The organism is Nitrospiraceae bacterium (genome assembly GCA_035623075.1).
Lineage (GTDB): Bacteria > Nitrospirota > Nitrospiria > Nitrospirales > Nitrospiraceae > DASPUC01.
Window position 1 is genome coordinate 1 of record DASPUC010000033.1, and the last position, 56,401, is coordinate 56,401.

Here is a 56,401-nt window from a genome sequence, read left to right on the forward strand (position 1 = left end):
CTGGCCCTTGCTCAGGGCGACTTCGGCTTCACGCAATTTGGCGAGGATCTGTTCGACGGTGTGACGGAAACGTGGCATATGGCCCTCCTTTTGGCCCGACCCTAACATACAGGGTGGACCGGATTAAGGGGGCTAGGTCAATTCACTTTCCAACAGGGTCGGGCTGAGTGCTGCGCAGTTGACTTTCACGAACGGCTTGTCGGCGCGGTCGGAATTGCGGTGAATGGCGTTCGCGACCAACTCCTTTCCCGTGCCGCTTTCTCCGAGAATCAGCACCGACTCGCGGGTCGAAGCGACTTTGCCGATCGTTTTGAACACCTCCAGCATTTCGGGTGTCTGTCCAACCAGTTCGTCTTGGACGAGGGGTTCGCTCTCTTCGTCGTTTGATAACGCCTGCACTTGCGCCACCAACGCCGTCTGTGCCAAAGCCCGTCGAACAGTGAACAAGACTTCGTCCAGATCGAACGGTTTGGTGATGTAGTCATAAGCTCCGAGTTTCATGGCCTCGATCGCCGCGCTGCTTCCACCCAAGGCCGTGATGACAATGACCGGTCTTTCGTCCAGCCGGTCCTGGTGATCTCTCAAGATATCCAGGCCGGTGCATCCGGGCATTTTCAGATCAAGCAGAACCAGCATGATGGAGGGGTCTTCTAACGCCTTGGAGGCGTCCATACCGTCCTCCGCCTCGACGACTCGATACCCCTCTGATTCCAGGAGCACACGGAGATTCCTCCGGATCACCCGGTCGTCGTCTGCAATGAGGATTGTGCCTGCGTCGTGGACTGGTGGCATGGCTCCTACCTGTTGGCTATCGGAAGGAGGATACGAAACGTTGCACCAGGGTGCGCGTCAGTTTCAAGTTCAATCTGCCCGCCGTGCTGGAGGACGATCTCACGGCACAGCGCCAATCCCAGCCCGGTCCCCTCCGGGCGTGTGGTGAAGAACGGCTCAAACAGATGCTCCCGGTCTTTGAGTGACATGCCGGGTCCGGTGTCTGCGATGGTGATCTCCACGGCCTGTGCCTGCCTTTGATGGCGAGTGCAGCAGCGAAGGTGTCCGCCGTTGGGCATAGTCTGGAGCGCGTTGGTCGCGAGGTTCAACAGCACTTGACGCAACGCAGCCGGAGATCCCGGGACGAGCGGCAATCCCGGTTCCAGATCGCACTCAAGGCTCACACTCTGGGGGGTGGCCTGCGCTTCCAACAACTTGATCGTCTCCGTAACCAAGTCGTTCACCTGAGTTGGACGTCGCTCCGCATGTTCTGTTCGTGAGAAGTGGAGAAGTCGGGTCAGAATGTCGTTTAGCCGTTCCGTTGCGTGCACGACCGCATCGATAGATCCCGCAACGTGAGCCTGATCAGGTATCCGCTGCCAAAGCTGGATCGTCGAACGGATGCCGGCCAGGGGGTTTCGGATCTCATGCGCTACGCCGGCGAGCAATTTCCCGAGCGATGCGAGCTGCTCGGATCGTCGCAATTCATCGCGGAGTCTCTCGTGCGCAGCTCGTTGTCCTGCTAGCGATCGAGAGAGTGCGAACGTCAGGGCCAACGAGAGGGCTAAGCCGGCCAAAGCCAGGCCCACGGACACCTCATACCAACGAAGACGGCTTTCCAGCTGTTCAGGCCCTGTGAGGCTCACCATCACCCACGTCGCCCAATGCGCGGGACGCTGGGAACCGACTGCTTCGGTCACCACCATGACTCGGCTGGGCCCTACGTCTCGGATGGTGAACAGCGGGGTTGGTTCAGACAGGCTCTGCTGGGCTTGCTGGCGAATTAACGGGGTTTCCAGTGGCGGCGGATCAGTTCGATGCAGCTCAGTCGGATGCGCGACGTCAGCGGTAGGGAAGCCATATCCGCTGAACCGATCCACGTCATTGAGGTAAAAACCTCCTTCCACGCGGGGAAAATTCAGGAGGGTGTGATTGGTAACCGCGGTCAACGACCGGTGCAGTTCCTCCAACTGTGCTGAGTCGTGCCGGGACAGTGATTGAATGACTGAGTCTGCGGAACGAGCCATGAGGTGACTCGCTTCTTGCAGTGCGGTACGAAGCTGCAATTCCCGATGCGGGAGCGCCGTAGCCGTATAGGCGTTGTACAGGAGCGTGCCGACAGACCCGAGGAAAAGGGCGATCGCCAAACCGGCCTGCACTCGCGTATTCTAGTCTGATGATCTAGAGGCCGCCATGTGTCCTTCTCAAATGTCGCTGTCCGTTCGGCTAAGAAACAAGACTCATGCCACACTCAGGTCTACTCGTGGTTTCTTGCCTGAGAGCTCATTTGAGGATAGAAGACTGGCTAAATGCAAGCTCTACGAGGAGGAATCTCTTGCGACGTGAATTACGAGAAACATGGAATGTGGTTGAAAAGGAGAGGGGTGGTTTGGTTGATTCCCTGTCCTGGTGGAAAACACAGGAAGGAACATAATGAAATCATGACCGAGGACGATGCTTGCGTGGTAAGGGGTGCCGCTTACTCCGAGGGAGATCGAGTGGATGAGAACGGAGGGAGAATCATCACACGTTGCTGGGAGATTGTACGGCCTTCACCTGTCTGATCGGCAAAATGAGACGGAAAGTCGTACCCACACCAACAGTGCTCTCGACATTGATGTGACCTTTATGGGCATCAATGACGTCTTTGACGATCTTGGTCCCAAGCCCTGTTCCGCCAGATTTTCGGCTGATGGCACGAGCGGTGAAGAGGCTGTCACGGATTTCCGGAGGCATGCCACGCCCAGTATCAATGACAGATATGTCGAGCACGTCGGCTGTCTGCGCCGCCTCTCCGAGAATGGTGACTGAGCCGCCGGCGGAAACTTCTGATATGGCATTGTTGACGAGGTTGTAGAAGGCGTTGTAAAGCCGCTGTTCGTCTGCCTCAATAGCGGGCAACCCATCGAGATTCTGGCTCCTGAGTGTCACCCCCTTTTTTTTAGCCATCAGATCCAATGTCTTGAAAACCGCGCTCACCACATTCGCGACCTGACACAGCGCAAACCTGGGCGGCGAGGTCATGCCCTTTACGCAGTCCGCAAGCTCTCGGACCCGATCCGAGATTCGTCGAACGTCCTCTTCGACCATCGTGAGGACCTCGTGGCACAGTTTCCGGCTTTTCTCCGTCTGAGGCGTTTTCCGAACGGACCACTTTTCGAACAATTCATCGAGTTCGTCTTTCAGCAACTCCGCTCCGCACAGGACCGGCATGAGCAAGTTCTTGATATCGTGGCTCATGTCACCAGCCAATTGAGCCACCTCCGCGAGTTTCTTGGCTTCAAGTAACCTCGCTTCCTCGATTGCGGGCGTAGCAAGCGAAGAAATCATTGTGAGGACAGCAACGTCGTCTTCATCGAGTTGACGATCGCGCTTATTGAGGATTTCAATCACCCCAATCGGCTCGCCTTGCCACCGTTTTAGCGGCACGATAACCAAATTCTTGATCACGGACCCCGTGGATTTATCAATTCTTTCCGGCAGCGAAGGGTCTTTCTCAGCATCCACGATAATGGCGTGCTGAGCCGACTTGAAGACGGCACCTGCAATCCCGTGATTCCATGGAACGGCTGATCCAGGTGGAACAGGCTTCTCGCCGACAGAACGATAATTGACGAGTTGTTGCGATGCGGCGTCCGCGATCAGAATGGACCCGCTTTCGGCATTGATGGCCTCCAAGGCGGTGTCCAGGGTCTGTGCAAGCAAATCTTCCAGCGTGTTGTATCGTGAAAGCGCCTGAGAGATGAGGAACGCTGTCTCTAATTCTCGACTTCCGTTGGTAACGCGAAGGTCGACCGTTCGTCGCGGAGCGCGACGCCGCTCTTGAAGTGCTGCCTTTTCCGCAGGCAGTTTCTGCTCAGGACGCACCGAGTCATCCTTTCGGCGGCCTCGGTCAGCTGGTGCAATAATTAGGCGTGGAAGTTGTCCTTGAACAGGACATGTTGTTTAACCGCATCTTCGACGACTGCCAGCAGCTTTTCCTTCTCAATGGGTTTAACCAGATAATCCTTGATACCTTGCTTCATGAGTTTCGTGGCGGCTTGGATATCTGGGTGGCCGGTCATAACGACGACAGGGACGGAAGGAAATTGCGCTCGAAAATGGGCAATCGCCCCGACCCCGTCGATCTTTGGCATCTGCATATCGCAGAGAATCATGTCTACCATGAGCGCGTTATCATCTGACCTGATCGCCTGAATGCCTTTTTCCCCGTCCTCTGCCTCGACCACGTCATATCCCGCTTTGGTCAAGACCATTTTGACGGTCGTTCTGATATGCGCCTCATCATCCACAACAAGTATTCTGCCCAGTCCCATAGTGCCCTCCTTTAAGGTTGCGATGAACTTGACCAGTAATAGTCCTTGCTATCCTTACCTACGACTGTCAGTTTGACAAGAAATTGCAAAAAAATGACTGAGGACCTGGGAGAGCCGGAAGGGGTGCCCGTCTTCGCTATGCTATGGTAAGCGGGTAAAGAGTCCGAGCGTATCGCTTGACAGATGGATTTCGCCTACACCGTTGGAGTGAGAACCTCAGGATGGCGCTTGCGCTGAGTTGGACGTGGATGAAAATGACAGAGGCGCCGCAATCATCCGACCGCTATGACAAGGATGCGAACGCCGTCGAGTACGCCTCGTTGCAAGAAATCCTTCAGCTTTTCTAGAATCATCTATGCTCGTGCAAGTTCCCTGGCTCGCCATGCTCGTCCTCCTGCCTCACGCCGTCCCCACGGACACCGGCCGCGGCGTTGTCCATTCCGTTCAACACGCCGACAGCCCAACACCTGGGCCGACCGAAGAGGATTTAGGAGCGGAGTTCAGGCGATCGCGCGAGATGTTGCGGGCGTCGCCGGAGTTCCAAGGGGACACTGCCGACGCTCACTATCGATTGGGCAAGGCTCTTCACCATCGCGGCGATATGGTCGGCGGGGCAGAGGAGTATCGTCTTGCTCTCCGACGTGACCCCCGCCTCGGTGATGCCTATCGCGATCTCGGCGCATTGCTGCTCGACTGGCACGACTACCCCGGTGCGATTGCGGCCCTCGAGCAGGCGGTGCAATTGGGACAGCAGGATGCTGAGACGTATTACTGGTTAGGGCGTGGCTTGATGGGGAAGAGTGACTGGCCTGCGGCTGCTGCGGCCTTTGAGACCGCGACACGAATGAAGCCCGATGACGCGGAAGCCTATGCGGACTTAGGGCTGGTCCGGATGGTGCAGGGTGACGTGACAGGTGCGACAGAGGCGCTTCGCGCCTCGATCGAGTTGAAACCGGACAATGCGGACGCGCACGCGCTTCTGGAGACGCTCACCCTCCATCACTCCGATCGTGACCAGGCGATCCAAGCCGCGCAGAAGGTTCTGGCCGTAATGTTTCGTCGATAGCCCCCCGTTCACGGGGTCCAGTCCGGTTTTGCGTCGATTGTGGAGAGGACGATCGCCTGCACGTAGAGTTGGTGTCCATAGGGTTGTTCCCACGTCTTCAGAAGCAGTAAGTGATGATCCCGCACCTCGATCCATCCGAGCGGTACCCACCCGGGAAGTAACGGAAGTTCCCCTTTGACGCAGGTTTTCCCACACAAGTTGACCCAGGGGTGCCCAGCCTCGCCCGCGCCATAGAGCCAGACAGCGTACCGGCCTTCGGGCAACTTGGACGTCGTGCGGATCGGCGAGACGCCGGGAAGCGGCTGGCGGAACATGACCACTCGATCGGCCTGTTCGCGCGGGACACCGCACCGGCTGCCCAAGGCATAGACCCAGAGCGCATACTCGCCCGAATCGGCTTTGCAATCTTCGAACGCGACGTCCGTCGCGCCCTTCCAATCGGAAGCGCGAAAGATCTGAGAGGTCGGTGGCGATGGGACAGGGCGAGAATTTTCTTCTCCGGTTGCCGGACTCATCGTGACGAGGAGAAGCACCAGCCCGGAGACGAGCCCGAATAGCATCAGCAGACGGAGTCGAACCATGTTGCGCTTGTAGCTGACTGTTATATGGTTGGTCAACGGATCAAGAAAAGAAGTGAGGTCGGTCCGGCCTCTCGAACGCAATGTCGATCTCGCGAGATGTCACTCTCTGTCGAGTCATCCGGTTGACACTGCGCTCTGTAGAACGTAGCCTCTCTTCGTTTCAACTCGACGAATAGATCGTTCACCTAAACAGACATTTGACGATGGATTGGTTGATGCTGATCGGCTTGCTTGTTCTGGTTGTCGCGTGCGGTGTCGCGTCCTTCTCTGTGTATTCGTTCGTCGCCCGAACCAAGAAGGAGTTCCGTGAGACTCAACCCAGTCTGAGGATCTCCAATCTCTCGGCCATGAATGCGGGGAACGTCCTGACTCTCTCTCCTGAGATCGAAAACGTGGGTCGAGGAGTCGCGTATGATTGTGTGATGCATCTGGGTGGCTGGGAGGGGAATTTCGCGATCAAGAAGGTTCATCCTCATGGCCCACGACAACAGAAACACATGGCCTCGATTGTCTTAGGCCCGGATGCAGCGCTCCGCGCGAAGCCAATGACCAACGGGTATCTCCGACTCAGTTATCGAGATCGCTGGGGGCTCAAGTATGAATGTTGGTATCCGGTCGCGCAATTCAAGAGCGTGGCCATTCCTCCCTACCATGTTCAGATCGACCTCGAACATCCTGAATTGACAGAGCCGAACCCTTCCTTCTGGGAAATGCAGAAATTTCTTCGACGGAGCTCCCTCTCCAACTGACCGACAGCGTCGCCAGCCGCTTCTTTCACAGCGGCCCGTGTTCCTTTTTTTGCTTTCGTTGCAGGTTTCTCCTTGAAACGGAGCCGGCCTATCGCTATTTTTCTTTCATGCCTCGTAAACGCGTCGTCATCATCGGGGGCGGTTTTGGAGGCCTCACAGTCGCGCAATCGCTCCGCACTGCCGATGTCGTGCTCGTCGACAGGACGAATCATCATCTCTTTCAACCGCTCCTCTATCAGGTCGCCACCGCTGCCCTGTCTCCCGGCGATATCGCCTGGCCGCTCCGCACCATCTTTCGTCGGAGACTCCATGTCCGCGTCATGATGGATGAGGTCCTGTCCATCGATCGTGCAGCGCGTCTGCTTCGATTACGCGAGAGCGGGCCGATCGCGTTCGACGTCCTCATCCTGGCGCCGGGATCGCGACACTCCTATTTCGGCCACGACTCGTGGGAACAGTCCGCGCCTGGACTCAAGACCATGGCCGACGCGGTTCAACTTCGGGAGAAGATGCTGCTGACGTTTGAGGAAGCCGCGCGACAGCGAGCCGCCACTCCGACAGAAACCCGACTCACATTCGTGATCGTTGGTGGAGGTCCCACCGGCGTCGAGTTGGCCGGTGCACTGGCCGAGATCGGGCGGAAGGCTTTGGGGCCTGACTTTCCGACGCTGCGTCTCGAGGACCTCGCCATCCTGCTCGTGGAAGCCGGTCCTCGTATTCTGCCCGGCTTCAGCTCCGATCTTTCCGCGAACGCCGCTACTGCGCTGGAACGCATGGGAGTCACGATCAAGCTGAACAGCCCGGTGACTGATGTTCGCAGTGATGGCGTGATGATCGGTGACGAATTCATTCAATCCACGAATATCATCTGGGCCGCAGGTAATAAGGCGTCGCCTCTGCTCACGTCGCTTGCGGTTTCTCAAGACGGCGCCGGCCGCGTCAAGGTCCGACCGGATTTGACGATTCCGGGTGATCCGTGGGTCTTTGTTATCGGCGACGCCGCTCATTGTATTGGCTCGGATGGGAACCCGCTGCCGGCATTGGCTCCTGTCGCCATGCAGCAAGGCCGCTATGTTGCGAAGCTCATTCGATATGAAACTCCTCCAGAGCAGCGCCGGCCGTTTGCATACGCGGATCGAGGGATGCTGGCGACCATCGGCCGGGCTCAGGCGGTCGCACAGATCGGTCCGTTTCACTTCTCCGGACTCATGGCGTGGCTGCTCTGGTGCATCGTTCATATTTTCTTCCTGATTGGGTTCCGCAATCGTGTACGGGTGATGCTGGAATGGATGTGGTACTACATCACGTTCAAGCCCGGCGCGAGAGTCATCTATCAACTTCCACAACTCCCCCGAGGACAGTTTCCTCCTGAAAAGTAACCTGGCCTCACTCTCGAACCTGAATCCAATCCGATAATTCCGTGAATCGGTTCTGATGCGACGACCATTGGCGGGAGGGCTGGTCTCCTCGAAACCGTGTTTCCCTGTTGAGGTAGAACTCATCGTCAGATCAGTCGGTTGTAAAGATCTTCTCAATGCTCAGTGTGAAAGCCAGGCATGGCATGACTGATGCTCATTTATTAGGTCGGAGATTAAGAGCAATTGTTAGGGGCATGCCACCCGCAAGGAGGCGAGCCATGAAGCGGGAGAACAAAAGCAGAACAATTGGCGGACTTAGGCGGAGCGTGATTAAGTTTACCGTCACGTGGATCTGCGCGGCAGGCATCTTCAACCTGTTAGGAGTCCCCGTAGCTCCGGCGCTGGCCGAGATGAACCGGGGTGCTTCTATAGCACTAGGAGCAGGAGCAATGCATTTCTGCGCGGTGATGTCGGACGGCACGGTGCAGTGCTGGAAACACATCGCTTTCGACGAGCTCGGCGACAGGATGAGGCCCGATTCGTTGGTACCTGTGACTATCAGCGGGATCACCAACGCCGTGGCGGTCTCCGGCAGGTGTGCGATCTTGGCCGACGGGCGCGTGCAGTGCTGGCGAGAAAACTCTGCTGCTCCGGTGACTATGACCGGAATTACCAACGCAGTGACAATAACTGGCTCCTGCGCAGTATTGGCGGACGGCCGAGTCCAGTGTTGGGACACTGACAAGTTGGACGAGGGGACCACTTCCAGCTCTTCCGTCTCGGTGAATATCCGTGGCATCACGAACGCTGTGGCGGTTTCCCGCGGCGGAGGTTACACCTGCGCGGTCTTGGCTGACGGCAGGGTGCAGTGCTGGGGACACAACGCTCAGGGCGAACTCGGTAATGGGACAACAACTAATTCGTCGGTCCCGGTCAACGTGAGCGGAATTACTAACGCCGTGGCCGTGGCGGCCAGTACGTGTAATTACACCTGCGCAGTGTTGGCTGACGGTTATGTCCAGTGCTGGGGACACAATCTTCACTTTGCCGTGCCTCGCATGAAGATGAATACTTACGCTAGTTCTTTGGTGCCGGTGACCGTGAAGGGAATCACCAACGCCGTCGCAGTCGTGGCTCTGGACCCGCACCCATGCGCCGTTCTGGCTGACGGCCGGGTGCAATGCTGGGGCTTCTTTGGCAGCGGCGGCGGAGGCATGTTGAAGACTTCTGCTCCGGTGACACTCAACACGCTCGGCAAATCTGTCCGAGTCTCCACTAAAACGACTCGGTAGGGAGACACACCATGAAAGGCGACATTGAACAAAGAACAATTGACGGAATTCGGCGGAGCCCGATTCGATCCAGAGCATCAGTGATCCTCGCCTTGGGCCTTGCTGCGGGAATGATGTCGCCAACGCTGGCTGAGACGACTAAGCCTTCCACTGGCGTCCATGGAGTGACGGGACGAGTGACCTACAGCGGGCCTCCAGAAAAACAGCCCGCTTGGCTAAAGGAGTTGAAGGATAACCCCAAGTACAGAGACCTTATACCCCGTTCCAGTTTTTGTCGTAAGGTCGCTCCGAGCGAGCTTGTAGACGGTAACTTCCCCATGTTGAAGGCGATCGAGGTTGGCGCGAAGGGAGAGCTCAAGGGGGCCATCGTCGCCGTCACCGATATCTTGGATGACAAATTCATGGCCGATTATCCTGGAACGGACGTGGTGATAGAACGATGCAGGTACTCTCCGTTTACTGGGGTGGTGGTGAAGGGAAAAAGTCTGCGCGTGGAGAACCTTGATGCAGATCCCAACGATCCAAAAGCAGTCAAAGGAGTATCCCATAACGCACACGCCTTTGAGGTGCAAGGAGTAGTATCTAAGACCATCTTCAACGTTTTTCTGCCAGAAAAAGGGTCACGGTTCGACAAACCCGTTGGCTTGAATAAAGAAAAAAAGGGATCTGAAGTTCGGCTCCAGAGTGATGATCATCCATGGGAACAGGCCTTCTTTCTGTTCGTGACCAACCCCTACTACGCTAAAGCCACGGACGATGGAACCTTTGTGATCAAGGGCGTCCCGCCGGGACGGCACAGGATTGTCGCCTGGCATCCGTTTGCTGGCCGCGCCGAAGCAGACATCGTTGTGGATGAACGCGGTTCGGCACAAGTCAACTTTGAACTGCAGAAAAGGAAAGGGGAGTCTCGACCTTCAGATTAGCAGCCCCGTTTCGCGGCGCGGTTTGCGCTCGCTATTAGATGACACTTGCTTCAGCAAGAGGAATCTCAATCAGGGCCGGACTGCTTGAGGTGGCCGACAGCGGTTTCAGTCCCTCCGCTGCGTCACCGCGAGGCGGTTTGTCCGAGAAGAGCATCACGATGCGCGATCGATCGATTTCGTCGCGAGAAGGCAGCCCGAATGCTTGGCAATACCAGGTTCCGGTAGGTCCCTGTATCGAACAGGGGATCGAGAACGGTTCGTATAAGTGCAACATGCGTCGGACATCAATGTGTTTGAGGATTCCATCCGCCAGATACGCGAGCACCGGCGCGGGAATCTGTAGAGACTCTCCTTCGTTGGTGCCTTTGAGATCGCGCAATACTGTCATTCCGCCACGGCTGGCATAGAGGACGGCGAGGCTGGATGACAGGACCACGATCGCGGAAGAGGTGTCGTGGTGCCGAACGACGCAAGTCTGATCTGCCGGCACGGCCTGTGTGTACATGGCGCCGATCTGCCTTTCGTGAAGATGAAGCCCCAGGCTCGACATCGGCGGGGCTAGGCGACGATGTTCTGCGGGATGGGAGACACTTCGTACTCGTAGCCGCGGCGTCGCAAAGAGATGATGCCGCGACGGCTTAGCGTATCGACTGTTTCGAAGATTTGGTTCCACGACAGTTGCGGTATGTCCTCAACGATCTGGTCGAGTATCACCGGATGAACCGTCTGTAGGTGATGCATCACCAGCGCTTCGTTTTCTTCCAGCGTTGACATCATGGGCGTTCCTTCCGTCACACTGTGGCTTGATTCGCTTGTTAACGTACAGACGCAGTATGACACCCGTGTCATAGGTGCGTTAATAATCGGTTACGTCTTTTTGAGGAAAACGAGGCAAGGGACCTCGTCTGCTCTCCACTTTATGCGTCCGTCCCCTCTGTTCGACCTATTGAAGCAAGCTCTTGGGAAGCATAGAGTAGAGGCATTGTTGGAGGGTATGCATGCGGGCTCTCCTTCTCTCCCTTGTGGCCTGTCTACTGGTCGGCTGTCTGTCGACAACCCGCGCACGCGAGGTCAATTGTATGAGCGTGATGATGTTGGATGTCTGGCAGGCGGATGACGATCTCAAATCTGCCGAGCAGAGATGGCACAGCGTTCAACAGGCTCGCGTCGACCGTGCACAGGCGCTGCAAGACTCCTCGGTGCGATCATTGTTCGTCAGTCACGTTTCTTCTCCTCCCGGTGCTTTTGCACCCATACCTCTGCGCGAAGAGAGCTCAAGAGGTCGGGTGTCGGAGCCGGAAGAAGAGCGGGCGCTGTATCGACAGGTCGTCGCCGCACACAATCGACAGATAGAGGCGGTAGAGTGGTACGGCCGTGTCGCTCGCCGCGTGCAGACCAGAATGGAGGAAGATGAGATCCTCAACCCCCTGCTGGGGACTCTGGTAACCTCAACGGCCATTGTGTTCTACCCTTTCATCCGCTGGAACGTACGATCAGTCCTCTGGGATGGTGTGGACCCCGACGCAGCCGATGATCCGGTGCAGGTATTTTGTGCGACACGCCTGGAGCGGGAGAACCTTGGTCCGCACCCCTAACTGCTCGTATCTTGTCGTTCGCGAGACACGCTTCACGCATCACGCTTATTCCCCGGACTGCTGAATCAGTTTTGCGACAAGGCCGGACCAACCGGTTTGATGACTTGCTCCCACGCCGGCGCCGTTGTCGCCGTGAAAGTATTCAAAGAAGGGGACGAGGTCGCGCCAGTGAGGATTGGACTGAAACTTCTCCACGCCGCCGAAGACCGGCCGTCGGCCGCTGGAATCCCGCAGAAAGATATGCGTGAGGCGCCGGGAGAGTTCGCCCGCCACCTCCCATAACGTCGCCATCCGACCGGAGCCGGTGGGGTATTCCACTTTATAGCCGTCTCCCAAGTAGTAATGAAATTTTTGTAACGACTCGATGATGAGGTAGTTGACCGGAAACCACACGGGACCACGCCAGTTTGAGTTTCCTCCGAAGAGGTTGGTGCTGGACTCAGCGGGTTCATAGTCCACCCGATGCTCTATCCCCATGACCGACAGGCTGTAGGGATGATCCTTGTGGTACCGCGACAGCGCTCTGACGCCATAGGGAGACAGGAATTCCTGCTCATCCAACATGTATCGCAACACTTTTTTCAGCCGGTGGCGACTGACCAACGATAGGAACCGCCGGACGATTCCGTCGGCTGATTGCGTCTCGACATGGATACCGAAGTCAGGACGATTCTCGATGAACCACTGCATCCGGTGTTTGAATCGCGGCAAACTGTCGATCAGGTCTGATTCTAGCGTCTCCACGGCGAAGAGCGGAATCAACCCGACCATCGAGCGAACCTTGAGGGGATGGTTCTGTCCGTCAGGGAGGTGCAGGACGTCATAGAAGAAGCCGTCCTCCTTGTTCCAGAGCTCGATTTTTTCCTCTCCGATGTTGTTGATCGCCCGGCAGATGTAGACGAAATGCTCGAAGAACTTGCTGGCGACATCCTCATAGGCGCGGTTGTCGCGTGCGAGTTCCAGCGCGATCGTCAGCATGTTGAGGCAATACATGCCCATCCAGCTGGTGGCGTCCGATTGTTCAATGTGGCCGCCGGTCGGGACCGGCGCGCTACGGTCGAAGACGCCGATATTATCGAGACCGAGAAAGCCGCCTTGAAAGATATTCTTCCCTTCTGTGTCTTTACGATTCACCCACCAGGTGAAATTTAACAGCAGCTTGTGGAAGACCCGTTCTAAGAAAACGCGGTCGCTGATGCCCGTACGTTTCTTGTCGATCTTGTAGACACGCCAGGCTGCCCAGGCATGGACCGGAGGATTCACGTCGCCGAAGGCCCATTCATACGCCGGGATCTGTCCGTTGGGATGCATGTACCATTCGCGGAGCATCAGAACGAGCTGCTCCTTGGCGAACGTCGGATCGACCAACGCGAAGGGGATGCAATGAAAAGCCAAGTCCCATGCGGCGTACCAGGGATATTCCCATTTGTCCGGCATTGAAATGACGTCGGCGTTGAAGAGGTGGGTCCAGTCAGAATTGCGGCCGTGGAGTCGTTCCCGAGGCGGTTCGGGTCCCATCGGATCACCCTTCAGCCAACGGTTCACGTCGTAGTGATAGAACTGCTTGCTCCACAGAAGACCTGCGAACGCCTGCCGTTGCACCTGTCTGGCATCTTCGGACAAATCGGAGGGAGCCAGACCGCCATAAAATTCATCCGCCTCTCGGCGGCGTTGCGCGAAGACCGCGTCAAACTCCTTTCCTGACACGGCGACACTCTCTGAATGATTGGTAAACCGGAGCCGGATCGTCGAGGTCGCGCCTGGTCCAAGATTCAGCACATAGTGAGCGGACACCTTCGTACCAATTTGATCCGGATTGACCGCCCCCTTGTCTCCATGCACGATGTAATCGTTGATACTGTCCTTCACATAGCGCGAGCCGTCCGGATCACCATACAGTTTCCTTGTATTCGTCTCGTTCTCGGTGAAGAGCAGCTCCGGACCGCCCTGACAGAGAAGACGGCGGTACCCGTAGTAATCATGGTCGCATTCGATGACACTGGCATCTGTGAAAGGCTCTCCTTTGCGGAACCGGGGCCGGCGGAGATCAAGCCCCCACGACCAGGTATTTCGGAACCAGATGGTCGGGAGCACCGTCAGTTCAGCAGCATCGGATCCGCGATTGATGACCTGGATCTGGACGAGCACGTCCTCTGGAGCGGCTTTCGCGTATTCCACAAATACGTCGAAGTAGCGGTCTCCCTCGAAGACGCCCGTATCAATCAGTTCAAATTCCAAATCCTTCCGTCCGCGTCGTTGGTTTTCTTCGAGGAGGTACGTGTAGGGGAACTCGCCCTGCGGGTACTTGTAGAGGTATTTCATATAAGAGTGGGTCGGCGTGGAATCCAGGTAAAAGTAATAGTCTTTGACGTCTTCGCCGTGGTTGCCTTGGTTTCCGGTCAGACCAAAGATCCGTTCTTTGAGCATGGGATCTCGTCCATTCCACAACGCGAGCGCGAAACAGATCATCTGGTGGCGATCGCAGATACCCGCCAGACCGTCCTCGTTCCAACGGTAGGCGCGTGAGCGGGCGTGTTCATGAGGGAAGGCGTCCCAGGCCGCGCCATTGGGGCTATAGTCTTCGCGCACCGTGCCCCACGCACGTTCACTGAGATAAGGACCCCATCGTTTCCAATGCTGATGTCTGTGGGCGTCTTGGTCGAGTCGCTGTTGTTCCGCGTTCAGTGACGGCGGGCTCGACGGAATGTCTCGGTCCGGACGAAGCATATGACTCCTCAATGAAATGTCTTGTTGAATAGACGGCGAGGCAACCTCATTCTGACAATGCTAGTGTGTGACTCTTGTGGTTGCAAGCTTCTGATAGATACAGCGAATGGTTCTCCCGTCGGTCGGAACCGTCGATCGGGGCGTTATCTGTTTGGTGAGGAATTTTGTGGGGCTCACGAGGACGTTCAGCGGGGATTCTGCGGCTGTTGGCCGGCACGCCGGATGAGCGACGGTCGCGGAGTCTTATGATCGTTCCGCTGAGATGCCTTGAATCAGCCGTTCGGTTTCCTGGTACCCGCCCTCGCCGATGCTGACGTATCGAATGGTGCCTTGCTTGTCAATCAGATACATCACCGGCCAGTCGTGATTCCCATACGGGTTCCCGGTGAACGGAAGGGATTCCCGCCGACCTGAAGGAGAAGACCCTCTTGTTGCTTGAGGGCGAGGGTTCTGTCAGTGGCAGTCGGGGAATACTTCGTACCTCTCATGTGTATTTTCCCCCAAGACTTCACTTTGTCGACGGAGTATACTGGCAGTTATTCATCCACTCACCGGCAAGCGTGTGGAGTCGCAATCGTGAGACTCGCTTCTCGCCAGACACACGCCGTCATTCGCCAGGCAACAGTCCCTCTCATCCATTCCAGGCTCGACCTTCTCTGGAGGGTCGCTCATCACCTCAGGAGGTGTACTCATGTCCATCTCGCGGACTTTGAAAGAATATCTTGACCGGGAACATGTCTATTACAACGTGTTGCCCCACCGAGAGGCCTATCGCGCGGCCGTGCTTGCCGAGGTGCTCCAGACGCCGGTTCGGGAGATGGCCAAGGTGGTGATCCTCAAGGTGGACCACCGGTATGTGATGACCGTCCTCCCGGCCGGCTTGCACGTTGATCTCCACCGCCTCCGGGACGTCTTCATGACCAACCACGTTCGACTCGCGACGGAGCAGGAATTCAAGGGGCTCTTTCCGGATTGCGAGCTGGGTGCGATGCCGCCGTTCGGCCCCCTCTACGGCCTGCCGGTGTACGTCGATCGCTCGCTCACGGAGGACGAGTATATCGTCTTCGAAGCGGGGACCCATTCTGAAGCGATCCGCATGCGGTACTGGGACTTCGCCACACTTGTGTTCCCGGTGGTCGAGGAATTTCACCGCTCACCCTCAGCGGTCGGGTAGGGTCTCGAATAGATCAGACGAATTGAGCGCCTGCTCGAAGTCGAGCTGCCAAGCGACGGTGAGACGCGCGACCACGTTGTCTCCCTTTTTCATCACGAGCGCGATCGTCGGACGAATTTCGGCTGGAGCCGCGATGAATTGGCCACCAGCTTGCCTCAGATCCCCGCATACCATTCATACCCTTGATCCTCCCAATACCCGCCACGTCCATCTCCAATGCCGGCCAGGGTTTCGACCAGTTCGATCTTCATCACGTACTTGGCATGCTTGTACCCCAGCTGCCGTTCGAACCGGAGGCGCAACGGGGCTCCGTGCGGGACATCCAACGGCGTGCCGTTCAGCTCATATGCGAGGATCGTCTGGGGGTGATAGGTGTCGGCGACCGCCATGCTTTCGTAGTAGGCCACGCCTTCGTCATCAACATCGGCACAATGAAAGACAGCGTACCGCGCGTTCGGGAGCGGTTGGACTTGCCGCATCAAATCACCCAGCGGAACACCGGTCCATTTTCCGATGGCGCTCCACCCTTCGACGCAATCGTGCCTGGTTATCTGTGTCCGCGCCGGCAGTTCCTTGATTGCCGCTAGAGACCAGCTCATCGGCGCCCGGACCAGTCCGACGAGCTCTACCTTCCATTCAGAAAAATTCTGCTCGATGTGGGCAGCATAGTCGGCAGTGCCAGGATCGATATTGCCGTTGGCCGGGAACACACGCGATACCTCCGATTCGCCATACTCCTTCGCCAAGGCGTTCGCCGGCGTGACGGCTCGCTGGATACGATCGGTCAGTTTCTCGGCCTTATTGAGGATCGATGGAAACCAACTGCTCTGCGTTAAATTGTCGCAGCCGGCGAGCGCGACCAGACTTGCGGCCCCGAGCGTACCCTTCAACAACTGACGGCGTTCCATAGCGCGTTTATGTGAATCCATATGTGTTCTCCGTTTTTTAATAACTCGAAGAGATAGCAGTGTGGAGTGCCGGAAAGGTCGGATACCCGTCCCGCAGGACGTTCAAAGGAGACGTCCAACAAGGCCGCAGCGGGCGAAGGGCCGAGGCGTACCCCCTGGGGTACGTCGAGGGTCTGAACGATGCGAGAACGAAGTTGGCGGCTTCTTTCAACGTCCTGCTAGGCTTCATGGCGGACTCCGGTATGCTTGACGACAAACCATCCGGTGATCATGGAACGAAGATTGTTAAACAGGCCGGTCAGGATGACCTGTGATACGTGGATGACGATGAACCCGACGAAGGCAAAACAGGCGATGAAATGAATGGTGCGCGCTGCCTGGCGGCCGCCGAAGATCGTCAGGAGCCATGGGAAGGCGGTGTCAATGGTCGGAGACATAGTCAAACCGGTGAGGATGATCAGCGGCGCCAGCCCGAACAGCACGCCCATGTATGCCAACTTCTGCAAGACGTTGTAGCGTTTGGTTTCCTCCCCCGACGGATGTCGCAGCCGGACGTGGTCGTTGATCGCCTTTCCAATCTTGCGCAAATCCTTGCCGGTCGGAGCCAAATCGCGCGTGACATGCCGGCTGATCAGTGCGTAGGCCATGAAGAGCAAGCCGTTGATGACAAACACCCAGGCGAAAAACAGATGCCACTGGCGCCCCATGGCAAGCCAGCGGCCACTCGGAATCGTGGCCCAGACGGGAAAGGCGTGGCCGGAGCCATTCGAGTAGCCGAGCACGCCGGTTGTGTCGAAGGAGTGTCCGAGTATCCTGGTGATCCCTCGCGTCTCGCCACTCTCGGTCTTCATGGGGCGGATGGAGAGCAGCGGCTTGTCACGATCGGAACGATTCCCCCAATAGAGTGCAGGGTGGGCATTAAAGATTTGCAGCCCGCTCATGATCAGGATGAACAAACAGACGACGTTCAGCCAATGCCCAAGACGCACCGGAAGCCTGTGGCGATAGACTTGTTCGATTGTCTGGGCCGGTGGATCAGTTCGTTCACAAGCTTCAGGCGTGACGGTCATTGAAGGAGGAAGCGGCTTGCCCGCTGTTTCGGGATCGTCGTTCAGGCTCGGCTCAGATTGTTGGAGGTGTACCATTGGAGGCTCCTTGGTAAGAAGGCGGCTGAATTCGTTATACATCGCCATTCGGTGAGCAGGGTAGGCCATCATCCTTCCAGGAACCTTAGAGAAATCTTACACGAAGACTCGATCAGTGTTTGTCCAACCTGACTTTGCCCCAGAAGGCACGGTGCGCATAAAACTGGTAGACAATCACCAGGCTGAACCCGATGAGGAACCACCACAGAGCCGCCTGCAGCCCATAGGCACCGGCGACCGCGTTGGTAATCGTCAGGCTATTGGCTGGATCGGTCGTGGCAATCAAAATGTTGGGATAGGATCCCCAGGCGGTGCTGGCGAGCATCGCTAGAATGAACAGACTCGAGGCGCCAAATGCAGCGGAATCTTCGTCACGCCGTCTGAACTGGAACGCACCGACCAGGGCTGCCAGGCCGATCAATGGGAAGACAAATCCGATTGGATGGGCGGCGTAATTGAGTCGGAAGGTCGGCTGTACGAAAGGGGTCGCCGCGAGTACCAGGACGACCAACCCGACCACGACCAATCCGCTCAACTTTGAAACGCGACTCGCCCGGGTTCGCAACTCACTGTCGCATTTCATGGCCAGATAATTGGCGCCGTGGAACGCGAGGATTGCGGCGGTCGCGAGTCCCATGAGGGTCGTATACCAATCGAGAATCCCCGGTTCCGGTCCCGTCATGAAGTCGGTCCAGAGCGCCACGAAGAAGTAGCCGTCCCGGCTCAACGGCACACCACGGATCAGGTTGCCCAACGCTGCGCCGAACACCACCGCCAGCAGGATACTGGCACCGGAAAACGCCAGGTCCCAGAACTGTCGCCAGAGCACATGGTCCACATGCGACCGCAGCTCGAGCGCAAGCCCGCGGGCGATCAACAGCCACAACACGATGATCAACGCCAGGTAGAAGCCGCTGAACCCGGCAGCGTAGGCCTTCGGAAACGCAAAGAAGAGCAGCCCGCCGCTGGCTAACAGCCAGACTTCATTTCCGTTCCAGACCGGTCCGATCGCACCCAGGGCAGTCAGCCGCTCCTGTTCCGTTCGTGTCAGAAAGGGATAGACGATGCCCACGCCAAAGTCGAATCCGTCGAGGACGACGTAGATCCCCAGCATCACAGTCACCACCATGTACCAGAATGTTTCCATCTGACGTGCTCCGACTATGCCGCGTGGCCGGTCGAACGAGTTGCCGGCCCGTGCCGAAGCGTTTCAACGAATAAGAAGAGAAAGAGAATACCGAGCACCAGATAGAGCCCGAGAAAACCGAGCAGCGTGAACAGCGCGTTACCGGAATGGACAAGCGGCGACGCGCCTTCTGCGGTTCGCTGCAGGCCATAGACCAGCCAGGGCTGGCGACCGAGTTCGGCGGTCATCCATCCGGCGGTCGTCGCGATGTAGGGAAACGGCGCTGACAAGAGGAGCAGCCACAGCAGCCAATTGGCGGTGAAGAGCCGTCCTTGCCATAGCCAGAGCAGCGCCAGTCCCATCACGGATACGAGCATGGTCCCCAGGCCGGCCATGACGTGGTACGAGTAGTAAAGGAGCGGCAGATTATCGGGCCAATCCTTCCGCGGAAAGGCATCGAGCCCTTTCACCTTGGCGTAGAGCCGGTTGTACACCAGAATACTGAGTGCATCGGGCACGACAATCGGATTGTCGATGGTCATGGTTTCCATGTTCGGCTGGCCGACTAGAAGCAAGTCGGCGCCGCGCTCGGTACGGAACAGTCCTTCGAAGGCTGCACCCTTGACCGGTTGATACTCGAACACCTGTTTCGCATTCCCGTCGCCCGTGGGGAAAATCATTAAGGCGGACGCGATGGCGCCGGCCACCACGCCGGTACGCACAAACGTCCGACCGTAGTCCTGGTACGTTTCCGAGAGCAGATAGAGTGCCCCGACGGCCGCCATGACGAACGAGGCGGTAACGACCGCTGCCGTCATGTTGTGCGTGAATTGCCAGAGGAGCCAGGGATTGGTGAGCAAGCCGACAAGGCTGTTGACGAACAGACGTCCATCCGGCGCAATCGTGTAGGCGACGGGATGTTGCATCCAGGCATTCGTGGCGAGAATAAAATAACCCGACAGCCACGAGCCGAGGAACAGCATCAGCGAGGCGAACCATTGCGTGCGACGGCTGAATCGGTTTTCCCCGTAGAGGAGAATTCCCAGGAACGACGATTCCAAAAAAAAGGCGAACACTCCTTCCATCGCCAGCGTCTGACCGATGACGCCCCCGGCGAAGTTGGAAAATTTCGCCCAGTTGGTGCCAAACTGAAATTCCAGCGGAATCCCGGTGACGACGCCGAAGGCGAAGCTCAAGGCGAAGATCGTCGTCCAGAAGCGAGCCACGCGATGGTAATGCTCGTCGCCGGTCAGGAGCGCTCTACTCCTCAAGAAGAACAGCAGGAGAGCCAACCCCATGGTCAATTGCGGAAAGAGATAGTGAAAGGTGGCGGTGATCGCAAATTGCAGACGGTCGTAGAAAAGCGCGCTCTCCATGAAGTCCCCGTGTTGACGAATCGAAAAGCGGAGGGGCGTGGAGCCCCACATGGCGACGCCGCATGATACCGGGAGGCCTTACAGCATACCCGAATCGTTTCGCTCACTGCAAAAAAGCATGGCACTGAGCAAAGCATTGGCGGAGTCCTAGCCGGCTAATGGCAGGGAGACGCGGCTTGGGGAGGAGTGCCGTCGCATCAGGAAGCGGTCAGGCCGGGAGTTCTGTGAGTCGGAGCGTATAGAGGTAGTGATACAGTCCCTTTTGGTCCATGAGCTGCTGATGGGTACCGATTTCCGCGACACGGCCTTTATTGAGGACAATGATGCGGTCGGCGCGTTGCACGGTAGTAAGGCGGTGGGCGACGACGAAGGTCGTTCGTCCTTTCATCAGCTGTTCAAGCGCCTCCTGCACGAGTCGTTCCGACTCGCTGTCGAGGGCCGAGGTGGCTTCATCGAGCAACAGAATTTTTGGATTCTTCAGGATGGCCCGCGCAATGGCGATCCGCTGGCGTTGTCCGCCTGAGAGGTTGATTCCCTTCTCTCCTACGATCGTCTGATACCGGTCCGGCAGGCTAGCGATAAATTCATCGGCGTGAGCTGCACGGCTGGCGTCGAGGATGGCATCCTCACTCGCTCGCGTGTTGCCGTACCGGATATTGTCCAGGATGGTACCGCCAAACAGGATCGTTTCTTGTGGAACCAGCCCGACGTGCCGGTACCAACTATCCATCGCGACGTGGCGGAGGTCTTGTCTATCCACGGTAATCCGTCCCTCGGTGGGGTCGTAGAAGCGGTGAAGAAGATTGATCACGGTTGTCTTACCGGCTCCTGTTGGACCGACGACCGCGACGAGTTCGCCCGGCTCTGCTTCGAAGGAAATATCGGTGAGCACTGGTTGACGTTGGTCGTAAGCGAAACTGACCCGTTCGACGCGGACATGGCCGGTGACGGACGATAACGTCACTGCATCGGGTGCGTCGATGACCTCCGGTCTCGAATCCAGAATTTCGAAGATCCGTTCTGTCGCTCCCTGAGCCTCCCTGACTTGCGCAAAGACCCGTGCCGCGGAACTGAACGGTCCGATGAGGATGCCGGCGAAGAGCACAAAGGCAAAGAGGTCTCCGGGAGAAACAGTGCCTTCGATGACTTGGCTCCCCCCATACCACATGACCGCGGCGGCTGCGGAGAAGGTCAGCAGACTGATGACGGGAATGAATACCGCCATGATCCTGGCCCGGCGGAGAGTCAGAGAGAGCGTATGTTCGAGTTGCGCTGCAAACCGTGTTTCTTCGCGTTTCGTTTGCACGAACGATTTCACGATCCGGATGCCCGAAATCACCTCTTCGATGAGCGTGCTGAGGGAGGCGGTCTGATCTTGAATCGACGTGGACAGGGCTTTCAGTTTGCGGCCGAAGAACCGGGCCACCAGCACCAGCAATGGCAGCAGAACGAGAATGAGCAAGCAGAGCCGCCAGTTCATGGCCAACAGAAAACCGATGCCTCCTACAAACGTGACGAGTTGTTTGGCCGTGTCGATCGGGGTTTCAGTGACGACCGACTGAATGACCGTTACATCGTTCATCAAGCGCGAGAGCAGTTCCCCGGTGCGGCGTCTGGCAAAGAAGCTCACAGCCAAGGTTTGCACGTGGGCGAAGAGATGTGTGCGAAAGTCGGCGATGATCCGTTGAGATACCCATGTGGTCAGATAACTATGCCCCATCGAGCAAAAGCCTTGAAGGATGACCAAACCGAGAAAGACGCCGATCAGTCCGATCATCCGAGCATGATCATGCTGGACGGTGATGACATCCCAGAGCATGCCGGCCAGGCGAAGTAACGCCAGGTTGATGGCGGCCACGCCCATGACCAGGAGACCGGCGGCCGCCATTCGTGGGAGATAAGGTCGAAGGAATGGGAAAAATCGCGTAAAGGTCGACATGATGCTGATCCGATCTTAGAGGAGGGGTGCCTCGAAAACCAAGAGGGAAACAGAGGGCACGTTCAGACTCTGTTCAGGGCGTTGAAAGAATGAGAACAAGAACGGGTTAAATTTGAGCGATGGATTCGATGAGATTCTTGTTGAGGGCGACGAACTCCGATTTGTCCTTGTCGTTGATCACGACGTCGGTAAGATTGATGAAGAGCCGCTGCTCTTCGTTGATGGCATCGGAGACACGGTTGCGCATGGGTGGGATGAGAAAGTCGCCGACGTAGACGGAATTCACCGTTCGGACGCGAATGCGAACCTTCTTGCCTTCGGCCACGGCACCCTCCTCCCCCCAGCGGGATGGGTTTAGGTCTTACGGCGGAGAAATTTTTGGCGCCGGCGCAGCTTCTTGTACTTATGCTTGCGCATTTTCTTGCGGCGCTTCTTGAGGACACTCGACATTCGGTCTATCTCCTACGGTCGGGAGTCTAAAATCTTCACTAAGAAATTGCAAGCGAGCGAAGGAATTTGTTCCGGGTCATCTGCGGCAGACAAGACTCTGCGACGCCAACCAGACGATTGTGTGAGAGAAAGTGGGGCTAGCTTGACCTCTTTGAACACCCGTTCCTATACTGCTTCGATGTTACGATTGCCATATGCCACATCTGTGTGGCTCTTGCTTGGCGTGATCGCCGTCGTGCCGGCGGTCGGCACCGGATGTGGCGGTAAGACTATTCAATATCCCGAGGATCATGAACGGTATCGTCGCATCGACCAAGCGGTCGAATCACTGCGCCAAGCCTACGAAAAAAAGAGTGCGTCGAAAATGGCGGAGCTGATGGTTCCGACAGAGCAAATTGATCGGCTTCAGCGTGATGTGGACAGTGATTTTGAGTCGTTTTCCTCGATTGCGTTAGCGTTCTCGGTCGAGCGCATCATGATCGACGGTGACGATGTCGACGTGTTTGTTCATTGGCAGGGGCTCTGGAAAAAGAATGCAGACGATCCCGGGCTGCGGCAGCGCGGTCATACACGTCTGCAGTGGGTCGGCACAGTCTCAATCCTTCTGCGAGGGGTTGAGGGCGATTCGCCCTTTGGCATGAAAGTCCGCCAGGCCATCACCGACAATTCCACGCCTCCGTCGCAGAAGAAATAACCCATGCCATCCCGCATTGCTCGCTCCCCACTGCACGCCGATTTCCTCGTAATCGGTAGCGGTGTCGCTGGTCTACGCGCCGCCGTGGAACTCGGCCAAAAAGGGCGAGTGCTTGTCCTGACGAAGGGACACCCTTTGCAAAGCAGTTCGATCCATGCGCAAGGCGGTGTCGCGGTAGCGATGAGCGAGGAAGACGACGTGTCCATCCATTTCACCGATACGCTCAAGGCCGGACATGGCCTTTGCCGAAAAGAAGCGGTGCGGGTACTGGTTGAAGAGGGCCCTGAACGGATTCAGGAGTTGATCCAATGGGGAGCGAGATTCGATAAAGCCGGAGGTAAGTTCGCGTTTGCCCGTGAAGCAGCACATAGCCGCAGCCGGATTCTCCGCGCGCGCGGTGATGCGACGGGCAACGAGATGGTTCGCGCGTTGATCGCACAAGTCAATCGCCAAAAGAATGTCCAGCGGCTCGACTATCACTTTACCGTCGATCTTGTGATCGACAGGGGGCGCTGTTGCGGCGCAGTCGTGCTTGATGAAAGCTCAGGGCGCCATTTTGTATTGCCGGCTCGCGCGGTGGTCCTAAGTACCGGCGGGGCTGGACAGATTTTTGCTCGGACGACAAATCCGCCCAATGCGACGGGTGACGGTATCGCGATGGCGCTTCGGGCAGGAGCTGTGCTGCAGGATATGGAATTTATCCAGTTTCACCCTACCGCTCTGTATCTTCCCTCAAGCCCTCCTTTTCTCCTGTCGGAAGCCATGCGTGGAGAGGGTGGTCAGCTCCGGAACAGCAAGGCAGAATTATTCATGCATCGGTATCATCCGATGGGTGCCCTTGCCCCACGGGACATCGTCTCTCGCGCCATATGGGCTGAGATGGCGTCGACTAAGGCACGGCATGTCTACCTCGACGTAACCCATCTCGGCGCGGAATTCGTAAAACGACGTTTTCCCACAATCTATGCGACCTGCCTGCGCTACGACATCGATATCACTGAGGAATGGATTCCTGTCTCGCCGAGCGCGCATTACACGATGGGCGGAGTCTGGACGGATGTAAACGGCGCAACGACTGTTCCGGGTTTGTTTGCGGCGGGCGAAGTGGCCTGCAGCGGCGTCCATGGTGCAAACAGGCTCGCGAGCAATTCTCTCCTGGAAGGGCTCGTGTTCGGTGCACGAGCGGCAGACGCGGCCGTCGCCTTCGCCGGTCGTCACAGTGTGCCGTCACTCTCATCGTATGAGGCAGCCATTCGGCCCGGGCAGTTCGGCACGCTCGAGGATGCGGAAAAATTGCGCAGCTCACTGCGACGCACGATGTGGGGACAGGTCGGTATTATTCGTTCGGGCGAGTCTCTGATTCGAGCCTGTGCGCAACTGTCTCGCTGGGCCCAAGTCGTCTCTCAGCCATTTGCGAATCGGGCCGCGTTGGAAGTGAAGAATATGGTCCAAGTGGCGCAATGTGTTGCCGAAGCAGCCCTGTGGCGCGAGAACAGCGTCGGAGCCCATTACCGATCCGACTTTCCGCAGGCCAAGCGTATAGGCTGGCAACAGCACAGTCGAGTTTCCATGGTCGATGCGTTCAGCGAACGGAAGGTGCGGAAGGCGCGGGGTCTTGTCTTGGCGCTCCCTGGACGTGCTGGTTGACCGGTCGTTCGGTGATGAAGCCGTCCTTCGTCAAGAAGGTCCGGTAATAGCGCAGAACCTTACGCACGTATTGGCGAGTTTCATCGATCGGTGGCAGTGATTGATAGTGGTCGACCACGTTTTCTCCCGCATTATAGGCTGCCAAGGCGAGCGGGAGATTTCCGTGGAACCGATCCAGTAGCTGGCGCAGGTATTTCGTGCCTCCCCCCACATTATCGTCCGGGTCGTAGAGGTCTCGTACGTCCAGTCGCACCGCAGTCTGTGGCATGAGTTGCATCAAGCCGACCGCACCAGCCCGCGAGATCGCGTGAGGATCAAAGTTCGATTCGGCCTTGATCACGGCTCGGATCAGTGCAGGATGTAGTTGCTGTTGCCGAGAATGCCGTGCGATCACGGGTGCCAGCTCCCGCTCAGGCAACACCATATGCAGAGGGGTCGAGTCCAAATCAATTCGGCGATACCGTACATCTGACGGGACGTTGGTCAACGCAATGGTCCCTGCGGCATCTACGTACTGATAGACCTCGGCTCGAAGCTTGGGGAGGTGGAAACTCCAGCTGGCCAGTAGGGCTATGACGAGGGCCGCGATAGCCCTGCTTCCGACCCGTGTGAATCTGAGACAAGCGGCTGAATTCATGGTTCCACGATACCAGTCTAGGGTGTGCTGTCAAGAAAATGCACGACCTGTGCCGGTAGGAACCTCCGGTAAGCTCGCGGAAAATAGGAGGTAAGGGGCAATCTTAGTTGTAGTCTGATTCGAGAAATCGACGGCGATTGACTACAAATTGCGTCTGAAGCTGATGGGTAATAGGGCCAGGTTTTCCACTGCCGACCGGTCTCTTTTCAAAAGTGGTGACCGGCATCAGCTCCATGCTGGTGTTGGTGAGAAAACACTCTTCAGCCTGATGCAGGGCCTCGATTCCGAAGGGACCTTCCCGGACCGGAAGCCCCGCTTCTCTCGCAAGTGTCAGGACGATGTCACGCGTGATACCGTCCAGGATGCCACAATCCAGAGATGGTGTCGAAATGGTTCCACCCTTGACCCAGAAGAGGTTGCTGGCAGTGCATTCCGCCACGTGATCTTGCCAATTCAGCAACACGCTATCGAATGCTCCTGCGACGATGGCTTCTCGTTTGGCAAGGATGTTGTTGAGGAAGTTCGTCGCTTTGATGTGTGGCGAGAGCGCGCTCGGTAGGTTTCGTCTGGTCCGAGCGACGATGATGCTGACGCCTAGCTCGTATTGTTGACGGGAAGGAGGATGAAGCGGTTTGGCCATAATCACGATCGTCGGGATTGGACAGAGCGCCGGGTCCAAGCCGATTTCTCCAATTCCTCGGGAAATGGTGATTCGCAGATACGCATCGCCGTGGTCATTGCCCACGCCGTTCCGCTCCATCGCCTCATGCAAAAGACCGGGCCAGTCTTTCTCGGGAATAGGCATCGCCAAGCCGATCGCATCGGCGGAACGACGAAGGCGAGCCAGATGCTGATCACGCATGAAAATCCGGCTCCCATACGACCGTATGGTCTCGTACACTCCGTCGCCGTAGAGGAAGCCGTGGTCGAAGACGGAAACGACTGCGTCCTCCTGTTTCACGAACCGGTTATTGAGAAAGATCCACATAATTCCGTCTATTGAAGCGAGCTGAAGAAAGCCTGGGCTTTGTGCAGGGTCTCGTCGTATTCTCTTGAAGGGATAGAGTCGGCGACGATGCCGGCCCCGACTTGCAAGTATCCGACTGTCTGACACAACACAAGCGTCCGAATCGTGATATTGAGATCAAGGTTACCGTTCCAGCTGAGGTAGCCGAACGAGCCGGTATAAGGGCCGCGGCGCACCGGCTCCAGCTCATCAATAATCTCCATGCACCGGATTTTAGGGACGCCTGTGATGGTCCCGCCAGGGAACATGGCTTTAATCAGGTCAAACGATGTTGCATCCGGACGCAACGTCCCACTGATGTTGGAGACGATGTGGCTCACATGGGAGTATTGCTCGACTGTCATAAACTCATCGACCTGGACTGTGCCGAATTGGCAGACACGACCCAAGTCGTTGCGCTCAAGATCGACCAGCATCAAGTGTTCCGCTCGTTCCTTTTCATTTGAGAGGAGCTCGGTGACGAGACGCTGATCTTCAGCCTGGTCTCGCCCACGAGGTCTCGTCCCGGCGATCGGGCGGGTATCAGCCAGTCCACCCTGAAGACGGACCAGTCGCTCGGGTGAGCAACTCACCAGAGCCACGTTATCGAAATACAAAAGTCCCGAGAACGGAGAAGGGTTGATGCGACGGAGTCGGCTATACAGGTCCTGGCAAGCTATGAGACGGTCGAGGTTGCGATTGGGCATGTCTTTGATTGTCACGGTAAATCGATGAGAGAGATTGGCTTGGTAGATGTCTCCCGCCGCGATGTAGTTCTGGCAACGCCGCACGCGATCCATGTAGGCAGCCTGAGTCTGTTCCGGATGAAACAACACCTGTCGGGCGTTCGGTGAAAGTGTCGACCTAGGCGGTGTTCCCACCATCTGTGCCGCAAATGCGGCCAGCCGGTCTAACCCCTCGCGGTAGAGTTTTTCTCGAGGTTCCCCGAGAAACCGCTCGCTGGAAGGACAAAAGATGAGATGGATACGATCGGTCTGGTGTTCGACCGCCGCGATCACGTCAAAGAAAGCGAACTGCAGGTCCGGGAGCGATAAATCATCTGCGGCGATCGACGGAAGAGCCTCAAATCGTCGGACGAGGTCATAACTCAGATAGCCGACCGCTCCACCAACGAATGGTGGAAGTCCATGTGTCTTATGGATGTGAGCATCGGCCATCATTTTCCCAAGTTGGCTGAAAGCATCGAGTAGGATGGTTTCCCGGCCTTCGCGCGTTCGGTACGACGAGTAGGTCCTGTGGCCTGTCAAAATTGCGGAAGGATTGCAACCGAGGAATGAATAGCCGAGTTCACGACCACCGGCTGGCCCGCTGTCGAGCAAGAATGAAGGCTGAGAAGGAGAGGCAATTCGACAGAACAAATCAAAAGGATCGGCCTGCTGGTCTTCGAGCGTGAGAACCAGCGGCTGCGGAGTGCCGTGTAGGAATGATGGTTGAGTGAAATGTGTCATGGTGGACGTGAGCCTGAGAGGCCACGGAGCGACACTCACTATACTCCAGGAATTTGTCTCCTGTCACAACGACGACGGCTTGACAACTTCACGAGGATTCTGCTTGAATTGCGCGCCCGCCATCCAGGGAGACCCCGGGCCACAACATGCCCCCTTCACAAGATCCGTTTTACGCGGGGCTTGGTCAAGCGGTTCGGATCGGAACCGAACTGTTGGCTGCGCTAATTGTTGGAGGAGCGTCGGGCTGGGCTGTTGATACGTATCTTCTAGACAGCGGTCCATGGGGGATGGTGGGAGGGTTGATCTTAGGGGCGGTCGCAGGGGTCCGAAGTGCCTATCGCTCGGCGCAGCAATGGCCGAAGGACTAAGAAACGCCTCGCGCGTTCGTAGAAAGTCTCATGGAAGAAAGTCCGTTACATCCCTTCGAGCTACATAACTACATCCCGATTTCATTGGGTGGGCTCGACATCTCCATTAATAAGGCGGTCGTCATGATGTGGGTGGTGGTCGCCCTGGTGACGCTGTTGATGGTGATGGCAGGATCTGCTCGCCGGTTGGTTCCGGGGAAACTGCAGATTCTCGGGGAGATACTGGTTGATTTCATTCGGAGCATGATTCTCGACACAATGGGAAAAGATGGCATGAAATTTTTTCCTCTCATTGCGACCCTTTTCCTTTTCATACTCTTCTGCAATTGGTTAGGACTCATCCCAGGAACATACACCGTGACAAGCCAGATTATCGTGACAGGCATTTTTGCCGGTTCTGTGTATACATTGAGTCTCATCGTTGGATTCGCGATGCACGGTCTCAAATTCCTCGGCATTCTCGTTCCACCGGGCACACCAGCTTGGATGTTGCCGCTAATGATTCCCATCGAGCTCATAAGCCAATTGGCAAGGCCCGTTTCTCTGGCTGTACGGTTGTTTGCCAATATGACCGCTGGTCACACAATTCTTGCAGTCCTTTTCGGCATGGTGATCTCACTGCCATTCTATGTGAGCTGGCTACCCTTTGCAGCGACCCTGTTTGTGAATGGATTAGAGACGTTGTTGATCGCACCGATCCAGGCATACATATTTACGATTTTGACCTGCGTGTATATTGGGGATGCCATTACCCTGCATGGTCATAGTGAGCACGCCCACTAATCGGCGTGGTCTACACAAGGGAGGAAGGACAAACAATGGATGCAGGAGCAGCAGCGTTGGTAGGGATGGGATTGGCCGCAGCAGGATTTGCCGGAGCCGGCGTGGGCATCGGATATATCTTCGGCAAGATGATCGAAGCAGTCGCGCGTCAGCCCGAAGCGGAAGGCCGAGTCGGCAAGTACATGTGGATCGGGTTCGCGCTAGTCGAAGCCATCGCGCTGTACGGCTTGGTCATTGCGTTCATCATTATGGGTCTACGAAAATAGGAGCAGGTAAGAGACTCTCGGCAATGGGCTGGAGGCAGACGATCATTGCCTTTCATCCCTCGCCGCGAAGCCTATGCCTGATTACCAGATATGCCGCAGTTTGACTCGCATTTCTTTTCTTCCTTGATTTTCTGGGAGGTGGTGTCTTTCGGCATTCTCCTCTTCGCGCTCTACAAGTTTGCCTTTCCCGGCATTCTGAGCGCGTTGGAAGAGCGCGAGAAGAAGATCAGGGACAGTCTCGACCAGGCGGAACGCCATCGAACTGAGGCAGAACACAAGCTGAAGGAGTATGAAGCCAAGTTGAGTGCCGCATCAAAAGAAGCCGATGGCATCCTGGCCACTGCGAAGGAACGAGCTCAGCGATTATTGGAAGAAAACGAACAGCGCCTGACGGCAGAAGCCGAACGGATTAAAGGTGATACGACCCGTGAAATCGATCAGGAACGGCGAAAGGCTATTCAGGATATCCGCGCCCAGACGACCGACTTGGCCCTAATGGTCGCCGAAAAAGTGGTGCAGCGCAGCTTGACCGATGCCGACCATCGTAAGTTAGCGGATGACGCATTGGCCGCCCTCGCGAAATCCTACCAGCAGTAGATTTCACAGGCGCCGACGGGGGAGCTTAGGCCACGCTGGTTCCGCCTCGCCTATAGCCTTGTAAATCCACACAGACGAAACGAAAGCCCAGTTCACGAAGGCGACTGCTGAGGAGTCCGCGGCGTTCGGGCTCATTCAGCAGAGCAAATTCTTCCTGGTTAAGCTCGATCCGGGCAATCTCACCGTGATCCCGGACTCGTACCTGGCGAAATCCTTCAGCGAGGAGGACCTCTTCGGCCCGTTCCACACGTCTAAGTTTGTCGACGGTGATCGGAATTCCACGCGGGATTCTTGAAGAAAGACAGGCAGCCGCTGGCTTATCCCAATTGGAGAGCCCTAGAGCTTTCGCCAATGTCCGGATCTCGGGTTTCGAAAGCCCGGCTTCAACTAATGGACTACGGACATTCCATTCACGCGCTGCTTTGATTCCCGGTCGGTCATCCCCCAGATCGTCAACGTTGGTCCCGTCCACAATCCAGCGGGTGGCTCGTGGTTCTCGAAATTCGTCGAGGAGCTTGTAGAGGTCACTCTTGCAGTGGAAACAACGGCTCGCATCGTTCTGAACGAACTCTGGAATAGCCAACTGATCCGTCTGGATGATCTCATGGCGAGCTCCAATTTCTGCTGCCACTTGTGTCGCCATCAGGAGTTCGCTGGTGGGAAAAGTCGGCGAGACTGCCGTCACGCCGATGGCGCGGCTCCCGAGTTGCTCGTGGGCGACTTTCAATACAAAAGCACTATCAATTCCACCGGAGAACGCCACCAGAACGGAGCGCATGTCGGTAAGATTGTGACGAAGGTGCTCGAGCTTGGTTTGCAGTGTGTCAGGCGACATAATCTGCTTGGTCCACGCCAGAGCCGTACCAGCTAGTGTTTGACTTTCGCCTTGGCGATATTGCCGACGACGACGAGGGCGTAGCGTTGCGGATCGAGATACTGTTTGGCGACGCGCTGGACATCTTCCTTCGTCACTCGTTCGATCCATTTCGGATATTGTGAGAAATATTCGAATCCCAGGCCATAGAACTCAACCTGCGCTGAGACTTGAGCCAGCTTGGTTGTCGAGTCGAACCGGAGCGGGAAACTGCCCATGAGAAACGACTTGGCCTCAGCCAGCTCCTGATCGGAAACCGGTGTTTCTCGGATGTTTTTGAGTTCCGCTAAAACACCGGCGATAGCTTGGTTGGTCGCTTCGGTCCTCGTTTGCAAGTTGATCCAGAAGGACCCGGGAAGCAAGCGTGCATCGAAGTGACTCATGATGCCATAGGCGAGTCCCTGCTTGTCACGAATCGAGTCCATGAGCCGAGATGAAAATCCACCGGCGCCAAGGATGTAATTCATGACGGTCACGGCATAAAAATCCGGATGAGCCCGTTGAATGCCGCCGTGCCCCAAGATAATGGTGGATTGGGTCAGATCCTTCTCGATCAGCTGGACGGTTTTTCGTTTGATCGGCGAGGGCTCCTTGATGTTTCGCGGAGACGTCCCTCCTTTTTTCCAAGCGCCGAAATGCGTTTGGACAAGTCCCGTGGCTTGTTCCACCGTCACATCGCCGACGATCGCTAGAATGGTTTGTGAGGGCTGATATTCCTTGGCATAAAACGCTTGGACATCGGCGAGCGTCACCTTGGCGAGCGTTTCTTCGGTTCCATTGACCGGCCAGCGATAAGGATGCCCATGGAACACCAGCTGGTTGAATGCCTTCATGGCCACATGGCCGGGATCATCGTTGTCGCTGGCTATCTCGCCGAGGAGCTGCGTGCGAATCCTCTCGAACTCCTGTTTCTGAAATGCGGGGCGTTGAAGAATATCGGCAAGGAGAGTAAATCCGAGGTCGACGTCTTTCTTCAGGACACGTGCGGAGGCTGTTGTAAAGTCTTCCGAGGCTTTGACTTCGAGTGATCCTCCGACGAAATCGATTTGTTCCGCCAGTTGTTTTGAACTCCTGGTTGTTGTGCCTTCATCTAACAGGCTGGCTGTCAGGTTGGCGACTCCAGCCTTCTCCGGAGGGTCTTGTGCTGAGCCGGTCTTGATGAGAGCGTGAATCTCGACGATGGGGAGAAAATGCTGTTCGAGCACGAGCACCGTTATTCCGTTTGTGGTGACGAACTTCGACGGGGCAATATCCGCCGCTGTGCTGACGGCAGATCCCCAGAGCCAGAACAAGACCGCGGCGACGACGAGGATCGATGAGGACGCTCTACATGCTGGCTTGGAGCTCGATGACTTCATTCTCTGACTGTCCCTAATGGATAGCTGCGGCTGGGGCATCGGATTGTTTGTTGGGAAGAGGAATGAGGGATCCGACCGTGCGATTGTCGTCGATGAGGTATTGACGCGCGACGCGCTGTACGTCCTTGGCGGTGACGGCTCTGATTCGCTCGAGAAATTGGTCGACTTTGCGCCAACCGGCCCCGACCGTTTCGGCCTGGCCCAACAGCATGGCGTGCCGGAAATTCGAGTCTTGCTCAAATACCCGAGCGGCTTCGACCTGATTCTTGGCTCGTTGGAGCTCTTGGTCCGTCGGTGGATCAGTCTGTAGCCGCCTGATCTCCTTATTGAGTGCTTCTTCCACCGCTTCAATCTTTTGTCCCGGACTGACGAGGGCATAGAAATAGAAAAGGCCAGGATCGGTTTGCATCAAGCTATACTCGGCACCGACCGCGAGCGCGGATTTCTGATCATAAACCAGGCTCTGATAGAGACGTGAGCTTTTCCCTCGTTGCAAGATCGATTCGAGGATATCGAGGGCGTACGAATCCTCGCTCGTATAGTTCGGCACGCGATACCCCATCATCACAAACGGCACTTGCGCTTCCCGCTTCAACAGGAAGCGGCGTTCACCTTTTTGTTCCGGTTCTATTGTTGTCAGCGGCTTCGGTTCGGGCCCACGAGGGATGGGTTCGAATAGCTGCTTGATCGTCGGTAGAAGCGTATCGGCTTTGATATCACCCACGATGATTAACGTGGCGTTGTTAGGAGAATAGAATGTGTCATAGTGTCGCTGAAGGTCGTCCAACGTCATCGCATCCAGGTCACCGAACCAACCGATTACCGGCCAATGATACGGGTGGCTCAAGAACGCCTGAGCGAACAGGGCTTCGACCAGCGCCCCTTGAGGGTCGTCCTCTGTTCGGAGACGGCGTTCCTCCTTCACAACTTCACGTTCCGTCTTCAGCTCGTTCATGTCGAAAAGTAGCCCCTGCATCCGATCAGCTTCTAATTCTAACGCGAGTTCGACGCGATCGGCTGCCAGATTCTCAAAGTAGGCGGTGAAGTCCTGGCTGGTGAACGCGTTGTCCATGCCGCCATTTTTTCTGATGAGGCGAGAGAACGAACCTTTGGGATACTTGGTCGTTCCTTTGAACATCATGTGCTCGAGCATGTGAGAAAGCCCAGCTCGGCCCATCACTTCGTTTCGCGAACCGACCCTGTACCAGACTTGCACGGTCGCCACAGGGGCTTTGGGCACTTCCACCAACAGGACCTTCATCCCGTTGGCAAGCACGAACTCACGAGGCTCTGCCGCCAAGGCCGGCTGAATGAGAAAGAGGAAACAGAGGACAATGATCGACTCCAGGACGCGTCGAGAGGTTTTGTGCGGGGAATGCAACAAGGTCATGATGACGTCGTGGGGGAAGGCACGATGCATGCTAACAACGGGGTTGAATTTGTGTCAAGGCGGACACCGGCTGAAGCGATGGCAGAGTTCCTAGCTGGCCACAGGCACCAAGGACATCGCGTCCCCGACTCTTTCGGATGAACGTGTCGATGCCCGACTGTTTCAGGATTGATTGAAAGACCAGGACCTCTGTGTCTAACGGACGACGAAAGCGACTTCCCGGGAATTCATTGAAGGGTATGAGATTGACCTTGCATGACAGCCCCCGCAAGAGCTTGGTCAATCGTTGAGCGTCATCCGGACGGTCATTGACTCCCGCTAAGAGGACATACTCGAAGGTCAATCGTCGGTTCGGCGGCAAGGGATACCGACGGCAAGCGGCGAGGAGGGTCTTCAGCGAGGCGAGTCCATTGGCGGAAGGCATCAGACGCGCGCGTTGTTCATCCGTGGTGGCATTCAGTGAAATAGCCAGGTTGACTCCTAATGGAGCAACGTCTTTCAGTCGTGACGCAAGGCCGGCGGTCGAAACAGTGATCCGTCTGGGCGACCACTTGAGTCCCCATGCCTGATTGGTGAGTCGACGAATGGCGTCTGAGAGCGAATCTAAATTCGCGAGCGGTTCCCCCATGCCCATGAATACTAAATTTGTGATCCGTTCTCCTTCGTCGAGATGTTCGTAGGCTGTGAGGACTTGGTCGACGATTTCGTGGGATTTTAGATTCCGTCTCAGACCCATCGTGCCGGTCAGGCAAAATCCGCAGTCCAATGTACAGCCAACTTGGGTCGAAACACAGAGAGTCAACCGATCATTGTCCGGAATCAGAACCGCTTCGACATTCAATCCATCTTCGAGGGTGAGAACCAGTTTCCTGGTCTGGTCGGTCGATCGAAACACCTGAGAGGCAGTGACCCGTCGTATCGTTGCAATGGCTTGCAGAGTTCTGCGCTCCGTCAAACTGAGGTCCGTCATTTGGTCGATTGTCTGCGCACCCCGTCGATAGAGCCACCGGAGCACCTGTCCGGTGCGGTACCTTGGCCACTGGAGTTTTTGGACGATTTGACCCACGCCGCGTTCGTCAAGGGCTAAGAGATTTACCGCAGAGGAAGCGAGAGCTAGTTGGTCATGTTTCATAGACATGAATACAGGCTAGCACAGGGCGAAAAAGCGGAACAAGCAGGAGACACATTCGGTTTGCTGGCAACAAAGCGAGGACGCTGATATAAAGGGAGAAGAGTCGTAACGGCTAGAGACGGTGCACATGTCGGTCTACCTGCCTTCGATGCGGGTCCTCCTCTCGCTTGCACTGATAGCTGCGTGGGGAATGGGTCTTCCGCTCGACCAGCAGCTTAGAGCTTCTGCGTCATTGCAAGAAGACACGGACACGTGTGATGCGATGGAGCAGTGTTTCCGAGCGGCTGCGCTGCCCAAAGAGCGGCTGGGCAAGGCTCTGACGAAAGAGCAGGTTTTATTGCTCAAGCTAGATCGTCTGAAGCGAATCATGGAGCGATTTCCTGCCACGCTCTGGGCCAAACGGGCTGGCTTATTGTCGGGCGTATTGCTCGTCGAGCGGAATCCTGCCGTGGCGATTCAATTTCTCCGAGGGGCTCAACGTGATTTTTCGGCACTCGACGACTACGTGCGGCTATGGATCGGGGAGGCTCTGTTGAACCTCGGCGATGCGAAGCAGGCCGCGGAGCAGTTTGAGAACATTCCGCGAGATGTCCCCGATTCGAACATCCTCACCAGAGCGGCCTATCGGACGGGAGAGGCCTGGTACCAGGCCTCCAGTTGTGCGGAGGCAACCGAGTGGTTTGAGAAGGCTGTGCGATTGAGCGACAAGGAATCTGGTACTCCGCAGGCGTTGCTCCGCCGGGCAGCCTGTCAGCTCAAAGACAATAAGATCGACGATGGGCTAGAGACTTTGAAGCAATTGTGGGTTCGATTTCCGTACTCGGCTGAAGGCAAGGAGGCTAATACCTTGCTGACTTCTAATCTCGGAGGCAAGCTCTGGAAACCGCAACCGGCAGAGCGGCTCGCGAGGGCTCAGGCGTATTTTGGGCAAGCGTATCATGCCGAGGCGATCGAGGAATTACGGAAGTTTTTGACCGAGGAGCCGACTTCTTCGCAACGGTCCGAGGCGAAACTGAAGCTTGGCATCGCGCAGGCACGACTCAAACAGTACGAGCAGGCACGAGAGACCTTTCAAGGTCTCTTAAAGAATGGTTCAGCGGAGTCCCGTGAAGCGTCTGTCTGGCTCGCTCGCGTCTATTTGAGGCTCGGGCAAGGGGACAAACTCCTGGACTTGGCCCTGTCCAGCCAAAATGGATCATTGACTGGTGAGCAGAGGGGACAAATTACTCTCTTGGCCGGAGTTTGGCTGGAGGACCAGGGGCAATTTGATGACGCGATAGCACGCTATCGGCAAGTGATGAGATCTGGGGAACCTGCATCTCAGCGCATAGAGGGGCTCTGGCGCGTTGGGTGGGTTTACTATCGCACTGCCCGTTATCGCGAAGCTGTCGATACGCTCCGTGTCATTGTCGACCAGCATGAAAGTGAGTTCGAGCCGCAGGCGCTCTATTGGATTGCACGGGCGGCCGAGCAGACCGAACCAACTCGTGCCCGCGACTACTATCTGGAAGTGTGTGCTCGATTTGTCTACACATATTATTGCCAGCTGGCTCGAGAGCGGAGCGACATGCCAGCACCGGATTCTTCAACGCCTGAGCGCGTCACGGCTGATGCACAATCGTCAATCGCACCGGACGGGTCTCTTCCTCGAGACAACCGATCAGAGATCGAGCAGCAGCCAGCCTATCGTCGGGCGATCGAACTCAAGGTTTTGGGTTTGGAGTCGGACGCGGCTCATGAGTTAGCCGTCCTGACCGATCGCTATGCTCAGGACGCCAGTACGTTGATGGCCCTCTCGGTCATGCTGAACGAGGTTGGCGCCTATCACCATGCGCTCCGGTTGGCTCGGACTCGTTTCCGCGACAAGCTGGAGCGTACCGGTGGTCCAGTCGCGCCGGAGATGTGGGAAGTGGCTTACCCGACTGGCCTGGTCACAACAATTAAGGACCAAGGTGCGAAGGGGGTCGATCCGTATTTGGTTGCAGCGATTATTCGAGAGGAAAGCCAGTATGATTGGAAAGCGGTTTCCCGTGTGGGCGCTATTGGGCTGATGCAAGTGATGCCCAGCACGGCAAACGCCGTAGCGCAACGCTATGGATTTCCTGCCGTGACGCGAGACGACCTGTTCGATCAGGAAACGAACATTCGGATAGGCGTGCGCTACGTCGAGCAATTACTCGATCAGTTTTCCGGCGATGTTGTGCAGACGATCGCTGCATATAATGCAGGACCGGTGGTGGTGGGAACTTGGGTCACGCTGCACCGTGGTCGGAGTCAGGATGAGTTTGTCGAGCTGATCCCGTATCAGGAGACACGACAATACGTGAAGCGGGTTTTTCGAAGCTATCGTGAATACACTCGTTTGAATGGCACGTCCTAATCAGCTTTCTTGACAATATTTGGGCAAGTTTCTATAGTTCCCCCCAATCCGTTGGGGGTCTATGGAAGAAGAAGGAGAGCCCGCGGGCTATGTCTTTGGATCGATTGGACGCGCTTGAGAGTCGAATCAGAGATCTCGTGAAGTTAGTGCAGGAGTTGAAGCGCCGGAACGTTGCGCTCGAAGGAGAACTGAAGACTGCTCGGGAGCGGCTTGCATTGCAAAACGATTCCAATCGACGTTGGGAAAGGGAACGCGTCGACATCAAATCTCGAATCGAAAAGGTCTTGGGGGAGCTAGATCTGCTGGACGGATACGACGAACGCAAGGAGGTGGCCATTGACTAAGACCATTGATGTGGAAATTTACGGTCAACGCTATGCCATTAACGGTGATGCAGACGAAGGGTATATTCGGCGTCTCGCACACTTCATCGATGATCAAATGCGCCGGGTGGCGGAAGGTATGAATACCACCACCCCCTCGAGGTTAGCGGTCTTAACAGCCCTCAACCTGGCTCATCAATTGTTTGAACTGGAAAAGAAGCGAGTCCAGGGTGAGGCGGACGTCGAACGCCGCATGATGTCGCTCATGGCCTCCATTGAAGAGCAGGTTCCGACCTCGCTCTTTCGGTAGATTCAGCTTGCAAAGGGCTGGAATCGTTTGGTATTCTAACGGGTGTATAAGCAGCGGTAGGCGCTGTTTGGGACGATTGGCGTAAGAGGCTAAGTCATTTTCGACCGGATATGTTCTCCGAGAATCTGACGTAGAAACCGTAAGGATGTCAGTAGGATCGTCGATGCTGACGACATTGTGGCAGGGGCAACCGATATCAAAGTTAGTGCTTCTTCAACAAGTCTTGTTCGAGCAGTTCGCGGAGTGGTTGGTGTTTGTGGGACGAAGTGTCTGCGGAATTGATCCACGGCCGCTTGCAGTCCTTGTAGCTCCTCCTTTCAGTCAATCGAGGGGAGGGCGACGGACACGACTCTCTGGTGAGGTGCTAACAAGAGCTTCGCGTTGTCTCCGTTCACCCTGCTGTTCTCTCTTCTCGGAGTGAGCAAAGTTCCCGGTTCGACCCGACTTCTTCTCTTGATGGCCCATCCCTCTTAACGCACCTTACCGGTTCGATACTTTCTTAAATGTGTTTGGTCGGGACTGAGAAAGGCGATTTGTCTCGTCCCGAGATGAGAAGGGGGTGAGTCCCATTTCGACCTCGATCATGGCCAATCTGCTCATAGGGGTGGTTGGAGCGCTCCTCGGAATCGGGCTGTACGAGATCATTCGTCGAACGGCGAGTGGTGCGAAACAATCTCGTGCGGAAGAACAGTCTCGTCAAGTCGTGCAGAACGCACAACGAGAAGCGGAAAATATTATCAAGGAAGCCAAGCTCGAAGCGAAGGATCATATATTGCAGTCGAAAGCGGAACTCGAAAAGGAGCAGAAGCTTAAGTTGGCGGAACTGTCGACTACCGAAAAACGACTGGTTCAGCGCGAAGAGACCATGGAAAAACGAGTCAGTGTGCTGGATCGACGAGATAGTGAAGCCCAAAAGCGGGAGCAGGAACTCGCGAAGCGTGACGAGCGATTGACGGCCAAAGAAGCCGCCTGTGCGCAGGCGGAAAAAGAACATCGCGAGGCCCTGGAGCGGGTTGCTGGTATGACGGCCGATGAAGCGAAAAAACATCTGCTCCAAGAAATGGAAAGTCAGGCTCGGCTCGATGCTGTCGGCATTGCCAAACGCACTCTCGAAGAGGCGAGGGAGAGTGCAGAGCGGGAGGCTCGCGAGATCATTACTACTTCTATTCAACGGGTCGTGCGTGACTATGTCTCAGAGTCGACGATTTCAGTCGTCCCAATTCCGAATGATGCCATGAAAGGACGAATTATTGGACGTGAGGGAAGAAATATTCGCGCGATTGAAGCAGCGACCGGAATCGACCTGATCATCGACGAAACTCCAGAAGCTGTGATTGTCTCCGGTTTCGATCCGCTTCGGCGGGAGATCGCGAAGGTGTCCCTCGAGCGGTTGATGCATGACGGTCGGATCCATCCCACACGAATCGAAGAGATTGTCGAGAAAGTCAAAGCGGACATCGACAAGGTGATGATAGAGGAGGCGGAGAAGATCATCTTCGAGCTAGGGCTCTCCGACTTCCATCCGGAACTCGTCAAGGTTCTGGGCCGGCTGAAATACCGCACGAGCTATGGACAGAACAATCTTTATCATGCTCGAGAAGCCTCCTACATTTGTGGGATCATGGCGTCGGAACTCGGCTTGGATGTGAAATTGGCCCGACGAGGTGCTCTGTTACACGACATTGGCAAGGCAGTGAGCCACGAAGAGGAGGGCCCGCATGCCATGTTGGGTGCCGAGATCGCCAAAAAGTACGGCGAAAGCGAGAAGATCGTCAATGCAATTGCGGCCCACCATGAACAGGTACCGCCTCTGTGCCCGGAGTCAGTCCTGGTGGCTGCGGCGGAGGCGCTATCAGCCGCAAGGCCGGGTGCCAGACGGGAGGCGTTGGAATCTTATGTCAAACGACTGGAGAAGCTCGAATCACTGGCCACAGCGATTAAGGGCGTGCAGAAGGCCTATGCAATTCAGGCTGGTCGCGAAATTCGGGTTATCGTCCGACAGGAGGATCTCACTGACTCAGAATCGTTCCAGCTGTCTCGAGATTTAGCCAAGAAGATTGAGCAAGAGCTGACGTATCCTGGCCAGATCAAAGTGACGGTCATTCGAGAAAGTCGATACGTGGAATACGCCAAATGAAGGTTCTTTTTATCGGCGACATCATGGGGGAGCCTGGTCGCCGCGCTATTGCCAGAGCCGTCCCTCGGCTGGTGTCTCAACGACAGGTTGATGTGGTCATTGGCAACGGCGAGAACGTAGCAGGGGGATTTGGAATAACGCCAGAATTGGCGGAAGAATTGTTCGAACTGGGATTGGTGGTCATTACCACCGGTAATCATGCCTGGGATAAAAAGGAAATCCTCGACTATTTCCCTCGTGAGCCACGACTGCTTCGGCCGGCGAATTACCCTACCGGAGTTCCCGGCCAAGGGAGTTATGTGATCGAGACCCCCAGCGGTGAACATCTCGCTGTGCTCCACCTCATGGGCCGAGCCTATATGCCAACGTTGGATTGCCCGTTCCAAGTGGCAAAAAAAGAGTTAGCCAGTCTGAAAAAACGGGCTTCGGCGATTATCGTCGACATGCATGCCGAAGCCACGTCGGAAAAAATGGCCATGGGGCACTATCTCGACGGTGAAGTCACGGCAGTGGTCGGAACCCATACACATGTGCAGACCGCCGACGAGCAGATTCTTCCAAAGGGAACAGCATATCTGACAGACATTGGAATGACCGGTCCCCTCCATTCCGTGATCGGAGTGAAGAAGGAATTGGCGATTGAAAAGTTTCTCACCGGCATGCCGCGTCGATTCGAAGTCGCAAGTGGCCCCACTGTATTCTGTGCGGCTCTGGTTGAGCTGGAGGCTCGATTGGGGAAGGCCCTGTCCATCGAACGGATTCGGATTGTCGACTAACGGAGTCCGCTACGCGCGCACGCGAATCTTCTGCTCCTCTCTTCTCTGATACCCCGCCGAGACGGATCCTGACCGTTGCGGAACTCACGGGTTTGATTCGGACGTCGATCGAAGCACAGTTTTCGGACATCTGGTTGGAAGGCGAAATTTCCAATCTCCGTGCGCCAGGGTCAGGACATCTCTACTGTACCCTCAAAGATGGTACCAGCCAGATTCGGGCGGTGCTCTTTCGATCGAATGGTCTTCGGTTGCGGTTTGCATTACAAGAAGGGTTGCATGTGATTGTGCGCGGTCGGCTCACTATCTATGAGCCGAGGGGGGAGTACCAAATCGTCCTCGAGCATGTCGAACCGAAGGGGATTGGTGCTCTTCAGCTGGCGTTCGAACAACTTAAGGAGCGGCTTGCCGTGGAGGGCCTTTTCGATCAAAAGCGGAAGAAGTCACTGTCGGCCTTTCCTCGCACTATCGGTCTCGTGACATCAATCTCGGGAGCGGCTATCCACGATATCCTTACGGTCCTTCACAAGCGGTGGCCGCTTCTGCATATCATCATCGCACCGGTACAAGTGCAAGGCGAAGGAGCGACAAAGCAGATAGCTGACGCGGTGGCTTCATTGAACGGCATTCGTGAGATTGACGTCATCATCGTGGGCAGGGGTGGGGGATCCTGGGAAGATCTCTGGAGTTTTAATGAAGAGGCTGTCGTGCGTGCAATCGTGGCGTCGCGTATCCCGGTGGTATCGGCGGTCGGCCATGAGATTGATGTGACCTTGGCCGATCTTGCTGCTGATGTTCGGGCTCCGACGCCATCAGCAGCAGCTGAAATGGTAGTGCCTGTGCTGTCTCACTTGGTAGATCACCTGGAGGATTGTGCTGTTCGAATACAGCGGGTGATGACACGACGCTGTCTGCTCGAACGTCACCGGATCGAGGCCTATTTGGGTGAGATTTCCCATGTGCGTTTTTATATTCAAGAAAGCTCTCAGCTTGTTGATGAACTGACGAGTCGTCTCTGTCAGGCTGTTGACGAACTGATGAGCATTATAAAACAGCGTGTGCAAGACAGGCATCAAGATCTTCTCGCTCATAATCCACTCCTTTTCGTTAAGCAAGGCCTCACGCTCATCCCTCAGCTCGTGACGAGACTGCATCAACAGATGAAAAACGTGACGTTCCATCGTCACCAACGAATCCAACACGCGGTCACAGAACTGAATAACCTCAGCCCCTTAGCCATCCTTGGACGCGGCTATAGCATTCTCCAGAATGTTCGGACAGGTCGAATTATCCGTCATACACAGGATGTTCGTGTAGGAGATGAGTTGGAAGCCAAACTCGCGAGAGGTCAGCTGGGCTGTATTGTTAATGAGGTAATCCCTCATACCTCAACTTGAATTCTCATTGATGAAAGGTATAATGACATCAATTTTGAGATGATAGGGAGGAAACGTTGTGGCCACAGTGAAGTTTGAGCAGGCGATGGCGCGGTTAGAGGCCATTGTCGGTGAGTTGGAAAGAGGAGATTTACCGTTAGACGAATCCCTCAAGATTTTTGAGGAAGGGATTCGTCTGTCAAAGAGTTGTTTGAAGGTGTTGGAAGACGCGGAGAAAAAAGTCGAAGTGTTGGTCCAAGACAAGAATGGAAAGAAGAGAATTCACGCCTTTTCCTCTGACGATGAGGCTGATGAATCTTCCTCTTAGGTCGCCTGGCTCGCCTTCCACGAGAAACCTACTCTCCCGCTACTTCATCGGCGTTTCTCCATGGATTTCAAAGGGTGCATGTTGAAAGAACGATTAGACCGCCTTTTGGTAAGTCAACGTCTTGTCTCAAGTCGTGAAGTCGCCGTACGAGCGGTGTTGGCTGGGGGAGTCCTGGTCAATGGAGTCGTGATTGACAAACCGGCAAAACTCATTCCCACAGATGCGCGAATTGAAGTTATGAAATCCGCACCGTTTGTGAGCCGATCCGGTGAAAAACTGGCTGCTGCGTTAGATGCGTTTCATGTCGATCCACGGGAAAAGGTAGCACTGGATGTTGGATGTTCAACGGGCGGCTTTACTGACTGTCTATTACAGAGAGGGGCTAGACACATTTATGCAGTGGATGTGGGATATGGACAATTCGATTGGCGGCTTCGACAAGACCCACGGATTAGTCTCTGCGAGCGGACTAATATCCGCTATGTTGACCGCACGGTTGTACCGGAGCCGATCGATCTCGCCGTGATCGACGTTTCCTTTATTTCGTTGACCTTGGTATTACCCCGTGTAGTCTCCTTGCTAAAAGATACGGCAGCGATCGTTGTGTTAATAAAACCACAGTTTGAGGTTGGTAAGGGAGAAGTTGGGAGGGGAGGGATTGTTAAGGATGATAGTCAGCGTCGGACCGTAACAGACAAGGTAATCGCATGCGCGAGCAAACTTGGACTTCGCGTAAAAGGAGTGCTCGACTCTCCTGTGCATGGCCGGAAGGGAAACCGCGAGGTCCTTGTCGGATTTGAACGAGGAGAGGCGGCTAAGTAGAAGACGAGAGCAAGACAAGGGCAAGGGTGCAATCGCAGGAGGGAGCATGAAGGTTCTGGTGACCGGAGGAGCCGGATTCATAGGGTCTCATATAGTTGATCGTCTGGTTTTGGAAGGGCACGAAGTCATTGTTGTTGACAATCTCTCCACAGGGAAGCGACGTAATCTCAATCGCGCAGCTCGTTTCTACAAGATTGATATTCAGAGTTGGCGGCTTGAGAGAGTCTTTCGCAACGAACGCCCAAATGTGGTGATGCATCTTGCAGCCCAAATGGACGTCAGAAAATCCGTTGAGGATCCGGTTTTTGATGCGCAAGTGAATGTGCTGGGGATGCTTAATGTATTGCAGCATTCGGTGAAATACGGAGCGCGAAAAGTTATTTTCTCTTCGTCTGGTGGCGCAATTTATGGAGAACAGGAGGTATTTCCTGCACCCGAAACTCACATCACTCAGCCACTCTCACCCTACGGGCTCAGCAAGCTTTGTGGCGAGCAATATCTGTCCTACTACCAGCGTGTTGGCGGAATCCAAGCGGTGAATCTTCGTTATGCGAATGTGTATGGCCCTCGCCAGGATCCCTATGGGGAAGCCGGTGTCGTCGCGATCTTCATTCAAAAACTACTCAATAATGAACAGGCGATCATAAATGGTAATGGTCGGCAGACGAGAGATTTCGTGTTTGTGGATGATGTGGTTGAGGCAAACCTTGCTGTGATGGGACAGGAAACGCAGGGCACTTATAATGTGGGAATGGGGATCGAAACGTCGATCAATGACCTATTCAGAATACTTGTAGAGCAGATAGGATCGAAGTGCAAAGAGCTCCATGGTCCTGCGAAAAAAGGGGAGCAAGCCCGGAGCGTCATTGATCCGACGAAACTTCGACTAGAACTCTCATGGGAGCCACGAGTCGAACTGTCCGAAGGCCTCAAACGGACTGTGTGCTATTTCCAGGAAAGAATGGGTTAGCGCTGGAAACGAGAAGGGACTCCAGTCGTGGATCTAACAGTTTCAGTGCTTCACGGCTAGTACCGAGGCACAGCCCCATCCACCTGAACTGACCAGGCGTCGATTCCACCGACCAAATTCTTTACGTTCGTGAATCCTTGCTGAAGAAGAAAATTAGTAGCGTCCGCGCTTCTCATGCCGTGATGGCAGATGGCAATAATTTCTGCATCCCGGTTCAATTTAGCCACCGACTGAGGAAGTGTTCCAAGAGGAACAAGGATTGAGCCCGTTAGCTTGGCCAGGTCGTATTCCCACTGCTCCCGCACATCGAGCAGAACCAGCTTTTCGCCCTTGTCGAGTCGCGTTTTAAGTTCTTTGGGAGAAATCGTAAAGCCCATCGCGCAACCTCCGCACAAAAATATCATATGTGAGAAATTAAAAGGGTGTCAATGAGACTGCCGCATGCTTGTGTTGGACAGCTGAGTACGTTTGGCAAATTCAAAGGCACTAGGGATTTCAAAAAGGCAAGGATTGACGCGAAGCACATAACAAAATTTGTACATTTTTGTCATTTTTTAGCCATTGTGACGTTTTTTGAACTTCATCAGAGCTTACAGTTAGGAAGTTGAATATTTGATCCGTGCACGTAAGGTGATGATTAATAATGACAAATTGTCTTTACGATACGTATTTGGCCCAGATTTTGCTTTTCTTTAATCCGTGGGCTATGGTCGTTGAAAGGCGGAAGGTTCTTCTGTAAGGTTGCCCCGCCAATGCAAAGGCCATCAGGGAGCAAAAAATTCTCAGGGAGAGCGCTCGTAGTTTTGATTACTGCACGAGACGCGCAACAGGCTGTGAAGATTGGAAAACGCGTGGTAGAGGCGAGGTTGGCTGCTTGCGCCAATGTTCTTTCTCCCATCCGATCAATTTATCGTTGGGAAGGAAAGATGGTTGTGGAAAAAGAGACCTTGGTCATTCTAAAGTCCACCGCTGACCGTTACCCCGCCCTTGAGAAATTGGTCCTGGAGTTACACTCATACAAAGTACCAGAGATTATTGCGTTGCCTATTAAAAGAGGTTTCAAACAATATCTGGGGTGGATTGTGAGCGAAGTCCACACGTAATTGTGGGGAAAGAGACTAGTTCAATACCATAGTGAGGGGTTGACCGAAGCTGGTTTGGTAGGTAGACTCGTCGAGTGTTTTTCTTTCACATAGCTGTGGAGTCCTCCGACAGGGGGCTAAATATATGGGCCAGATGACCGGAGCAGAAAACAACGATACCTATACGGTGGTTATTTTTCGTGGATCTACGGCCAAGCCGCTGCGATTCAGTTTTCCACGGAGATTCGTCCGCAGGTTACTCATCGTAGGCTCTCTCTTTCTCTTGGCCGACTTGTTGGTGGTTTCACACTACCTCATTAGAACGAGTGAAGTCTGGGAACTCTCGGCGTTCAGAACTGAAGCGATGAGTGCCCGTGAGCAAACAGCTGCGTTTGCGGTTGCAATTGATGACTTGAAGAAACGCCTTACCAGTATGAAGGAGGTTAACCAACGGCTTCGCGTCATGCTGGGAATTGAAACTCCAAAAACTGGGGATGTTGTGAACGGTCGGGGCGGTGAAGATGTTCCCCTTCCAGAAGAGAACCGGGTACCAGCCCAAGACAAAACGGTTGGCAATGAGGTTCAAATTCAGCATTCTAGTCTCGTGCCTTCAGCTAAAGGTGCGCAGGTTCCCAGCGTATCGACAACTCTGCATGGATTAACCAGCGGTGAAGCAATTTCAGCAGTGGGCGAGGGTATTGACTGGCTTGAGAAAGAAGCGGCGAGCCAGGAACAGGTTCTTCAGGAGTTATCCGAAGCGGCGGAACGGAAATCCGCGCGATGGGCTGCAACGCCTTCGATATGGCCTGTTAAGGGGTGGATCACGTCCGGGTTTGGTCCGAGAGTGTCACCGTTTACTGAAAAACCGACTTGGCATGACGGGCTAGATATTGGAGCAGCGGCAAATGCCCCGGTTCAGGCGCCAGCCCAAGGCCGCGTGACTTCGGTCGGGTTTGATCCAAAGCTCGGGAATATGGTGAAACTTGACCATGGGTTTGGAATTGAGACGCTCTATGGTCACCTCGCTAAACCGTTGGTGAAGGAAGGACAGCGAGTCAAGCGGGGCGACGTTGTCGGCCTTGTAGGCAGCAGTGGCCTCGCGACAGGACCACACCTGCACTATATGGTGAAAGTCAACGGGCAGGCTCTTGATCCTTACAAGTACATCCTCGACTAATACAGAATTCCACAAGGCCGTCCGCCACAATTTCTTCCCCAGACATTCTTTATCTCCACCTCGTCGTCATTGTGGGAAGAAAATGTCTCTCTTCTTGAGACATTCAAAGCCACAAACGTAGTCGACTACTAGTCCATCTCATTCAGATTCCATGTGCTATACTCCGCTACTCATGGATGTGAAACCTTCTCTATTGCTTCTTGAAATATGACTGACCTCGAAATAGCTAGGTCGGTTCGCCCTCAGTCAATTCAGTCAATTGCTCAGAAGCTCGGCATTGCACCAGACGAGCTAATCCTCTACGGAAAATTCAAAGCGAAAGTGTCTTTGGCTGTTCTGGCTCGTCAAGAGGTAAAACGATTAGGTCGATATATTCTTGTCACTGCAATTAATCCAACGCCTCTTGGAGAGGGAAAGACCACGACCTCGATCGGATTGGCGATGGGACTGGCAAAGATAGGGTGCCGGAGCGTTGTCACTCTCCGGCAACCCTCCTTAGGTCCGGTATTCGGCATCAAAGGAGGAGGAACGGGGGGAGGCCGAGCTCAGGTCTTGCCGATGGAAGATATTAATCTCCATTTTACAGGCGATTCCCACGCTGTATCTGCCAGTCACAACCTTCTATCCGCGTTTATTGATAATCACATCTTCCATGGAAACCTCCAGCAACTTGATCAACAGAATATCCTCTGGCCACGAACCTGCGGAGTAAGTGATCGCACCCTGAGAAACGTGACCCTATCGGATGAGACCAGAAGTCGCGTAGGGCACTTTGTCATTACCGAAGCTTCGGAGGTCATGGCGATTTTGGCGCTCGCCCTGAACCAACAGGACCTTCGGAGTCGATTGAACCGTATCGTGATTGGATTGACCAAAAGTGGCAGGCCTGCTCGCGCAGAAGAGTTGGGATGTGCGGGATCAATGACGGTCTTGCTCAAAGAGGCGTTACTGCCGAATTTGGTTCAGACATTGGAGGGGACGCCTGCCTTGGTGCATACCGGTCCTTTCGGGAATATTGCACATGGCAATTGCTCTATCTTGTCTGACGCCATTGCAATGCGGTGTGCGGATTATGTCGTTACTGAGGCCGGATTTGGGAGCGAACTTGGAGGCGAGAAATTCTTCAATATCAAGTGTCGGGCGTCCGGGTTCAGGCCAGCTGCGGCAGTCGTTGTAGTGACCCTACGTGCGCTCAAGCTGCATGGTGGCGGCGGTGTGGTCAAGGTAGGAGCTCCATTGCCTGCTGGTCTGACTGGCCCAAATCAGGACGCGCTAGCCAGAGGTTTCGTCAATCTGGAGCAGCATATAGCCAATGTGAAAGAACACGGAGTTCCAGTTGTGGTCGCAGTCAACGCATTTAGTGAGGATACTCAATTCGAATTGGAATGGGTCAGAGAAAAGTCTCGCGAAGCCGGGGCGGTGGATGCCGCAATTTCGACGCATTGGGCGGAGGGCGGCAAGGGAGCAGAAGCATTGGCTGCCGCGGTGGTGAAGGCGACGGAACAAGGAGCGAAGTTTACCCATCTATATGATGTAAGCTGGTCGATTAGGGAAAAAATTGAAACCATCTCCACGAAAATGTATGGTGCGGCAGGGGTCACTTACTCTCCCGAAGCGGAACAGCAGCTTGATCTAGTCGAAACGTTAGGATTCGGTCAACTCCCTGTCTGCATGGCAAAGACTCCCCTCTCGCTTTCTCATGATCCAATGCTTAAGGGGCGCCCAACGGGGTTTATCCTTCCGATTAAAGAGCTGCGCTTGCTCGCCGGGGCCGGATTTGTGACCGCTGTCTCCTCTGGAATTCAACTGCTGCCGGGCTTACCGAAGAGGCCAGTGGGAGAAAGGATCGATCTGGATCCGTCAACTGGTGAAATTGTAGGTTTGTCGTAGGCAGGTTAACGCTGCTTCAGATAGCGGAAGAATTCTGCATCCGGACTCATAATCACGGTCGATTTCTCGTTGAATGCCTTCTTGTAGGCTTCCATCGAGCGGGTAAATTCGAAGAACCGCGGATCTTGCCGGTACGCGTCCGCATAGATGCGAAAAGCTTTGGCATCACCTGAACCGCGGAGTTCTTCTGATTCTTTATAGGCCTGCGCGAGGATAATCTCTCGATCTTTTTCCGCTTCCGATCGAATCTTCTGTGCCTCTTCGGCTCCTTCCGCACGATATTGCTTGGCCTGCTGCTCGCGCTCCGCTTGCATCCGTTGGAAGACTGTTTTCTCATTTTCCTGCGGAAGGTCCGCCCGCTTGATCCGAACATCCTGGATTTCAATCCCGTAGGCAGACGCCTTCTCATTCGATCGCTGCGTCACGACCTTCATCAGTGCTGCCCGTGCTGTTGAGACGATTTCGAGCAGATCATGGCGCCCGAGTTCGACGCGAAGTTCTGAGTAGATAATGTCGTGCAACCGTTGCAATGCTCCCCGTTGACTTTGGAAGTTTTGATACACCTTCAACGGATCGGTGATGCGCCACTTGGCGAAGTTGTCGAGGAGGAGCGTTTTTTTGTCTTGTGTAATTACGTCTTGAGGTTCTGAATCATAGTCGAGGAGTCGTTTGTCGAAATATGTGACCTCTTCAAAAAACGGCATCTTTACGTACAGTCCGGATTCCAGGATCGTGCGGACTGGTTTGCCCAGTTGGACGACAATCGCAGTCTGTGTGACATCAACGACGAAGAGCGGCGAAGCGCCCAGCACGAACAGGCCGAGGACGACGATCACGAGCCCAATCATAATCCCTTGCTTCGTCATGGCTTGCGCTCCTCTTGCGAAGCCGATGCCCGTCTGGATGAGCGGTCCACCGGTAAATAGGGGAGCAGGCGTTCACCGCCCTTGCCATCGATGATCACTTTTTCGACGTTCGGAAGAATTTCTTCCATGGTTTCAATGTAAATTCGCTTGCTGATGGTGTCTTTGGCCTGATTGTATTCCTTCAGCGTCGCAAGGAAGCGATTGGCCTCGCCCTGCGCACGGTTCAGCCGAGCCTGGGCGTAGCCTTTGGCTTGGTTTACGACCTGGGCGGCTTCACCCTTGGCTTTCGGCAGGATATCGTTCCGATACCCAATCGCCTGATTAATAAGTTTCTCACGGTCCTCCTTTGCATTTGTCACGTCCTTGAAGGCCGCGGCAACCGCTTCAGGAGGATCCACGTCCTGCAGCTGCACGGCAGCCACCTGAACGCCTGCTTGGTATTGATCTAAGACTTTTTGGAGGAGGTCTTGCGTATCCTGTTGAATCTGCGCTTTGCCGGTGGTCAAGGCTTCGTCGATCTTACTCTTGCCGATCACCTCCCGCATAGAAGCTTCCGCTGCTTTGCCGATGGTATCATGGATGTCGGCGACGTTGAACAGAAAACTCGCAGCTTCTTTGATCTTGAACTGCACGATAAACTCGATGGCCAGGATATTCATGTCTCCGGTCAACATCAGCGCTTCTTGCGGGATCATTTGCTGACGACCTTGCCGATCGGTTCGGAAGCCAATTTCCACGCGATGCAACTTCGCTACCTTCGGCTGAAGTACGGTTTCCACTAGCGGGATCTTGAGATGAGGGCCTGGGCCGACTGTGCGGACCGGGGTTCCGAACCGTTTTACGACACCTTCCTCGTCTGGGGACACGATGAAGGCACTTTGCCACACCAGAAAAATGAGCAGGCCGGCAATAAGGATATTGCGAAAGCCGCTGGAAGGAACCAGATTACGCAGTTGACTTTGGGCTTGCTTGAAGGCGTCGTCGAACTGATCGCCTCGTTTGCTCCACGGATCTTTGGGGTCCCAGACCATGACAATTCTTCAGGGAGTGCAATGCAGCGATGAGCGGGCTCACCTTAGCAGACTAGTGTGAGCGGTGCAACACGGGACCTTGTTTATGCTGTGACCGCACCGCCGCAGGAAGAACCGGCACCGGCGGTACAGCCGTAGCAGTGGTTGCGTGTCACGATCTGTCTTGAGGCAAGAAGAGCCAAGTTAAAGTCACGAATATGTCGGGGGGCACCGTGACCGAGAGGGAGATCCAACATCTGGTTAAAGTCACAATCATACAGGGTGCCATCCCAGCCGATGGAGATCATCGACCGACACATGACGCCTGACGCAGCCGCAGGGTTGAATGCGTTCGCAAGGCGCTCCATATAGCCGTCATAATTCCCGCTCTCGACCAGGAACTCCAGGAAGCGACTGATCGGCATATTGGTGATGGTATAGAGGTGATTGAACATGATCCCGTGGTGGGTGCTCAATTCACGCCGGAATTGCGCTTCAATCGCATCTTGCTTCGGTGGAAGAAAGGCTCCGACAGGGTTGTAGACGAGATTCAAGACCAGCCCGCTTCCTTCACGTCCGTAACCGAGGCGGTTCAGCCGCTTCAAAACCTCCATCGATTTTTCAAAGACTCCTTCACCCCGCTGTGCGTCTGTTTGTGGGGCACGGTAGTAGGGAAGGGAGGCGACGATTTCCACCCGGTGTTCCGCCAGAAAATCGCCCAAGTCCGATTGAGAAGGCAGTAACAGCACGGAGAGATTACACCGATCCATCACATGGCGCCCGAGCGCGCGTGCCTGCTCGACCAGCCATCGAAAATTCGGATTCAATTCTGGCGCCCCACCAGTGATATCGACTGTTGGAATAGCAGTTTTAGCCAAGACCTCCATGCAGAGAACCGCAGTCTCGTGTGACATAGTCTCCCTACGATCCGGCCCCGCATCCACATGACAGTGTCGGCATGTCTGATTGCACAACTTTCCAACATTGATTTGAAAGATGCTTAAGCCGGTCGCTCGAAGCGGGTGCATTCCTGACTGTTCCAATCGTGAATCAAACGGCTGAGCCGACGGGGTCTGCGCCAAGATACGGAGTTGCTCGGCAGCCGAGGCCAGCGGACTTTGTCGGCCAAGAAGAGTCAGAGGCATAGAGTTTAACAGCACACGCCGCCCGGGTTGCACACAGTTGCCTCGCCGTCGGGAATCTGTCCCGCGCGATTGAGAATGACGAAATGGGAGGCATACGGATCCGACTCCAGGACACCGCGAGTTTTCGAGCAGATTTCGATCGGTTCTCCTCGACGATAGACGTGCTGATCGTCGTCCGCCACCTCCACAAACGGGCCGGCAAAGAACGCAAAATCTCCCCGCCAAATGCAAGGTGCTTGAGTGGGTAATACAGAGGACCACCTGGAATCGGAACGGTCCAGCCATTGAGGGTCTGGAGATTGAATGAACAAGTCAGCCAGTGGAGGCTGGCTCAGCAGGGCCGAGGTTTGAGCGGTGATAGGTTGAGGGATACCGCGGAGATACGCGGTGCCCATTTCGTCCACCGCACGACTAAAAGGACCCCGCAGAATCGCAAAACGTGGAGTAGCCTGCGTAGGTCCCGGTGGAAGCTTGTACCCGGTAAGAGTCACGGAGAAAAAATGAATACCGTCAACAACCTGCCACGGTGCATACGTAGTCAAGTGAATGCCGAGAAACCCAGCCTGCACCATCGATGCTGTGTAATCGCTCAACGTAAGTGCGCCCGACAGACAGTCGCCCCACTTCTTGGCATCGTGCACGAGATACTGCGGAACGGTTTGATCCGTCACGATGTCGGAAATAGTAAACCGCCCTCCCGGCTTGGTGACTCGGAACATTTCCCGAAAGACCTTGCGTTTGTCCGGAGCGAGGTTGATCACGCAATTGGAGATGATGACGTCGATCGTTTCATCTTCCACCGGCATCGCGTCGGCAGTCCCTTTGCGGAATTCGACGTTAGAGGTTGGATAACCCAAGTTCGTTGCGACGATGGCAGCGTGTTTACGCGCAATCGTCAACATTGTGTCGGTCATGTCGATGCCAATGACGTGACCGCTGGGACCCACGAGCCGCGAGGCTTCGAAACAGTCGACGCCGCCACCCGAGCCGATATCGAGAACCGTTTCACCGGGCCTCACAGTTTTCAAGCCGGCCGGCGTTCCACAGCCGTAGGAGATCTTGAGCACGTCTTCGGGAATGAACGTCTTGAGGTCGGCAAAATTGTAGCCGGCTGGACAACAGATTTGCTCGCCGGTCGATGCAGCTCGTGTGTATCGTTCACGTACGTGCTGTGTTATCTCGTCAAGCGTCATAGACTCCTCACAACGGTAAGAATGTGCAAGGTTCTCCGTCTATCAAGAGAACAAGGACAACGTCAACCACCATGTCCCTGGCATTGTATCACCACGTCTTGGTCTCTTCATGGCCCTTCCCTCCTCAATGCTCTCTGGGTAGGCGGTCCGGCGAATGAGTGTTGTTTCCAAAGCCACCAGTAGATCGCGACATTCAGGAAAACGACCGCGCAACCCAGGATCATTTGGACTTCTCGAGTGAGAGCATCAGGGTAGAGAATCGGGAGGAAGTAATGCGTCATGAAGTCATCGTCATAGCCGGCCTCGCCCGCCTGTTCCCGCAGCCAATTCTCCAACGGTGTCAGCGGACAGATCCAGCCGCTGAATTCCACGAAAGCCCCCCACGCAGCGGCCGGTAAGTGTAGCCAGACCATGCGGCGCCACTTCAGGATAAGTATCCCACCGAGCAGCACGAAGCCGACAAAAGTGGCGTGGACGAATAAGACTAGATCTGCGGACAGGTGATACCACATAGCCGTCTAGCTGTAGCCACAGTGCATCGTGAGCGACCGTGAAGGGAGAAGAGCAGTCTGGAGGAAAACAACTGAGGATGCAAGAATCAGCGGATCGTGAGCGTTGAAACACTCTTGCTATGCCGAAAAGCCGGCAGTATGCTTCCCGCTCCGGTCGAGAAGTAGAAGGAAGGATAGGTCGGATGTCTCTGACGACGCGGAATGATCGTGGCCCCGTCAGGTTGCGGATTCCTGACAAGACGGCTGTGGTGTGCATCGAGCTTGCCATCCTCTGTCTATTCATAGGAGGTTGTCTCGAAGATCGTCGTGCAGACAAGGCCTATCTGAAGAGTGATTATCGCAAGACCGAGCAAGAACTGCGATATTTGGCCGAGCACGGCGACGTGCGCGCACAATACGATCTTGGGGTGTTATACGACAGAGGCCAAGGGGTCCCACAGGATAACCAGGAGGCGATGAACTGGTATCGCAGAGCAGCGGAACAAGGTGAGGCGCGGGCGCAATATAACCTCGGGCTGATGTATGCGAATGGACAGGGGGTCTCCCAGGACTATGTAGAAGCATACTACTGGATCGCTATTGCCGCGGCTCAAGGGAATGTCCACGCTGTGGAAGCACGAGGGTACTATTCCGAGAAAATGACACCGGATCAGATCACCAAAGCGAAGCAACTGGTAATCCAACGAGAATCGTCTGACAAGAGGGCCAAGTCTTGTGAGATCTGCGACTATTTTAGTGTAGAGAGCAAGCCGTATTAGAGCGCCAACGACTCGTCCGCAGCCCATGAAAGGACGAAAGGCTAGAAGGGCAGACGTGCTGGTTCGTCTCCCGGATGACGAGGGTAGGTCAGAACCCCATCGCGTGCCACCGCAAACGTCGTCAGTGAATGAACGAGCGCCTCATTCCGATTCAAAATGTGCCGGACCATCCAGCCACGAATGGTCAGCATATCCGCGATCAGCGACCGGTGGCAGCGCCAGGGGATGGCTTCGGCGCACATGATCGCCGTCCGTTCACTCTCGCCATGCGCGATGATCTCTTCAATTGCTCTGAGGAATTCTCCCGTCTGCATGTAATCCGCATAGCCTCGGAAGCTGGCATTGCGCCACCCTGCATTCAAGGAACCTTTCATCGGTTTTCGTAACCCGCCGAGTTGAACGGAGTGCTGATAACGCATGTCGGCCTCGGCCAAGCTCCTGGCCAACGCTTCTGTATTGAATTGTGGATTGAAACGTGAGCGAGGTACGGTGCGGACATCGACCAAGAGCACGATCCCATGAATGCGTAGCAAGTCGAGCAACTCGCCAATCGGTCGCGTCGAATGGCCGATGGTCCAGAGTGTCGATGCCATGGTTCGGTCATTTTGACACGGCAGAGGGGCCATCGTCACCGGCGAGGACCATGACAGATGTTAGTCGGGCGGGAGTTTGGCGGGATCGACTTCCAACAGACGGTGGCGCCCGTTCGACACATGTTCGACTTTGAAGAGTCGCTCACCCAGTTGGATCGTGCCCGTCACCACGGTGCTGTTCACGAGCAGCGTCACGTCTCCACGAGTGGAGCCCTTGAGGACACCACGAACGACGGCGGAGTCGTTGAATTTTGACAGGGTAGATGAAATCTCCAGTTGATACTGAACACCGTCAAAGAGCTCGATGGTCACGGGCGGATGCGGCCTGGCGCCGGCGTCTTTCACAATAGCGAGCAGCTGAGGATCGAACGCAATCGCTCGCTCACGGATGACCCATGGTTTCCGGAGAGGCATGGGCAGATCGGCTTGCGTGTCGGAAGGCAGATCACGCCAGAGAGCATTTGGTGCAGGAGATTCTCCCGCAAGAAGAATGCCGGCGCACAGGCACTCGACGAGCGCACAGACGATGAGCAGGCCAATCCGTGCCTTGGTTAGACGAACCATCGGGCGATCATTTCGGTTTGCAAGGTGATCAGGACCCGAGAATCATTATAGGGTGTGGATGGCGGCTGCGCGAGGAGAATCGAGATGTCGCCATCGAAACTTATAGCAGGTTGCGTGCAGAGACGACCCGAACCGCAATAGGAAATGTCAGCTGATCGTCGCGCCGGTACTGGTTGGCTGCCTGAAGAATAAGACGTTTCACCTTGGCCATCTGATCGGTCGAGAATTTTGCCATGAGATTTTGGATCGGCGCGGCCAGCTCCATCAGGCTGGTGAAATACTCCTCGGCTGAGGCATATGACCACTCGGCAAGAAATTCCTGCTCCGTCACATCGACGAACCCAGCTTGTAGGAGCATGCCTGTGAGGTCTCCGGGGTTAGCGAGGCGAAAAATACCGGGAACGGTGGGGTCGGGAGGCGGCAGCTCGACCACTTGCTTGATTGAGTCCATGGACACGCGGAAGGAAGGATTCTTGTCCAGAGCGGACCAGACGGATGCCGCGAACCATGCGCCTGGTCTTAATACCCGCGCGATTTCTGAAACCGTCCGCGGGATTTCCGGTAGGAACATCAGACAGAAGCGACTGGTCACGGCGTCGAACGAAGCTGCTCCGAAGGGAAGCGTGGTCACGTCACCGGTCCTGAGCGTCACGTTGCTCAGGCCGAGCGAGGCAGCCTTCCGCCTCGCCACAGCCAGCATCTGCTCGGCGAGGTCAATGCCGACCACGCTGCCGTTGGGGCCCACGGTCTGCGCCGCCAGGAGGGCGGGATAGCCTGTCCCTGATCCAAGATCGAGCACGTGCATGCCGGGCCGCACACGCGCATCGGCGATGAGCCGGTGATTGAGGAACACCATCTGCCGCTCGAAGAAGGGATCCCACCTCTCCCACCCGCCGGCGACACGATTCCAATCCTCGCGTTGGCTTTCGATAACTTGCTGAGGCGTCTGGTGCCACATTTCACGCTCCCACAGGGGCTGACGCAGTAGCGAACGCGTCGGTGGCAGCCAATGAGGTCATCGCTCCTTCCTGCTCAGGTCCCTACTTAATGGTTTGTAGTGTTGTGCGGAGCTCCTGGAGTTCGGCCACCATCAAGTCGAGGTGTTGATCGCGCTGGGGCTGGTCGTCCTTGAATTTCCACAACCGTCTGAATATGGCGTAGAGCTCCTTCTTGTGTGTGACAGCCAGGTCGTACGCGGGGGTTTCCGCTTGTTCTTTCGTCACATCGCAGAACGAATCACTCAGCGCATGAAATT

The 56,401-nt window shown here is 55.5% G+C and carries 59 protein-coding genes (1 of these 59 cut by a window edge); 26 read left to right on the forward strand and 33 right to left on the reverse strand.

The annotated features are described in order from the left end of the window. Positions 1–132: 132 nt before the first annotated feature. The 4 genes from VEI50_11085 to VEI50_11100 all read right to left on the reverse strand — a co-directional run bounded on the left by VEI50_11085 (position 133) and on the right by VEI50_11100 (position 4,307). A complete protein-coding gene (locus tag VEI50_11085; GenBank protein HXX75664.1) occupies positions 133–792 on the reverse strand; it encodes a response regulator in 660 nt (219 codons plus the stop codon). 5 nt (positions 793–797) lie between these two features. Beyond that, positions 798–2,150, reverse strand: a complete 1,353-nt coding sequence (locus tag VEI50_11090) for an ATP-binding protein (protein ID HXX75665.1) — start codon at positions 2,148–2,150, stop codon at positions 798–800. Between the two features lie 364 nt (positions 2,151–2,514). Next, positions 2,515–3,858 carry a GAF domain-containing sensor histidine kinase gene (locus VEI50_11095; protein ID HXX75666.1) on the reverse strand — a complete coding sequence of 448 codons (1,344 nt, stop codon included), beginning with the start codon at positions 3,856–3,858 and terminating at the stop codon, positions 2,515–2,517. Between the two features lie 41 nt (positions 3,859–3,899). Further along, complete coding sequence (locus VEI50_11100) at positions 3,900–4,307, reverse strand: response regulator (protein HXX75667.1); 408 nt, start codon at positions 4,305–4,307, stop codon at positions 3,900–3,902. A gap of 355 nt (positions 4,308–4,662) precedes the next feature. Here VEI50_11100 and VEI50_11105 point away from each other — a divergent pair, with 355 nt between their 5' ends. After that, entirely contained in the window at positions 4,663–5,373 is a 711-nt protein-coding gene (locus tag VEI50_11105) for a tetratricopeptide repeat protein (protein ID HXX75668.1), read from the forward strand. Positions 5,374–5,381: 8 nt separating this feature from the next. Here VEI50_11105 and VEI50_11110 read toward each other — a convergent pair whose 3' ends face one another. Next, on the reverse strand, positions 5,382–5,954 hold the full coding sequence (locus VEI50_11110; GenBank protein HXX75669.1) for a hypothetical protein: 573 nt from the start codon (positions 5,952–5,954) through the stop codon (positions 5,382–5,384). A gap of 203 nt (positions 5,955–6,157) precedes the next feature. Here VEI50_11110 and VEI50_11115 point away from each other — a divergent pair, with 203 nt between their 5' ends. From VEI50_11115 to VEI50_11130, 4 genes are all read left to right on the forward strand, one after another. Continuing rightward, a complete protein-coding gene (locus VEI50_11115) occupies positions 6,158–6,703 on the forward strand; it encodes a hypothetical protein (GenBank protein ID HXX75670.1) in 546 nt (181 codons plus the stop codon). Between the two features lie 107 nt (positions 6,704–6,810). Beyond that, positions 6,811–8,082: an NAD(P)/FAD-dependent oxidoreductase gene (locus VEI50_11120; protein HXX75671.1), complete on the forward strand. Its 1,272-nt coding sequence runs from the start codon at positions 6,811–6,813 to the stop codon at positions 8,080–8,082. A 257-nt stretch (positions 8,083–8,339) separates the two neighbouring features. Then, a complete protein-coding gene (locus VEI50_11125; GenBank protein ID HXX75672.1) occupies positions 8,340–9,353 on the forward strand; it encodes a hypothetical protein in 1,014 nt (337 codons plus the stop codon). Positions 9,354–9,364: 11 nt separating this feature from the next. Continuing rightward, positions 9,365–10,276, forward strand: coding sequence for a carboxypeptidase-like regulatory domain-containing protein (locus VEI50_11130; GenBank protein ID HXX75673.1), 912 nt, complete (start codon positions 9,365–9,367; stop codon positions 10,274–10,276). Between the two features lie 34 nt (positions 10,277–10,310). Here the strand turns inward: VEI50_11130 and VEI50_11135 are convergent, their stop codons facing one another. Both VEI50_11135 and VEI50_11140 read right to left on the reverse strand, forming a co-directional pair. After that, entirely contained in the window at positions 10,311–10,826 is a 516-nt protein-coding gene (locus VEI50_11135) for a hypothetical protein (GenBank protein HXX75674.1), read from the reverse strand. An 8-nt stretch (positions 10,827–10,834) separates the two neighbouring features. Beyond that, the gene (locus VEI50_11140; GenBank protein ID HXX75675.1) at positions 10,835–11,053 is read right to left on the reverse strand and encodes a hypothetical protein; all 219 of its coding nucleotides are present in this window, start codon (positions 11,051–11,053) and stop codon (positions 10,835–10,837) included. Positions 11,054–11,274: 221 nt separating this feature from the next. Here VEI50_11140 and VEI50_11145 point away from each other — a divergent pair, with 221 nt between their 5' ends. Further along, a complete protein-coding gene (locus VEI50_11145) occupies positions 11,275–11,871 on the forward strand; it encodes a hypothetical protein (GenBank protein ID HXX75676.1) in 597 nt (198 codons plus the stop codon). A gap of 45 nt (positions 11,872–11,916) precedes the next feature. On the opposite strand, the gene VEI50_11150 is transcribed toward VEI50_11145, so the two are convergent. Then, positions 11,917–14,598, reverse strand: coding sequence for a glucosidase (locus VEI50_11150; GenBank protein HXX75677.1), 2,682 nt, complete (start codon positions 14,596–14,598; stop codon positions 11,917–11,919). Positions 14,599–15,289: 691 nt separating this feature from the next. Between VEI50_11150 and VEI50_11155 the strand changes: the two genes are divergently transcribed. After that, positions 15,290–15,772, forward strand: a complete 483-nt coding sequence (locus tag VEI50_11155; protein ID HXX75678.1) for a YbaK/EbsC family protein — start codon at positions 15,290–15,292, stop codon at positions 15,770–15,772. Here the strand turns inward: VEI50_11155 and VEI50_11160 are convergent. The 8 genes from VEI50_11160 to VEI50_11195 all read right to left on the reverse strand — a co-directional run bounded on the left by VEI50_11160 (position 15,758) and on the right by VEI50_11195 (position 22,716). Further along, entirely contained in the window at positions 15,758–15,946 is a 189-nt protein-coding gene (locus tag VEI50_11160) for a hypothetical protein (GenBank protein HXX75679.1), read from the reverse strand. The genes VEI50_11155 and VEI50_11160 overlap by 15 nt on opposite strands. Beyond that, on the reverse strand, positions 15,928–16,701 hold the full coding sequence (locus tag VEI50_11165; GenBank protein ID HXX75680.1) for a molybdopterin-dependent oxidoreductase: 774 nt from the start codon (positions 16,699–16,701) through the stop codon (positions 15,928–15,930). The genes VEI50_11160 and VEI50_11165 overlap by 19 nt, the downstream gene beginning before the upstream one ends. A 197-nt stretch (positions 16,702–16,898) precedes the next feature. Further along, the gene (locus VEI50_11170; GenBank protein ID HXX75681.1) at positions 16,899–17,825 is read right to left on the reverse strand and encodes a cytochrome b/b6 domain-containing protein; all 927 of its coding nucleotides are present in this window, start codon (positions 17,823–17,825) and stop codon (positions 16,899–16,901) included. Positions 17,826–17,937: 112 nt separating this feature from the next. Beyond that, on the reverse strand, positions 17,938–18,972 hold the full coding sequence (cydB, locus tag VEI50_11175; protein HXX75682.1) for a cytochrome d ubiquinol oxidase subunit II: 1,035 nt from the start codon (positions 18,970–18,972) through the stop codon (positions 17,938–17,940). Positions 18,973–18,986: 14 nt separating this feature from the next. Beyond that, on the reverse strand, positions 18,987–20,378 hold the full coding sequence (locus tag VEI50_11180; protein ID HXX75683.1) for a cytochrome ubiquinol oxidase subunit I: 1,392 nt from the start codon (positions 20,376–20,378) through the stop codon (positions 18,987–18,989). 157 nt (positions 20,379–20,535) lie between these two features. Continuing rightward, positions 20,536–22,266 (reverse strand): ABC transporter ATP-binding protein, encoded by a 1,731-nt coding sequence (locus VEI50_11185; GenBank protein ID HXX75684.1) that lies wholly within the window; start codon positions 22,264–22,266, stop codon positions 20,536–20,538. 106 nt (positions 22,267–22,372) lie between these two features. Then, positions 22,373–22,591, reverse strand: coding sequence for a hypothetical protein (locus VEI50_11190; protein HXX75685.1), 219 nt, complete (start codon positions 22,589–22,591; stop codon positions 22,373–22,375). A gap of 29 nt (positions 22,592–22,620) precedes the next feature. Beyond that, positions 22,621–22,716, reverse strand: a complete 96-nt coding sequence (locus tag VEI50_11195; GenBank protein ID HXX75686.1) for an AURKAIP1/COX24 domain-containing protein — start codon at positions 22,714–22,716, stop codon at positions 22,621–22,623. Between the two features lie 178 nt (positions 22,717–22,894). Between VEI50_11195 and VEI50_11200 the strand changes: the two genes are divergently transcribed. Further along, positions 22,895–23,410: a hypothetical protein gene (locus VEI50_11200; GenBank protein ID HXX75687.1), complete on the forward strand. Its 516-nt coding sequence runs from the start codon at positions 22,895–22,897 to the stop codon at positions 23,408–23,410. Positions 23,411–23,413: 3 nt separating this feature from the next. Then, a complete protein-coding gene (gene nadB, locus VEI50_11205; protein ID HXX75688.1) occupies positions 23,414–25,057 on the forward strand; it encodes an L-aspartate oxidase in 1,644 nt (547 codons plus the stop codon). Here the strand turns inward: nadB and VEI50_11210 are convergent. The 3 genes from VEI50_11210 to VEI50_11220 form a co-directional block, all read right to left on the reverse strand. Continuing rightward, positions 24,993–25,694, reverse strand: a complete 702-nt coding sequence (locus VEI50_11210) for a lytic transglycosylase domain-containing protein (protein ID HXX75689.1) — start codon at positions 25,692–25,694, stop codon at positions 24,993–24,995. The genes nadB and VEI50_11210 overlap by 65 nt on opposite strands. A gap of 103 nt (positions 25,695–25,797) precedes the next feature. Next, positions 25,798–26,682 (reverse strand): aminotransferase class IV, encoded by an 885-nt coding sequence (locus tag VEI50_11215; GenBank protein ID HXX75690.1) that lies wholly within the window; start codon positions 26,680–26,682, stop codon positions 25,798–25,800. An 8-nt stretch (positions 26,683–26,690) separates the two neighbouring features. Then, positions 26,691–28,169 carry an anthranilate synthase component I family protein gene (locus VEI50_11220; GenBank protein HXX75691.1) on the reverse strand — a complete coding sequence of 493 codons (1,479 nt, stop codon included), beginning with the start codon at positions 28,167–28,169 and terminating at the stop codon, positions 26,691–26,693. Between the two features lie 146 nt (positions 28,170–28,315). Here VEI50_11220 and VEI50_11225 point away from each other — a divergent pair, with 146 nt between their 5' ends. The 4 genes from VEI50_11225 to atpF all read left to right on the forward strand — a co-directional run bounded on the left by VEI50_11225 (position 28,316) and on the right by atpF (position 30,183). Beyond that, the gene (locus VEI50_11225; protein ID HXX75692.1) at positions 28,316–28,537 is read left to right on the forward strand and encodes an AtpZ/AtpI family protein; all 222 of its coding nucleotides are present in this window, start codon (positions 28,316–28,318) and stop codon (positions 28,535–28,537) included. Positions 28,538–28,567: 30 nt separating this feature from the next. Continuing rightward, on the forward strand, positions 28,568–29,320 hold the full coding sequence (locus tag VEI50_11230; GenBank protein ID HXX75693.1) for a F0F1 ATP synthase subunit A: 753 nt from the start codon (positions 28,568–28,570) through the stop codon (positions 29,318–29,320). Positions 29,321–29,355: 35 nt separating this feature from the next. Further along, a complete protein-coding gene (gene atpE / locus VEI50_11235; protein ID HXX75694.1) occupies positions 29,356–29,586 on the forward strand; it encodes an ATP synthase F0 subunit C in 231 nt (76 codons plus the stop codon). 90 nt (positions 29,587–29,676) lie between these two features. After that, entirely contained in the window at positions 29,677–30,183 is a 507-nt protein-coding gene (atpF, locus tag VEI50_11240) for a F0F1 ATP synthase subunit B (GenBank protein HXX75695.1), read from the forward strand. Between the two features lie 25 nt (positions 30,184–30,208). On the opposite strand, the gene larE is transcribed toward atpF, so the two are convergent. The 4 genes from larE to rlmN are packed head-to-tail and all read right to left on the reverse strand — an operon-like array spanning position 30,209 to position 34,943. Continuing rightward, on the reverse strand, positions 30,209–31,018 hold the full coding sequence (gene larE, locus VEI50_11245; protein ID HXX75696.1) for an ATP-dependent sacrificial sulfur transferase LarE: 810 nt from the start codon (positions 31,016–31,018) through the stop codon (positions 30,209–30,211). 32 nt (positions 31,019–31,050) lie between these two features. Continuing rightward, positions 31,051–32,415, reverse strand: coding sequence for a pitrilysin family protein (locus VEI50_11250; protein ID HXX75697.1), 1,365 nt, complete (start codon positions 32,413–32,415; stop codon positions 31,051–31,053). A 13-nt stretch (positions 32,416–32,428) separates the two neighbouring features. Then, a complete protein-coding gene (locus VEI50_11255; protein ID HXX75698.1) occupies positions 32,429–33,805 on the reverse strand; it encodes a pitrilysin family protein in 1,377 nt (458 codons plus the stop codon). Positions 33,806–33,836: 31 nt separating this feature from the next. Continuing rightward, positions 33,837–34,943, reverse strand: a complete 1,107-nt coding sequence (gene rlmN / locus VEI50_11260; protein HXX75699.1) for a 23S rRNA (adenine(2503)-C(2))-methyltransferase RlmN — start codon at positions 34,941–34,943, stop codon at positions 33,837–33,839. Between the two features lie 121 nt (positions 34,944–35,064). Here rlmN and VEI50_11265 point away from each other — a divergent pair, with 121 nt between their 5' ends. From VEI50_11265 to VEI50_11305, 9 genes are all read left to right on the forward strand, one after another. Next, entirely contained in the window at positions 35,065–37,317 is a 2,253-nt protein-coding gene (locus VEI50_11265; protein ID HXX75700.1) for a transglycosylase SLT domain-containing protein, read from the forward strand. Between the two features lie 89 nt (positions 37,318–37,406). Further along, positions 37,407–37,661, forward strand: coding sequence for a cell division protein ZapB (locus tag VEI50_11270; protein ID HXX75701.1), 255 nt, complete (start codon positions 37,407–37,409; stop codon positions 37,659–37,661). After that, positions 37,654–37,950, forward strand: coding sequence for a cell division protein ZapA (locus tag VEI50_11275; protein ID HXX75702.1), 297 nt, complete (start codon positions 37,654–37,656; stop codon positions 37,948–37,950). The genes VEI50_11270 and VEI50_11275 overlap by 8 nt, the downstream gene beginning before the upstream one ends. Before the next feature lie 559 nt (positions 37,951–38,509). After that, positions 38,510–40,087 (forward strand): ribonuclease Y, encoded by a 1,578-nt coding sequence (gene rny / locus VEI50_11280; GenBank protein HXX75703.1) that lies wholly within the window; start codon positions 38,510–38,512, stop codon positions 40,085–40,087. Continuing rightward, positions 40,084–40,863 carry a TIGR00282 family metallophosphoesterase gene (locus tag VEI50_11285; GenBank protein HXX75704.1) on the forward strand — a complete coding sequence of 260 codons (780 nt, stop codon included), beginning with the start codon at positions 40,084–40,086 and terminating at the stop codon, positions 40,861–40,863. The genes rny and VEI50_11285 overlap by 4 nt, the downstream gene beginning before the upstream one ends. Positions 40,864–40,931: 68 nt before the next feature. Next, entirely contained in the window at positions 40,932–42,257 is a 1,326-nt protein-coding gene (xseA, locus tag VEI50_11290) for an exodeoxyribonuclease VII large subunit (GenBank protein HXX75705.1), read from the forward strand. A gap of 58 nt (positions 42,258–42,315) precedes the next feature. Continuing rightward, complete coding sequence (xseB, locus tag VEI50_11295) at positions 42,316–42,564, forward strand: exodeoxyribonuclease VII small subunit (protein HXX75706.1); 249 nt, start codon at positions 42,316–42,318, stop codon at positions 42,562–42,564. Positions 42,565–42,642: 78 nt separating this feature from the next. Next, a complete protein-coding gene (locus tag VEI50_11300) occupies positions 42,643–43,386 on the forward strand; it encodes a TlyA family RNA methyltransferase (protein HXX75707.1) in 744 nt (247 codons plus the stop codon). Positions 43,387–43,432: 46 nt separating this feature from the next. After that, a complete protein-coding gene (locus VEI50_11305; protein ID HXX75708.1) occupies positions 43,433–44,356 on the forward strand; it encodes an NAD-dependent epimerase/dehydratase family protein in 924 nt (307 codons plus the stop codon). Between the two features lie 56 nt (positions 44,357–44,412). Here the strand turns inward: VEI50_11305 and VEI50_11310 are convergent, their stop codons facing one another. Then, a complete protein-coding gene (locus tag VEI50_11310) occupies positions 44,413–44,733 on the reverse strand; it encodes a rhodanese-like domain-containing protein (GenBank protein HXX75709.1) in 321 nt (106 codons plus the stop codon). A gap of 375 nt (positions 44,734–45,108) precedes the next feature. Between VEI50_11310 and cutA the strand changes: the two genes are divergently transcribed. The 3 genes from cutA to VEI50_11325 all read left to right on the forward strand — a co-directional run bounded on the left by cutA (position 45,109) and on the right by VEI50_11325 (position 48,505). Beyond that, positions 45,109–45,459 (forward strand): divalent-cation tolerance protein CutA, encoded by a 351-nt coding sequence (gene cutA / locus VEI50_11315; protein HXX75710.1) that lies wholly within the window; start codon positions 45,109–45,111, stop codon positions 45,457–45,459. 124 nt (positions 45,460–45,583) lie between these two features. Beyond that, positions 45,584–46,615: a M23 family metallopeptidase gene (locus VEI50_11320; GenBank protein ID HXX75711.1), complete on the forward strand. Its 1,032-nt coding sequence runs from the start codon at positions 45,584–45,586 to the stop codon at positions 46,613–46,615. Positions 46,616–46,822: 207 nt separating this feature from the next. Beyond that, positions 46,823–48,505, forward strand: a complete 1,683-nt coding sequence (locus tag VEI50_11325; protein ID HXX75712.1) for a formate--tetrahydrofolate ligase — start codon at positions 46,823–46,825, stop codon at positions 48,503–48,505. Between the two features lie 5 nt (positions 48,506–48,510). Here VEI50_11325 and hflC read toward each other — a convergent pair whose 3' ends face one another. From hflC to VEI50_11350, 5 genes are all read right to left on the reverse strand, one after another. Next, positions 48,511–49,371 carry a protease modulator HflC gene (gene hflC, locus VEI50_11330; GenBank protein HXX75713.1) on the reverse strand — a complete coding sequence of 287 codons (861 nt, stop codon included), beginning with the start codon at positions 49,369–49,371 and terminating at the stop codon, positions 48,511–48,513. After that, complete coding sequence (gene hflK / locus VEI50_11335) at positions 49,368–50,402, reverse strand: FtsH protease activity modulator HflK (GenBank protein ID HXX75714.1); 1,035 nt, start codon at positions 50,400–50,402, stop codon at positions 49,368–49,370. The genes hflC and hflK overlap by 4 nt, the downstream gene beginning before the upstream one ends. 83 nt (positions 50,403–50,485) lie before the next feature. Continuing rightward, on the reverse strand, positions 50,486–51,526 hold the full coding sequence (arsS, locus tag VEI50_11340) for an arsenosugar biosynthesis radical SAM (seleno)protein ArsS (GenBank protein HXX75715.1): 1,041 nt from the start codon (positions 51,524–51,526) through the stop codon (positions 50,486–50,488). Positions 51,527–51,531: 5 nt separating this feature from the next. Beyond that, positions 51,532–52,719: a methyltransferase domain-containing protein gene (locus tag VEI50_11345; GenBank protein ID HXX75716.1), complete on the reverse strand. Its 1,188-nt coding sequence runs from the start codon at positions 52,717–52,719 to the stop codon at positions 51,532–51,534. A 107-nt stretch (positions 52,720–52,826) separates the two neighbouring features. Beyond that, a complete protein-coding gene (locus VEI50_11350; protein ID HXX75717.1) occupies positions 52,827–53,231 on the reverse strand; it encodes a DUF2784 domain-containing protein in 405 nt (134 codons plus the stop codon). A 182-nt stretch (positions 53,232–53,413) separates the two neighbouring features. On the opposite strand from VEI50_11350, the gene VEI50_11355 reads away from it, so the two are divergent. Then, a complete protein-coding gene (locus VEI50_11355) occupies positions 53,414–53,989 on the forward strand; it encodes a tetratricopeptide repeat protein (protein ID HXX75718.1) in 576 nt (191 codons plus the stop codon). Positions 53,990–54,030: 41 nt separating this feature from the next. Here VEI50_11355 and VEI50_11360 read toward each other — a convergent pair whose 3' ends face one another. The 4 genes from VEI50_11360 to VEI50_11375 form a co-directional block, all read right to left on the reverse strand. After that, positions 54,031–54,582, reverse strand: coding sequence for a DUF488 domain-containing protein (locus VEI50_11360; protein HXX75719.1), 552 nt, complete (start codon positions 54,580–54,582; stop codon positions 54,031–54,033). A 60-nt stretch (positions 54,583–54,642) separates the two neighbouring features. Further along, entirely contained in the window at positions 54,643–55,146 is a 504-nt protein-coding gene (locus tag VEI50_11365) for a hypothetical protein (GenBank protein HXX75720.1), read from the reverse strand. Positions 55,147–55,246: 100 nt separating this feature from the next. After that, on the reverse strand, positions 55,247–56,104 hold the full coding sequence (locus tag VEI50_11370) for a methyltransferase domain-containing protein (protein HXX75721.1): 858 nt from the start codon (positions 56,102–56,104) through the stop codon (positions 55,247–55,249). Between the two features lie 82 nt (positions 56,105–56,186). After that, a protein-coding gene (locus VEI50_11375; GenBank protein HXX75722.1) for a hypothetical protein crosses the window boundary here: on the reverse strand, positions 56,187–56,401 show its 3' portion. It continues 220 nt past the right edge of the window; 215 of the gene's 435 nt are visible here — the last part of the coding sequence; the start codon falls outside the window, past its right edge; the stop codon is at positions 56,187–56,189.

Bases quoted from the DNA above. Each gene is read 5' to 3' on its own strand.
- VEI50_11135 (HXX75674.1), bottom strand. From the start codon at position 10,826: ATGTCGAGCCTGGGGCTTCATCTTCACGAAAGGCAGATCGGCGCCATG.
- cydB (HXX75682.1), bottom strand. From the start codon at position 18,972: ATGGAAACATTCTGGTACATGGTGGTGACTGTGATGCTGGGGATCTAC.
- VEI50_11160 (HXX75679.1), bottom strand. From the start codon at position 15,946: ATGGTATGCGGGGATCTGAGGCAAGCTGGTGGCCAATTCATCGCGGCT.
- VEI50_11285 (HXX75704.1), top strand. From the start codon at position 40,084: ATGAAGGTTCTTTTTATCGGCGACATCATGGGGGAGCCTGGTCGCCGC.
- VEI50_11350 (HXX75717.1), bottom strand. From the start codon at position 53,231: ATGTGGTATCACCTGTCCGCAGATCTAGTCTTATTCGTCCACGCCACT.
- nadB (HXX75688.1), top strand. From the start codon at position 23,414: ATGCCATCCCGCATTGCTCGCTCCCCACTGCACGCCGATTTCCTCGTA.
- hflK (HXX75714.1), bottom strand. From the start codon at position 50,402: ATGGTCTGGGACCCCAAAGATCCGTGGAGCAAACGAGGCGATCAGTTC.
- VEI50_11145 (HXX75676.1), top strand. From the start codon at position 11,275: ATGCGGGCTCTCCTTCTCTCCCTTGTGGCCTGTCTACTGGTCGGCTGT.
- VEI50_11360 (HXX75719.1), bottom strand. From the start codon at position 54,582: ATGGCATCGACACTCTGGACCATCGGCCATTCGACGCGACCGATTGGC.
- VEI50_11225 (HXX75692.1), top strand. From the start codon at position 28,316: ATGCCCCCTTCACAAGATCCGTTTTACGCGGGGCTTGGTCAAGCGGTT.
- VEI50_11345 (HXX75716.1), bottom strand. From the start codon at position 52,719: ATGACGCTTGACGAGATAACACAGCACGTACGTGAACGATACACACGA.
- VEI50_11120 (HXX75671.1), top strand. From the start codon at position 6,811: ATGCCTCGTAAACGCGTCGTCATCATCGGGGGCGGTTTTGGAGGCCTC.
- VEI50_11210 (HXX75689.1), bottom strand. From the start codon at position 25,694: ATGAATTCAGCCGCTTGTCTCAGATTCACACGGGTCGGAAGCAGGGCT.
- VEI50_11140 (HXX75675.1), bottom strand. From the start codon at position 11,053: ATGATGTCAACGCTGGAAGAAAACGAAGCGCTGGTGATGCATCACCTA.
- VEI50_11220 (HXX75691.1), bottom strand. From the start codon at position 28,169: ATGACACATTTCACTCAACCATCATTCCTACACGGCACTCCGCAGCCG.
- VEI50_11320 (HXX75711.1), top strand. From the start codon at position 45,584: ATGGGCCAGATGACCGGAGCAGAAAACAACGATACCTATACGGTGGTT.
- VEI50_11105 (HXX75668.1), top strand. From the start codon at position 4,663: ATGCTCGTGCAAGTTCCCTGGCTCGCCATGCTCGTCCTCCTGCCTCAC.
- VEI50_11185 (HXX75684.1), bottom strand. From the start codon at position 22,266: ATGTCGACCTTTACGCGATTTTTCCCATTCCTTCGACCTTATCTCCCA.
- VEI50_11165 (HXX75680.1), bottom strand. From the start codon at position 16,701: ATGGATTCACATAAACGCGCTATGGAACGCCGTCAGTTGTTGAAGGGT.
- VEI50_11100 (HXX75667.1), bottom strand. From the start codon at position 4,307: ATGGGACTGGGCAGAATACTTGTTGTGGATGATGAGGCGCATATCAGA.
- arsS (HXX75715.1), bottom strand. From the start codon at position 51,526: ATGCCTCTGACTCTTCTTGGCCGACAAAGTCCGCTGGCCTCGGCTGCC.
- VEI50_11355 (HXX75718.1), top strand. From the start codon at position 53,414: ATGTCTCTGACGACGCGGAATGATCGTGGCCCCGTCAGGTTGCGGATT.
- VEI50_11195 (HXX75686.1), bottom strand. From the start codon at position 22,716: ATGTCGAGTGTCCTCAAGAAGCGCCGCAAGAAAATGCGCAAGCATAAG.
- atpF (HXX75695.1), top strand. From the start codon at position 29,677: ATGCCGCAGTTTGACTCGCATTTCTTTTCTTCCTTGATTTTCTGGGAG.
- VEI50_11180 (HXX75683.1), bottom strand. From the start codon at position 20,378: ATGTGGGGCTCCACGCCCCTCCGCTTTTCGATTCGTCAACACGGGGAC.
- VEI50_11370 (HXX75721.1), bottom strand. From the start codon at position 56,104: ATGTGGCACCAGACGCCTCAGCAAGTTATCGAAAGCCAACGCGAGGAT.
- VEI50_11365 (HXX75720.1), bottom strand. From the start codon at position 55,146: ATGGTTCGTCTAACCAAGGCACGGATTGGCCTGCTCATCGTCTGTGCG.
- hflC (HXX75713.1), bottom strand. From the start codon at position 49,371: ATGACGAAGCAAGGGATTATGATTGGGCTCGTGATCGTCGTCCTCGGC.
- VEI50_11085 (HXX75664.1), bottom strand. From the start codon at position 792: ATGCCACCAGTCCACGACGCAGGCACAATCCTCATTGCAGACGACGAC.
- VEI50_11325 (HXX75712.1), top strand. From the start codon at position 46,823: ATGACTGACCTCGAAATAGCTAGGTCGGTTCGCCCTCAGTCAATTCAG.
- VEI50_11150 (HXX75677.1), bottom strand. From the start codon at position 14,598: ATGCTTCGTCCGGACCGAGACATTCCGTCGAGCCCGCCGTCACTGAAC.
- VEI50_11155 (HXX75678.1), top strand. From the start codon at position 15,290: ATGTCCATCTCGCGGACTTTGAAAGAATATCTTGACCGGGAACATGTC.
- rlmN (HXX75699.1), bottom strand. From the start codon at position 34,943: ATGTCTATGAAACATGACCAACTAGCTCTCGCTTCCTCTGCGGTAAAT.
- VEI50_11265 (HXX75700.1), top strand. From the start codon at position 35,065: ATGTCGGTCTACCTGCCTTCGATGCGGGTCCTCCTCTCGCTTGCACTG.
- VEI50_11230 (HXX75693.1), top strand. From the start codon at position 28,568: ATGGAAGAAAGTCCGTTACATCCCTTCGAGCTACATAACTACATCCCG.
- cutA (HXX75710.1), top strand. From the start codon at position 45,109: ATGCAAAGGCCATCAGGGAGCAAAAAATTCTCAGGGAGAGCGCTCGTA.
- VEI50_11310 (HXX75709.1), bottom strand. From the start codon at position 44,733: ATGGGCTTTACGATTTCTCCCAAAGAACTTAAAACGCGACTCGACAAG.
- VEI50_11305 (HXX75708.1), top strand. From the start codon at position 43,433: ATGAAGGTTCTGGTGACCGGAGGAGCCGGATTCATAGGGTCTCATATA.
- VEI50_11215 (HXX75690.1), bottom strand. From the start codon at position 26,682: ATGTGGATCTTTCTCAATAACCGGTTCGTGAAACAGGAGGACGCAGTC.
- VEI50_11115 (HXX75670.1), top strand. From the start codon at position 6,158: ATGGATTGGTTGATGCTGATCGGCTTGCTTGTTCTGGTTGTCGCGTGC.
- VEI50_11110 (HXX75669.1), bottom strand. From the start codon at position 5,954: ATGGTTCGACTCCGTCTGCTGATGCTATTCGGGCTCGTCTCCGGGCTG.
- VEI50_11250 (HXX75697.1), bottom strand. From the start codon at position 32,415: ATGAAGTCATCGAGCTCCAAGCCAGCATGTAGAGCGTCCTCATCGATC.
- atpE (HXX75694.1), top strand. From the start codon at position 29,356: ATGGATGCAGGAGCAGCAGCGTTGGTAGGGATGGGATTGGCCGCAGCA.
- larE (HXX75696.1), bottom strand. From the start codon at position 31,018: ATGTCGCCTGACACACTGCAAACCAAGCTCGAGCACCTTCGTCACAAT.
- VEI50_11270 (HXX75701.1), top strand. From the start codon at position 37,407: ATGTCTTTGGATCGATTGGACGCGCTTGAGAGTCGAATCAGAGATCTC.
- VEI50_11200 (HXX75687.1), top strand. From the start codon at position 22,895: ATGTTACGATTGCCATATGCCACATCTGTGTGGCTCTTGCTTGGCGTG.
- VEI50_11255 (HXX75698.1), bottom strand. From the start codon at position 33,805: ATGACCTTGTTGCATTCCCCGCACAAAACCTCTCGACGCGTCCTGGAG.
- VEI50_11300 (HXX75707.1), top strand. From the start codon at position 42,643: ATGTTGAAAGAACGATTAGACCGCCTTTTGGTAAGTCAACGTCTTGTC.
- VEI50_11130 (HXX75673.1), top strand. From the start codon at position 9,365: ATGAAAGGCGACATTGAACAAAGAACAATTGACGGAATTCGGCGGAGC.
- VEI50_11125 (HXX75672.1), top strand. From the start codon at position 8,340: ATGAAGCGGGAGAACAAAAGCAGAACAATTGGCGGACTTAGGCGGAGC.
- VEI50_11170 (HXX75681.1), bottom strand. From the start codon at position 17,825: ATGGTACACCTCCAACAATCTGAGCCGAGCCTGAACGACGATCCCGAA.